Genomic DNA, 55,770 nt, shown 5'->3' with positions numbered 1-55,770 from the left:
ATCCGCACTATGCGGGCCTTTCGCATGTTCGACTGGCACGACGGCGGGCGTCTATGCGAAGTGCCTGTGCCGGTTCCCGGCCACGGTGAAGTACGCCTGCGGGTCGGCGGCAATGGCCTGTGTCAGTCGGACCTGCATGCGCTGGACGATCTGTGCTGCTCGCCGCCGCACCTCGATGTGCAACTGCCGATGACCCTCGGCCATGAGATCGCCGGCTGGATCGACGCACTGGGACCGGGTGTCGATGGCTGGATGGTCAGGCAAGCCTGCGCCGTGAGCATTCCCGGTTGCGGTCATTGCCGAGCGTGCATCGACGGCTGGAATAACTATTGCGCCACTTCGCGGCGCATCTACGGCGGCGGCTATGACGGCGGGCTCGCCGAATACGTCGTCGTCCACCAGGACTGCCTGGTGGACATCGGCACGCTCGAACCCTGGAGGGCCGCACCCTTGACCGACGCGGGGCTCAGCGCCTATCACGCGGTCAAGCGCGTCGTCCCCCTGCTACAACCCGGCAGCCGCGTATTGGTCATCGGTGTCGGAGGACTGGGGCATATCGCAATCGCCGCGCTGGGCGCGATCACGGCGGCCGAAGTCGTCGCCATCGACACCCGCGTCGAAGCCCTCGGGCTGGCGGTCAGCCAAGGGGTGGACCGGGTGCTGGACTCCACCGATCTGACCCCTGGGGTATTCCTCAAGCGCATCGGCCAGGTCGACGCGGTGCTGGATTTCGTCGGCAGCGGCGACACCCTGCGCCTGGCCGCCGGCGTGATTCGCCCGCTCGGACACATCGTAGTGGTCGGGCGCGGACACGGTGCCTTCGAGTTGCGCAACGGTTCACTGCCTTATGGCGCGATGATCAGCACCACGTTCGGCGGCAGCAAGGCAGAGCTGATCGAACTCGTCGCGCTGGCCGCTACCGGTCGCCTTCCGATTCACTTGCAACGCCATCCACTGGATGAGGTGCCGCAAGTCCTGCACAAAATGCGTCGCGGCGAAATCGTCGGACGTGCCGTCATAGTTCCCAATGAGACTCCAAGATGACCAGCGAACACCCATCACCGGAACAGGAACTCCACACTCGCCGTGCAAGCACGTTGCAAATGGGCGGCGAAGCCAAGCTTCAGGCGCGCCGCGACGCTGGCGTGCTCAATGCTCGCGAGCGCCTGGAAGGTCTGCTCGACCCGCAATCCTTCAGCGAAATCGGCATGCTGGCCCATTCTTCCCGCCCCGAGGACCGGGACAGCACACCCGCCGACGGCAAGATCACCGGCTTCGGCCGCATCGACGCGCGCCGGGTGGCCGTGGTGTCCAACGACATGACGGTCAAAGGCGCATCGTCCTCGTGGATCAATGCCCGCAAGATCGCCTACATGAAGGAATGTGCCACCCGCAACGGCATGCCGCTGATCTTTCTAGGCGAATCGTCTGGTCAGCGTATGCAGGACGCGATGGGCGCGGCGAGCATGGCCGGCGGTGGTCAGGATGCGCAGCAATATTGCCGGCGCCGCGAGACCCCGTGGGTCAGCGCCGTCCTCGGGCCCTGCTTCGGCTCGGCGAGCTGGTATTCGTGCCTGGCGGATTTCACCGTGATGCGCAAAGGCGCATTGCTCGCCGTCTCCAGCCCCAAGGTCACCGCCGTGGCGATCGGTGAAACGTCAGATACCGAAGAGCTGGGTGGCTGGCGCATTCACGCCGAAATCACCGGGCTGGCGGACATGGTGGTCCCGAACGCTATGACCAGTTGCATGCCGAGTACTCGAAAGACACCTCGGCCTTCGCACTGGCGGGTGCGATGGGCACCCACGAAGTGATCGCACCGAACGAAACCCGGCGCTTTCTCGTCGAAGCATTGGCGGCCCAGCGGCGCGCCATCAATCACGGTATCGGGCGTCACGAAATGCGCACCTGGCCAACGTATTTTTGACCGACGCGGGTTCGCGTCACGCTGAACCCGTCACTTGAATTTCCAGGAACTGCCATGAATGTCTTGATCGTACACGCTCACCCCGAGCCCAAATCCTTCACCGCCGCCCTACGCGACCAAGCCGTTGAAACCCTGCAGTCCCAAGGGCACCAGGTGCAGGTGTCCGACCTGTACGAGATTAACTGGAACCCGGTAGCCAGCGCCGAGGATTTCTGCGCCAGAGAAAACCCCGAGTACCTGGTCTACGCGCTTGAGCAGCGGCGCAGCAGCAAAGAACAGACACTGGCCGCCGATATCCAGCACGAACTGGACAAACTGTTGTCGGCCGACCTGCTGATCCTCAACTTTCCGATCTACTGGTTCTCGACACCGGCCATTCTCAAGGGCTGGATCGATCGCGTGCTGGTATCCGGCATCTGCTACGGCGGCAAACGCTTCTACGATCAAGGCGGCCTGCGCGGCAAGAAAGCCCTGGTGACCGTGACCTTGGGCGGGCGTGAACACATGTTCGGCGAAGGCGCCATTCATGGTCCTTTGGAGGACATGCTGCGTCCGCTTCTGCGCGGGACGTTGGCCTATGTCGGGCTGGAGGTGTTGCCGCCTTTTGTGGGTTGGCATGTGCCGTATATCAGTGATGAGGCTCGACGGGAGTTCCTGACGAGTTATCGCCAACGACTGGAAACAATCGGTGAGGATCAGCCGATTGAGTACCCGCGATTGAGTCAGTTTGATGAGCGGCTTTACCCCCTGGGGCTCGCTTAGTCACCGCTGCGGCGCAACCATCCGAAACCGGATATTGATGTCGTCGGAAACAACCGTGTCGCCCCATTCACCTTCACCGACCTTAAAATCGCTACGCTTGAGCGTTAACTGGCCATCGAAGATCCCGATGGCGCTCTCCTCTTTCAGGAGGACCGGAACGGCCACCTCGCGGGTAATGCCCCTGAGCGTGAGTTTTCCGGTGATCGAATAGCGGTTGTCACCCAGCGCTTTCACGCCGGTCGATTCAAACGTCGCCTCGGGATACTTCTGCGTGTCGAACCAGGCGGGCTTTTGCAGTTCGGTGTCGGCGTCCTCGCTGCCGACATCGATGCTGTGGAGCTGGATGGTGAGCGCCGCATGGCCCGCTTCGGGGTTCGTCGTGTCGAAATCGAGCGTGGCCTTGAACTTGCCAAACGTGCCGTACACCCGCGAGCTGAACTGGTTGTAGGTAAAGGAGATCGTGCTGGCGGTTTCATTTACTTGCGTGTATCTGGCCGCTTCGGCATCAGGGAAAAAGCCGAAGGCAAGCGCTGCAGCCAGTATGCAAAGCGACGGGAATCGAGAATTCATGGGACGCTCCGGTCGTGGCACACGCTGGCCAGACAGGTGGACTAAAGCAAAGAACCACCGTTTATTCCACTTGGCATTGAGACTTCCGACCACCTGTCGGCAACGCGAACCAGCGCCCGATGCCGTCACCCGAGCAGGTGTTTAATGGCTGAAGCATTCACCGCTTCGGGAGACAGGACATGAAGATCGTCGTCATCGGTGGCACCGGGCTGATCGGCAGCAAGCTCTGCCAGAACCTGCAAGACCTGGGGCATGAAGCCCTGGCGGCGTCGCCGAGCACCGGCGTCAATGTCATCAGCGGTGAAGGGCTGACGGAGGCGTTGAAAGGTGCGGACGTGGTGGTCGACGTGTCGAACTCGCCTTCGTTCGAAGACCACGCGGCGTTGCACTTCTTCGAAACCGCCGGGCACAACCTGATCGCGGCGGAGAAGATCGACGGCGTCAAACACCATGTTGCGCTGTCGGTGGTCGGCACCGAACGGATGCTCGACAGTGGTTACTTCCGGGCGAAAATGGCCCAGGAAAAACTCATCAAGAAATCCGGTATTCCCTACACCATTGTGCGGGCCACGCAGTTCTTCGAGTTTATCCATGCCATTGCTCACTCCGGGCGCGAGGAAGGCGACACCCTCCACTTGACGTCCGCCGCGCTGCAACCGGTGGCCTCGGCGGATGTAGCGGCGGCCCTGACGGACATCGCGCTGAAAGCGCCAATCAATCAGACCGTCGAGGTGGCCGGCCCTGAAAACCGTCCCCTCATCGAGTTCGCGAGCGACTACTTGAAGCACACCCAAGACCCGCGCCAAGCCGTCGCGGACGTCACGGTTCCTTACTTTGGTGCGCCGATCAATGACCAGTCGCTGACCCCGGGCGCCAATCCTATCGTCGGCGCGACGCGGTTTCAGGACTGGCTCGAGAGCAACTAGGCGACAAAGCCAGGTCAAATGTGAGGCGTGGTCATTGCGCTAGACCACCGCCTCAGTCAACTGCATCGGGGAGTGAAGCCTGCCGAGGGTCAGATCCTGCCAGCCCGGCCAGGTTGAGCTTTAAGTTCATCGACCTTGCACTGCAACTTGTGTGAGTTGCGGCCCGAAATCACCAACTCGATGCCTGGCATCGCAACTTAATGCCTGCAAACGATGCTGCCGAAGTTTCCGTAGCCACCGATCACCATCACCCTGAGTGCCATTCAATGCTTTCCTTATCCATTGGATCGTGTAGCCAACATGACCGAGACTGGGCGCGGCAGAGCTTTGCTGATATTGGGTGGGCAGGCAAGCAGCGAAGCACTGCAGCTCATTAGCGAACATCAATACACCGTGCCCGCTTAAAGTTACGCACTAAGGTGACGACAAAAAAGGCGACCTCCCGAGTACAGGCCTGTATGGCCCCGGCACTCAGAAGATCGCCCCTGTCAGTCTTAAAGACTTACGCGCTGAACGGACCTAGCATTGACTCGCAACGGTCCGCGGAGAGATAACGGCGTAGTCCTGTTGTCTGACTCGCTGAGTCAACACCAGCATGGTCAGGAAACCCAATGCAATCAGCACCGGATACGCCATCAACAATTCGGAAAGCGAGTATTTCCAGGCCAACGGGCGGCCCACCCCCAGCATGGCCGCATACATCCACGACACTGCCGACAACGAGCCGCAGAACAGCGCCAGCATCCGTGCGCTGAATCCGAGCTTGAGCAAGGAGCCTGCCTTTTGCAGTGCGGGCAATACCAGGTTATGCAACAAGATGCCGTTGTAAGTCAGCAACATGACAATAATCACTTTGGCGTGAAGCTTCGGATTCATAAAGTAATTCACACCTTTTTCCAGGTAATCAATACCGATGATAGCGATACCGGAAACCCACAACGCTATCAATGCAACGAAAACCGACTTCTGAAGACTTTCCATGTGAGCATTATCATGCTCAGTGAAGGTTTTTCGTTTTAACAAATCTTTAACCATCGCTATATCACTGGTCAACACCAAACCAATGGCCACACAACATGACACTAAATGAACGTAAATAACGCCCAACCGCAAAAACTCCATGCACTCTTTATTTTCGAGCAGGCTCATAATTGTATTTATCGCCACGGTTCGTTCTCCACCTTATTCGATAGTACAGATCAATTAATTAACAGGGCATTCCGCTATTTTAAACCCTGTGCGATCCTACTTTTTATAAGATATGCCAAATCATAGACCTGGCACTGCTTAGCTCGTTGATTCGCCTGGCAAATCAAAGACGGGCTTATTTATTGCCTCCTGAATTTCAGGTAAAAAACCCCCATTGCATTCAATGCACATGAGGTTAATTTTCCACTTCTTTTCTGCGAGACTGCAGGAGCAGGTCATGATGACATGCTGAAGCATCAGAGGCTGTTGAGGCTGGAATGTTCATTTTTTGAACAGACTACCGACAAACGGTTACTGTGGCGGATGCAACTCGCATCGGTAGTAGATAGACAACTTCCCTGTCAGCCCCGTAACAACTGGGCTGGTGCTGTAGCTCAGGGGTTTCCAGTATCTTTATTGGATCCATTAGTTGTTACGCAACTTACGAAAAGTTCGATAGCGATCGGCTCTCAATTTCCACTAAACAGTCATACTTTCTCACTATTGAAACACACTAGCTTGTTAGTACGCCCCTCACGCCCTCAAATACAAAAGGCACCCGCCCTGGCCCTGCAACAGGTTGCTGACGCCATCGCCCTGGATGTGATCGTCGCCCGAACCGCCGGTGACGTTCTCGATGCCGGTCAGACTGTCGCTGCCGGTCTGGGTACTGGTTGACGTACCGGCCTGCAAGTCCACCGTGGCCGCCGCCGACGGGGCCGACAAATCCCTGCGCCAAGTCGTAGTACTTGTCGGCATAGGCAAAAACGCTGCCATTGAGGTGCTCGGCGCCAGTGTTGCGCTCGACGATGTCCTTGATCAGGAACTGGTCGGAATCCGGCAACTGGCCGCCGAAGGCTATGTGCCGCGCAACCGTATGCTCGAACTGGAACGCAGCGGTTCTGACCTCAATGCGCAAAACGGCTTTGCCCTCGCCTTCTAGGCGATGCGTATCACGCACTCCCATCGCCCGGACTCAACTCTTTCTCCCAGGCCCGCCTCAACAACTTGATGACCTGCGCATCCGAGGTCTGGGAAAAATCCAGGTACCAACGGCCGATCGACATCAGCCAATCCGGAATCAGCGGGCAAATCAGCTCATCCACTTCATTGCGCAGCGCCTCCGCGGTCTCAATCGGCGCAACCGGCACCGCGACGACAATCCGAGCCGGCGCGTGCACCCGCACCGCGTGGATCGCCGCCATCATCGAGGCGCCCGTCGCCAGGCCGTCGTCGATCAGAATCACCACCTGATCCTTGAGTTGCGCCGGCGCGCGCTCGCCCCGGTAAACCTGCTCGCGACGCAACAGCTCTCGGGTTTCCCGGGCGACCACGGCGTCGAACGTGGCCTTATCAATCGGGTGAACCCGCAGTGCGTGCTCATTGAGAATCTGGATGCCTCCACTGGCGATCGCGCCCATGGCGAACTCCTCATGGGACGGCACCCCGAGCTTACGCACCAGCATCAGGTCGAGACGGACTTCCAGGGCAGCGGCCACTTCATAGGCCACCGGCACACCGCCACGGGGCAAGGCGAGAACGATAACGTCAGGGCGATGCGCGTACTTGAGCAACGGTTCCACCAGACGCCGACCGGCAGCGGCCCGGTCTTGCAGAAGGGTGGGCGATGAGGAATCCATTGGAAAACCTCCTCAGGCGATCACGCCTGTCGGTTCGCGTCACAGGGTCTCCCACGATTGTCAGTCTGAAGGTGGCCGACAGCAAGCCCGCCCGCCTACACCAACCGCTCAATCGCCTGATGCTTCCAGACCTTTTTGTAGTACGCCGTCTGCAACACCAGCATGCCCAGATACGCCACCGGAAAGGCCATCCACACACCCTGCAACCCAAACTGCCCGTCCAGCACATACGCCACCGGCAACTGCACCCCGACCACGCAAAAAATCGAAATCGCCATCGGCACCAGCACTGAACCACTGGCGCGCATGATGCCGCCGACAATCGCCTGGAAGCCAAACACCAACAGACTCCAGAGCATGATGTGCAACAGATGCTCCGCCATCGCCCGGGTGGAATCCTCGGTGAGGAACAACCCCAGTAACCAGTGTGACAGCAGATAACCCAACACCACCAAGCCACCGGTCAGGCACACATTGATCAACAGCCCCGTGCGTAGAATCGGCCCCATGCGCTCAAGCCGCCCTGCCCCGATCGCCTGAGCGCCAAGAATCGACGCCGTGATCGCAATCGACAGCGCCGGAAACTGCACGTAATTGACGATCTGCGTCACCGCCCCATACGCCGCTGTCGCCTGCGAACCGTGCTGATTCACCAGCGCCAGAATCACCAACTCCGACACCGACAACACCACCATCTGCAACCCGGTCGGCAAGCCGATGCGCAACACCTTGCCAAGAATCACCAGATCCAGGCGCATCGCCGCAAACATCTCCCGATCCGGCGCCAACGGATGCCCCTTGCGAATCAACCGCCACGCCAACCACCCCATCGCCGACAAATTCCCTGCCAACCCGGCATACGCCGCACTCTGAATCCCCATCATCGGCAACCCGAACCACCCTCGAATCAACGCCGGTGTCAGCGCCAACCCGATACACGTCGAAACCACCAACGCAATCAGCGGCGACACCGTATCGCTGACCCCGCGCAGCAATTGGGTGAAGAGCACGTAGACCAGCAGCGACGGCATGATCCACATCATCACGTGGGCGTAAGACACCGCGTCGTCTATAACGTCGGCCGGTGTGCCGAGGCCTTGGAGGGCTGGTCGTGCGAAGACACTGCCCAAAATCGCCGCGACCAAACCGATCATCGCGCCCAAGAGCAGCGTGGTGCCGGCGATGGTTTTCACCAAGTGCGGCTCGCGTGCGCCCCAGGCTTGGCCGATGAGTACGCCCGCACCCGCGCCGAGGCCGATGACCAGGGCGATGAAGAAGAAGACGATGGGGAACATACCCGAGACCGCCGCCAGGGCTTGGGTGCCGAGCATTTGGCCGATGTAGATGCTGTTGATGGTGCCCGACATGGATTGGAGGAAATTGGAGAGGACCATGGGGGCGAGGAAAAGGAGGTAGGTTTTCCAGAGGGGGTGGCTGGTTGTGGGGGTTTGCATTGAGGGTCCGTCTCGGGTGGGGGCTCGCGGTTTGCAAATTCTACGCTAGGGAGCTGACACCAATGCGCTCCGATTTCGAAGATTTAGAGCGTAGGGACGATGTGAGCTTTCGGCCAGAAGCGGACATACCAGATCCTCTCGCTCCACCCCTCGCAATTGAAGCCTCTCTTTCCTGCCAGGGGCTGTAGATGATCTCTCCGCCCGACGACCTTGCATAGGTATAGGGGGTATACCTATCATGCGTAAAGTATAGGTAGGGGGGGGTATCCCGTGGGTCATATCGCAGCAAACAAAGACGATCTTCTCAAACGCGTAAAACGTATCGCCGGACAAATCCAAGCCGTTGAACGGGCATTGGAATCGGATCTCGATTGCGCCAAAACACTGCACCTTGTTGCCGCCACTCGCGGAGCCATCAACGGCTTGATGGAGGAAATCATCGAGGACCACGCGCGTGAGCATGTCGCGAACCCTGCTCTCAGCGAAGAAGAGCGTAACAAGGGCGTCGAAGAGCTTCTTGAAGCCATTCGCCGTTACTCCAAGTGAACGCATCCAGGTACACACTCATGAGTAGCACCAACATCAACCACACACATGACCACGTCTTCCTTGGCTCAGCGCACGACGAAAATGCCAAGCGTACGCTTTGGGTTGTGGCACTGACCGTTGTGATGATGGTTGGCGAGATCACCGCCGGCTATATCACGGGCTCGATGGCATTACTGGCCGATGGCTTTCACATGGCAACCCATGCCGGCGCATTGGGCATCGCGGCCGTCGCTTACGGATACGCAAAACGCCACGCTTCCAGCCAGCGCTACAGTTTCGGTACCGGAAAGGTTGGAGACTTGGGCGGGTTCGCCTCGGCGCTGATTCTCGGTATGGTCTCCCTGGGAATTGGCGTTGAGTCTGTCATGCGCCTCTTGCAGCCAACGGAAGTTCAGTTCGGCACCGCTACGCTCATCGCGATTGCCGGTTTGATCGTCAACATTGTCAGTGCCCTCCTGCTGGGTCACGGGCACAGCCATGGGCACGATCATGATGATCATGGCCATGCCCATCACGGGAACGACAACAACTTGAAATCGGCCTACGTCCACGTCATCGCGGACGCGCTGACTTCGGTTCTGGCCATTGCTGCACTGCTCGCCGGCCGGTATCTCGGTTGGGTGTGGCTGGACCCGGTCATGGGCATCGTCGGTGCCATCGTTATCGCGCGTTGGGCATGGACCTTGATGAGGGTTACCGCAGGTGTACTGCTGGATCAGACAGATGCGCACGTTGCCGAGGAGATCCGCGAACTGGTTGAGAAACCGGGGGATGCCATCATCACGGACTTGCACGTCTGGCGTGTTGGACCGCAAGCGCATGCGGCCATCGTCAGCGTCCTTGGTGAGGCCACTGCAAACGCCGACAGCATTCGTGAGCGTCTCAAGCCGGTTCACGAAGTCAGCCATCTGACGGTCGAGTTTCGACCGGTCTGATTCAGCACCTCCCCACCATTGTCTCCAAAGGAACCCGCAATGCCTCTAGGGAAACGTGAACTGGCGCGGATCGAACGCCGGTTGATGACCACGCTCACCGAAGCGTGCGAAACAGCAAAAGGTGAAATCAAAGGCTTTACCTGGCTCACCCACACCGCTGATCTGAACGCGCTGGCTGAAACCCTGAAGGTAATCTGGGTGTTCGAAACCCTGGCTGACAGAAAGCTCGCCCTGGTTGACGCGAAGGCGCGCATCTTTGAGCTGACGGCCATCGCGCTGAATGAGGCCAACATCGACCTGAACCCTTCAGACCACAGTGTCCGCTTCGACTCTGAGGAAGAGTGCCAACGCACTCAGGGTGGCGACTGGAAAAATCGCCTGACTCAATCACGTGTGGCCAAAGGTGACTGACAATGGCTAAAGAAATCGAAAATCCCTGCATCTCAGTTTGCCAGCTGAGTGGTGATCTGTGTGTGAGTTGCGGGCGAAGCAAGGAAGACATCAGAAAGTGGAAACGCATGAAGCGGCCTGAAAAAATGGCCGCTGTGCAAAGGGCGAATGTGCGCTTGAAAGGGCTGAAGAAAGCACACGGATAGTCACTTGCCCTGGATGACCACTTTGGGTTGATTTCAGCCCGTCGCGAAAGACCGCAATCGGCCCAGAGTGTGTAAAAACGCCTCCGCGAACCCTTGCTATGATTTCTGAGGATTTTCATCGCAGGGATCGCCCATGAAGCGCTTTATTCAAGGTGAACATCGAGGCGCAGGCACCTTACTTCCCTAGAGCCTCGACGATTACGTCACGGACCAATCCGGTGCGCGTAGTCGACGTCTTTGTCGACGAACTTGACCTGGTCAAACTGGATTTTGAAGGCGCCATACCGGCAGATACTGGCCGGCCGGCTTCCCACCCCGCTGTCCTGCTGAAGATCTACATCTACGGCTATCTGAACCGCATTCAGTCGAGCCGGCGCCTGGAACGAGAAGCCCAACGCAACGTCAAGCTGATGTGGCTGACCGGGCGTTTGATGCCCGATTTCAAGACCATCGCCAACTTCCGAAAAGACAACAGCAAGGCCATCCGAGGCGTCTGCCGCCAGTTCGTGGTGCTCTGTCAGCAGCTGGGATTATTCGGAGAAAATCTGGTTGCCATCCAGTGCGGCAAGTCCGAGGGTGGCGACCAGCAGCCCAGGCACAGATCTACAGGCCGCGTTGACGTCGATGTGCGTGGCTAATCCAGGATGAACAGGTCCCCTTCCACATCTGTATCGCCGTGTTTGCGACTCTCCGCCGCAGAGTCGTAGACGATCAGCAGAGCCTCCCCAGGCTGCTCGCCCGATTGGAACAGACACATGCCCTCAGCGTGATCGTTGCCTTGCCCGAAAGGCACCTCCAGCACCTTCTCCAATTGATCGGTGAAGACCACGCTTTCCTCGTCGGACGCGAAACCGCCGCTCCAGCGCAAGACCGTTACCGGACCGTCCTGCTCCATGGTAGGGCCCGCCAGGATCAGCAGATCGTCACCGCGGGTGCACAGGTCACGCAAGCCCAGGCCATTGAGCGCGAAGAAGTGCTTGCGGTAGCGGCGCCCATCCGGACCGATCTTCTTCAGCACCAGCGTGTCAGACGAGGCGTCGTTCAGCTCGGGTTCGATCTCCAACAACACGGCCCAGCCGCGTAAAACCGGTCCACGCAGCCCTAGCAGAAGGCGCGAGCCGATCACCACCAACCCTTCGATATCGAAGCCGTTGTCCTTACCCGGGATACGCAGGAAGTCGCGTAGCTGAGGATCTTCAGCAATCGCCGCGGTCAGGTCGTTACCGGCTTCGTTGCCCTGCAACTGCGCCGCCGTACGTCCATCGGCATCCACTTTCCTGGCGAGTACATAACTGTCGTTCTGCTGCACCACAGGGATGCGGGCCAGCAGAAAGCGATTGCCGTCCGCCTCTACCGTCGACAGGCGCTTGATATTCTTCTGTGCAGAAGTGCCGGCCTCGGCCTTCTTGCGCTTCAAGCTATGGGAGCCCACCACCCAGAGGTAACCACTGTCATGGGCATAGGCCAAGCCCTCGATATCGATCTCGGCGTCTTGTTTCGGCAGGGGCAGATCCAGATATTCCAGGAGTGGAAATGATTGGTGCTCGTCGCACCTTACAACGCCGCCGGGCGTAGCATCCTGGATTTTCAGGCGTTCCAGGCTCGTGGTTTCGTCGTTCGCCACCCAGAGTGTGTCGTCAATCTGCTGAGCGACCGAAAGGCCATCGCGCAACGACGCAAACGCCCGATCAAAGCTCAACAGCGCAAAATTGTTTCGGTCGCTCATGAGCGGTCTCCTGTCTTTATGGCGCGGCACGCCGGTTATTCAGAACCAGATTCTGCGCGTGTTCTTCGTCCAGTGCATGCGCTCGTCCTGGCCGACCGGTCCACCGCTGGTGGCTTAGGTCCCTTCGCTGCCGCTGTTAAGCCAACCCGCAATAGTTCCGTCAACTTCCAAAATAGCCGACTAACGGTTACCCCCGTGGGCACAAAGCCTGCAATAACTCCATTGACGAACATTTGACGTCAATCTACCGCCATACGGATTTCCTAATCAGCAGGCCCAACTGACACAGCTCAATAGCGCAGGTTCGAGCGCAACTGTGGCCGCAACATTCTCCGCATACAGGATTCTTGACATGATCGACCTCGCCACCTGGAATTTAAGCATCCCTGAAGGCAGCCCACCGGCCACCATAGAAACGCCTCGACTGGCGCAAGGGTTCAAGGACCAGTATTTCAGTCCTGAAGCCGCTACCCTTTCCTTCTGGGCACCTGTGACCGGTTCCAGGACGGCCAACGCTATTTACCCGCGTAGCGAGTTGCGGGAAACCTATAGCGATGGAACGCTGCGCAACTGGCAGTATTCAGCGGCGGATAACATTCTGCGGGCGAGTCTGACCGTCAATCAGGTGCCCAGCACCGGCAAGATCGTGATTGGTCAGATTCACAACAAGGACAGCAACAGCCCCATGGTGAAGCTGGAGTACCAATACAAAACGTCGACTTCGACGGGAAACATTGTCGCCAAGGTGCGCATGCATCCCGACGATGAAGCAGGCCAGGTCATTACCATTGCGACGGGTGTGCCGCTCAACCGCGACTTTTCCTACCAGATCCACCTCAGCCCGAAGGGCGCGCTGGGCATCAGCGCAGCAGGATACAACTGGAGAACCACCATCGACCCGAGCTGGAAGACCAAACCACTGTATTTCAAAGCGGGTGCATATGTGCAGGACAACACCGGCTATCCCACCGAGGGCGGAAAAGTGACGTTCAGGATGCTGGAGATCCATCACAAAATTTAGTCGCTTCATTAGGTCACTACCGTTGGCACGCCGATCCGAAGGGTGAAGACTTTAATGGATTTCCTCGTCGATCGGCTACCAAGTGACTAGCTGTCATGAACTCAACCGCGCAGGCCGCAGATGCCCTCGAAGCCTTTCAAAACCATTGCCTGCGCATACAGTGGGATATGCTGCTATCGCAGGCGGGTGTCGAAGGTGGGTGTCGAAGGTGGCGGCACGCATCCTTACAGGGTGCCATCACGTTCACTATCGCAAAAAAGGCAAGCGGGACGAGGAATGCATCAGATTGGTGGCGAAGGCTTCCCAGAGAAGAGTGATCCTGAATTATGAACGCTCTTTCCTGCGCCCGGTGCTGGATTGAGTTAACTAACCTTAAAGGGGTCGGTCGATTGCACCATTCGCGATGGGCAGCAATCGGGCCAGAAGCGGACGTTCGGCTTGGGTAGCCTCGAGCCGAATTGCAGGAACAGCTGCTGGAAATATGATCTTGGCCCGGAGGTCAAAACGTCCGGCTTGGCACTTTCATCTCGGCGCCATGGACTATGATCTAGTATGCGATTTGACAAAACGCTGTCACTCTTTCGCTCAGTTTTTTTGATTCATTCCGAGACAAAACATCTTCCGATAGTCAGATGGCGATGTACCTAGATGAGCGCCAAATTGTTGTCTTAAAGATAGGGGCGTTCCAAAACCTACTTCACCCGCGATGCATTCAATCGGTAATTCAGTCGTTTCCAGTAGCTCCTGCGCTCTGACAACTCGTTCAGCGTTTAACCATTTGGATACGGTAGTGCCGGTGGCCTCCTTAAACCGACGAGTAAAGGTGCGCCTACTCATTTTAGCCATGTCTGCCAGGACGTCGAGCGACAGATTACCGGCCAGGTTTATGCGGGCCCACGCTAGTACATCAGACAAATGAGTCTCGCTAGATAACTGCGGCACAGGATGCTCTACGTATTGAGCTTGGCCTCCCTGCCTATGCGGCGGGGTCACCAGCATCTTCGCGGTACGATTCGCCACATCAGCACCGAGCCGCTGGCGTACCAGATGCAGGCAACAATCGATTGCCGCTACGGTTCCCGCAGAGGTCATTATATTGCCGGCACTGACATAGAGCACCTCAGGCCGAAAACGAACCTCAGGGAAACGTCGCGCAAATTCGTCACGGGCCACCCAGTGAGTCGTAGCCTCTTTCCCATCAAGTAGCCCGGCATCGCCCAGCACAAATGCGCCTAGGCATAACCCTACTATCAGCTTGCCTTTGGAATTGGCGAGCTGTAGGGCTTTCACAAGCTGTGCAGATGCAGCGACCGATTGATCGCCCCACGCTGGAATGACAATTACGTCAGATGCCTCCATCAGTTCTAGGCCATGGGTGACCGCCAGTCCGATGCCTTGGTCACTGCTCACCACTCCCGGCACCTCAGCACAGTAATTGATCTCGTAACGAGGTTCATCAGGCGCGGATTGAGCTGCACCTAGCACGACTCCCGGCACAGAGAGATGGAAGAGGCTTACGCCGTTGAACGCTAGAACAGCAACACGTATGGATTGCATCTGTCAGCCTCAGATTCACCCTGTATGGCTCAAGCCTATCGCACACAGGAATTATGGACGACCGCTCACGCGGACGCATTTTCACGGAGAGTGGGACATGTCGACCACCATCAGCATCCACAGAGAACGCTCATCGATTGGCCCAATTATATCGAAATATGTCATTCAGGCCACTGTCAGGCACGTAAGCGTTCGGCAAGAATGATGTCCTTGATGAATCAACAGGATTAATCCGATGAAACTCAGAACTCTGACTCTTGCCATTAGCGTTGCAGCCACTACACCGGCGTTCGCGGCTACAAGCGCCGCCGTAGCGCCTGACGCATCTCATAAAGTGGATTTGCAGCAAGTGCGTAACGCAACGGCAAAAATCACCTATGGCGGTACGACCTTTCTGATCGACCCGATGCTGGCAAAAAAGGGTGCATATCCAGGATTTGAAAATACCTACCGTAGCAACCTGCGCAATCCATTGGTTGACCTGACCGAGTCGCCCGAAAAAGTGATCTCAGGTGTCGACGCTGTCATCGTCACTCATACGCATCTTGACCACTGGGACGATGCTGCACAGAAAGCACTGCCTAAAGACATCCCTCTGTTCGCTCAGCATGAAGAAGATGCGCAGCTGATTCGCTCCCAAGGTTTCAAGAATGTGCGCGTACTGACTGATGAAGCTGAATTCGGCGGTGTCAAAATCACCAAGACTGGCGGTCAACATGGCACAGACGAGATGTATGCCGTGCCAGCACTCGCTAAACCGCTAGGTGAAGCCATGGGCGTAGTCTTCCAAGCGCCAGGCTACAAGACCCTTTACCTTGCTGGCGATACTGTCTGGCGTAAAGAGGTCGATCAGACCATCGAGAAGTATCATCCCGAAGTCATTGTACTCAATGCCGGGAAAGCAATGATGACCGGGTATAAGGGGTCCATTATCATGGGCGAGGAAGACGTACTACGCGCTTCAAAGGCTGCGAAAGACGCGAAAATTGTTGCGGTGCACATGGACGCAATCAACCACATGTCCCTGACCCGTGAAGAGCTGCGCACCTACGTCAAGAAGCACGGTATCGAAAGCCAAGTCGATATTCCGGAAGACGGCACTTCGCTGGAATACTGATTAATTGGGCCGTAGATGACGCTGGCTTATCTGCACGCGAAAGCTCGGCCCCTCTACAACATCACGTTGATAATTTGACTGGAGATTATTCATGAAGCGAGGTCTCGTTGTAGTGGATCTGCAAAACGAATACCTACCCACTGGCAAGTTGCCTTTGACCGGCATCTACACCGCTGTCGAGAATGCTATCCGGGTGATCAGCCACGCCCGTGATACGGGATTTCCTGTTTTCCACATACGGCATGAGTCCGCTGAAGGCGCTCCAATCTTTGCAAAGGGATCCACTGGTGCGGAAATTCAACCAGATGTAGCTCCACAAGGTAATGAACCTGTAATCGTAAAAAAACACATTAACGCCTTCAGGGAAACTGATCTGAAGCAGCAGTTGGAAGCCGCTGATGTCCAGGAAATTGTGGTCATAGGTGCGATGAGCCACATGTGCATCGACGCTGTAGTACGTGCTGCGGCGGACATGGGTTATCCGGTTACTGTGCTGCATGACGCCTGCGCCACCCTGGATCTCACATTTCGCGGTGTGAACGTGCCTGCCGCTCAAGCGCATGCAGCGATGATGGCAGCTTTTGAGTTCGGCTACGGAACCGTTAAATCTGTGGACGATTACCTCTCGGCGTAAGCTCGTAACAATTCAGTCTTTGCTTCAAATAAGTTAAAAAGCATTTAGGCACAATCTCCCTTCCCGCACAGCAAAAGGGCCCTGGGGGGCTCTTGTTGTTGATGATAATTATCGGGCCATCCATGACTCGACGGTGTAAGCACCGTTTTTTGCCTTTTCATTTCTCAGACTTGGGTGATTGACGTTCTAGCTTCGTCGGCCTGAAGGTGTCTATACACTCACCCGACATGCTTCAGCCGTGCCGGCTTCCATGATGCGATCTCCTGATTCGGTATTCGCTGTGACTAGCGGTTATGGATCTTATGCATCTAATAGCGAGTGTCCTCTTTTGACCGATGGCTGCCCTCCACGAAGGGCAGCTTTGGGTCGGTTTCTGCCGGTCACCACCGGCAGCTATGGGTTCAGAGTGTGTAAAAACGCTTCGTCAAAATTGAAGTTTGCGCGTCTATGTGAAATCTAAAAATTATCGGCTGCTCAGCCGATCTGGACTTTGCGTAGAAACGCGATTTTCAGTCCAATACTGGGCTCCAATCGCGCTGAAAAACGTTTTTACACAACCTCGGCCAGAAGCAGACATTCTGCCTGCCAATATTCTCCTGCTTTAGATTTTACTGGATTTCCGTAAATGGAATATCATTCAGTTAGTTCGCTTCGCTAACCGAGGTCGATTACAGTAGTGGTCCAAACTTAATCTTCATATTTATGAAGTCATATGCAAGCCGGAGACAAGTTGCCACAATAGGAAATCGCTTCATTAAAGTATCTATGATATCGATGTAGTTCAATGACCCTCTAAAAAAACAACACAAAGTATTACACACTGATAGCTACCTAATTAAAAGCTGATTAACTATTTTCTTTCCAGCAACCACTCGTCGCCATGCAGAAAAAAAATTCAACTTTTTCTAGAGCGGGTGACTCCCACCAATACAGCCATCAAGTCGGTGTGTACATTTTCTGATTGATTGGCGATTACTGATAGGAGATAGCAATGAACTACGAAGATCGCGATACCTATGGCATGTACAAAACCAACCTCCTACGAGATACCGGCGCCGAGGAACAGGGGCCTGGCCCCGACCTAATGGGGGCAGACACACTCATTGGAAATGATGTTTATAACCATAACGAAGAGGACTTGGGGGATATTAAGGAAATCATGCTAGATGTTCGCAGCGGTAGAGTGAGTTATGCCGTTCTATCCTTTGGTGGCTTTCTTGGCATGGGAGAAAAACTGTTTGCGGTGCCCTGGAATGCATTGACACTCGATACAGTAAATAAGCGCTTTGTACTAAACGTAGAGAAAGAGCGCTTGGAAAATGCACCAGGTTTTGACAAGGACAGTTGGCCTAATATGGCCGAGGAGTCTTGGTCAACAGAAATCCATTCTTTCTATGGAACTAAACCCTACGATTACGACACTATCAAAAGATAAAGTCGACAAGAGCTAACTGTCCATATCCGAAACGAAGAGAGATGCGCGCCGAGCAAAACAACAACATGTTAAAGCTGGTCATTGGGGGTGCCAAACCCTAAGGCGCGCATTGCGGTGAGAAAAGGTTCTGTCGGCCAAAAGAAGTCATTTCCCACTCCTGGAAACATGCCCATCAGCTATAGATTTTAGGATTGAAACGACCTGTCAGGATTTGGGCTTAAGCATTAGCCCCCGGTGTCAGGATAGTTGTCGCCTCTCCGATTTTTCTTGAAAGCACATATCGGGGGCGGAAAGAGACTGGTCGTGCCGTACTATTCACCTGAACGCAGAGCCGCATTACTAAAAATGCTGCTTCCCCCACTGAACCTGTCGATGGCCGAGGTTTCCCGGCGCGAAGGGGTCAGCGAAATGTCGTTATCCAACTGGCGTAAAAAGATCAGTACTGAAGAAAATGCAGTGCCCGAAGACAAACCACTCCCGGAGAAATGGTCTGCTGAAGCCCGGTTCGCTGTTGTCCTTGAAACCGCCGGCCTGTCGCAGCTTGAGCTGGGTGAGTATTGCCGGCGAAAAGGTCCACCAGCGTGCGGCCAACGCCGCGCAATGCCTTGAGCGAGATCGAGCGGCAAGCCATCGTGACGTTGTGCAACAGCCCGGCGTACGCCCATCTACCGCCTAGCCAAATCGTTCCGCGTCTGGCTGACGAGGCGCGTTATCTGGCGTCGGAGGCGACGTTTTATCGTGTTCTGCGCGCGTCGGGGCAGCAACAACATCGAGGCCGTAGCCAGCGGCCCCGGCGCCATGCAGCGCCGACGACGTACGCGGCGCAAGCACCCAATCAGGTGTGGTCGTGGGACATCACCTGCTTTGGCTAAACGTTCGCGCAAATGGCTAATGCCGATCAGATGGACTCAGTTTCACCGGGTAATTTTACGCACACTTTACGGCTAGCCATGTTGAGTCAATTGATACTGTGCGGTGCTCATCAGCCAGGCGTTTTCATGTCTATTGCAGTACTGCGGCTTATCGGATTTATCCTGGGTATTTTTTTGATCACGTTGGCCGTGAGCATGGTGATTCCCATGTTTACACTGGTGGTTTATGACCGCAGTGATGATCTGTCGGCGTTTCTCTGGTCGAGCCTGATCACGTTGGTCTGTGGGCTGGCGCTGATTATTCGCGGGCGTCCAGAGGTTGCCCAACTTCGTCCACGAGATATGTACCTGTTGACCACGGCCAGTTGGGTTGTCGTCTGCGCCTTTGCGGCTTTGCCAATGGTGCTCATCCATCACATCAGCTATACCGATGCATTTTTTGAAACGATGTCCGGCATCACCACCACCGGCTCGACGATTTTGACGGGGCTGGATACCGCGTCACCAGGATTACTGATTTGGCGTTCGATGCTGCACTGGCTCGGGGGAATTGGTTTTATCGGCATGGCTGTGGCGATTTTGCCTTTGTTGCGAGTCGGCGGCATGCGTTTGTTTCAGACAGAATCTTCAGACTGGTCAGAGAAAGTGACACCACGCTCTCACGTCGCGGCGAAATATATTCTGGTGCTCTACCTCGGGCTGACCGGGGTGTCCGCTCTGGCGCTATGGGTAGCGGGCATGACGCCTTTCGAAGCGATCAATCATGCGATGGCATTTATTTCAACGGGCGGCTTTTCAACCTCGGATGCATCCCTGGCGCACTGGCCTCAACCGGCTATTCATTGGGTATCTGTGGTCGTCATGATACTCGGCAGCCTGCCTTTCACCTTGTATGTCGCCACACTACGGGGCAACAGACGTGCATTATTAAAAGACCATCAGGTGCGAGGGTTCATTGGGTTTCTGGTGATTACCTGACTGCTATTTGGTACGTGGTTGTGCTTCAACAGTAATTACAGCTGGTGGGAAGCGTTTCGTATCGTGGCCGTCAATGTAACCTCGGTGGTCACGACCACGGGTTTAGCCCTCGGGGATTACACCTTATGGGGCAGCTTTTCTGTTTTACTGTTTTTCTATTTGACCTTCGTCGGCGGCTGCTCTGGGCCTACGGCGGGAGGGCTTAAAATATTCCGCTTTCAGGTCGCCTCCTCATTGCTGATGGGCAGCCTGAATCAACTGATTCATCCTCGTGCGGTGATCCGGAAAAAATACAACGGCCATTTCATCGACGAAGACATCGCACGTTCACTGCTGACCTTTTCATTCTTTTTCACCATCACCATCGGTGGCATTGCCCTGGGGTTGGCGCTGATCGGTCTTGATTGGACGACAGCCTTAAGCGGTGCTGCCACCGCAGTATGCAACGTGGGTCCCGGACTGGGGACGATCATTGGTCCAGCAGGCAACTTCTCGACTTTGCCGGATCCGGCAAAATGGCTGCTGACGGTCGGCATGCTCTTGGGAAGGCTGGAAATTCTGACCGTGCTGGTGCTGCTCACACCAGTCTTTTGGAGGTACTAATTGGGTGGTAGGAGCGCGTTTTTTATACCCGCCCGCCGTGGGCGGAAAGCTGACATCCAGGCGCGCCTTAATTTGGCGACCTGTCCACACGCATGCTGATAGGTCAGGCTTCGTAAATGTAGCTGGCGCCTAAACGGAATGTCAGGATTCCGATACCATCAATCACAACCATGCCGAAACGGGTGCCTCGGCCAGCCAACACCGTCAGCGTTTCTGACGCCATCGCTTCGCGTGCCCGCTTGGCTATCGAGCTGAATTGATCGTGGCCGGAGTCGACATTGGTGGCCTCATGCGGTAACAGGGCTCATTGGTTTACGCAGGGTGTCAAGTCATGAGCCGCTGTAGCGCGTTTCGCGGAAGAACCGCCAGCAGCCGAGCAGCCGAGCAGCCCGTACACATGCGCGACCCGGCCCTGCTCCTGTGTGCCGAAATAGGGCCGAACCATCTCGCCGCCGAATTCGAAGAACTCCCCGGGCTTCACCGGGAACCAGCAGCCGTAGTAGTGGCGATCATGGTAGTCACGCTTGCTACCCCAGATGAAGCCAATAGCGCTCGCCAAAGGCAGCTACGGGTCGGTTTCAGCCGGTCGTGAAAGGCAGAAATCGGCCCAGAAGCGGTCAGTCGGGTCGTCGGCCGGCGCCTTCAACCTATCGCCATAAAGCCCCTGGGGAAAATCACCACCCTGCGTATTTCGTCCTCTGTTGATTCTCGTATTGACATATCGATAAATCTCGATATCATCCGCCCCATGGAATTACTCGAAATATTCAAAGCCCTCTCAAACCCTACACGCCTTGAAATCTTGAAAGGCTTGAAGGACCCCGTAAAGAACTTCCCTCCGCAGGATGAAGGTGACGTTCTCACGGTGGGGGTCTGCGTCAGTAGTATTCAAGAGGGTATCGGGCTGTCGCAGTCAACTGTGTCTGGCTATCTTGCCACTCTGCAACGAGTGGGCTTGGTCGAAGTCAGGCGCATCGGTCAGTGGACCTACTACAAGCGCAATGAAGCAACCATCAGTGCGCTTGCCGAGATCATAGGGAAAGATCTGTAATTTTTTACCGTAGGATATCGATATATCTCGATATCCCTTTTTGTCGATACGAGGATATACAATGAAAGCGATGATACTTAAATCATTTGGCGGCCCGGAATCATTCGAACTCTGCGACGTGCCCAAGCCCGTGCCGGGTGCGGGACAAGTCCTGGTGCGGGTACACGCAACTTCCATCAACCCGTTGGATTACCAGGTTCGACGTGGCGACTATGCCGACCTGGTGCCACTGCCGGCCATTACCGGACACGACGTGTCGGGCGTTGTCGAAGAAGTTGGGCCGGGTGTGACGACCTTCGCTCCAGGGGACGAAGTCTGGTACACCCCGCAAATTTTCGACGGACCAGGCAGTTATGCCGAGTACCACGTTGCGGACGAAAGCATCATCGGGAAGAAGCCGCCATCGCTGAGCCATCTTGAGGCGGCAAGTCTGACCCTGGTTGGCGGGACGGTGTGGGAAGCACTGACCGTGCGTGCAGCGCTCAGAGTGGGGGAAAGCATTCTGATCCACGGCGGCGCAGGAGGCGTAGGTCATGTAGCGATCCAGGTGGCCAAAGCCATTGGAGCGCGGGTCTTCACGACTGTGCGCGAAGCAAACTTTGAGTTCGCACGCAGCATGGGTGCCGATGTGCTCATCGACTACGAAAAGGAAGATTACGTCGAAGCCATCCTGCGGGAAACCGGCGGCCACGGCGTGGATGTGGTGTTCGACACCATCGGCGGCAACACACTGACGCGCAGCCCCGACGTGCTCGCCCAACTGGGCCGCGTGGTCTCGATTGTGGACATTGCCCAGCCGCAAAACCTCGTTCAGGCCTGGGGCAAGAACGCGAGTTATCACTTCGTTTTCACCCGACAAAACCGCGGCAAGCTTGATGAGCTGAGCGCATTGGTAGCGCGCGGTCAGCTGCGCCCGCACGTTGGCGCGGTCTATTCGCTGGCCGACCTTGCGCTCGCCCATGCCCGGTTGGAGAGTCCCAACAACGGCCTTCAAGGAAAAATCGTGATTGCAGTCGAGCCATCGCTCATCCCATAAGTGCGTACTTTTAACTGTTTAAGTCATTTTCGAGGAAACACCATGATTTATGAGATCGCTCTGCTCCCCGTTCACAAAGAACGCGTTGAAGCATTCAGACGTGCATTTGCCGAGGTCGCTCCTTTGCTCACCCGCGCAAAGGGTTACGGCGGCCACTTGCTCTCGCAAGGGATTGAAACCCCCGAGCAATTCAACCTGATCGTGCGCTGGGCTTCACTTGAGGATCACACGCCGGACTTCGAAGAGAGTGAAGACCATCGGGTGTTCATGCTGGGCCTGGAGGAATATTTTTCGGAAGAACCGAGGGTCTACCATATTGAAGGCGGCAGCTTTTAATACTGGAGAACATGATGATTCGAACAGCACCGTTAGCATGAGTAATGCTAGAGCCTCAAGAGGATTGTGGCTTTAAAGCAATTGGCCGTTGTCGGAAACAGACGTTCATGACCGGCAACTTTCGGCCCAGAGTGTGTAAAAACGCTTCGTCAAAATTGAAGTTTGCGCGTCTATGTGAAATCTGAAAATTATCGGCTGCTCAGCCGATCTGGATTTTGCGTAGAAACGCGATTTTCAGTCCAACACTGGGCTCCAATCGCGCTGAAAAACGTTTTTACACAACCTCGGCCAGAAGCTGACGCTCAAAAGTGTCGGCGAAATAAGGGGCGATTCAGAAGACAGTAGTTATCTTTTAGCGAGAGGCATTCCTGCCTTTTGAGTAGCGAACGGGAGTCGGGCTCCCGCCGCGATCACATGAGGGGGCGAGTAATGAAGTGGCTGAACCCCTGTTGTACGCCCGCTATGTGTGCTCGTGCGCAATTGATCGGATCGAGCCACTTTCCTCTACATCCGCTTAACCGCAGGAGGGTTCCATTTACCATTGAGCGCCTCGGACTTTGGTCCATACAGCCGCATGGTCAGGTTGAACGCTCCCTTGGGAGCAGGCAGCCAATTGGCGTCCTTGTCTTTGCCGGGGCTCTCGTTTTGGAAGTACAGGTCGAGAGAGCCATCTGCATTGGTCTTGAACGGCATCCAACTACTGACGGCAAAGCGATTGAGCGCATTCCCGACCTGGAAGCCATCGCTATCGTAAAGCGTGATCGACCAGAAAGCGTTTACCGGTGGAGTGGCGCCCTTTTCGAAGTGGAGCGTGTACTTGTTTGCACCGTCGAGGGGCTTGCCGGTGTCGTCGGCGATATTCAGCGGATAGATCGCATCCTCGGGGACGTTGGCGCCGAGCCCTTGCTGCGAGACGATGGCACGCTTGAGGTAGTAGTTGCCGTAAACACCCATCGTATCGGTGTTCATTGACCAGCCGTTGGCGACTCGGGCGAGTGTCGCCAGCTTCCAATTCATGAGTGCCTGAGCTTCGGCGGGCACGGCCTCAAGCGCTTGCTTCACAGCCGGGTCGAGCTTGTCGATATCAAAGCTCTTGCCGGGCTCGATACCAATCCGCTTCATCTGCGCGATGATTGGCTGGTCGGTGCTGTGAGGCGGCTGCAGCTTGAGCAGTTCGGCGGCATAGGCAAAGTACTTGGCCGCAGGCATAGAGTCGATCTGGGTCTTTGGCGGTGTCTTCATGTCGACGCTTGGGTCGATCTGTACCGTCACCGGCTCTGCATTTTTACCCCAGCGCGAGAGGGGTGTTACCTTGTAGCCTGCCTGAATCTTATGCACTGCCGGGTAGTCCGCAGCCCCATCGGTCTTGGTGCGGCCGATGACCCAGACATAAGGCGTTGGTGCTGGCAGATGGCTGAAGCCCTGCGGGACGGTTCCGCTCCAGCCGGGTGGGGTCACCAGGAAGTTGCCCGCCTCGGTGCCGGTTGTGCGCCAGCCGGGCGAGGCAAAGACATCTGTCCACATGTCGAGCATCGGCAGGAGGTAATAGCGCCCGTCGGTGTCCGGTGCGGAGATCACCAGCGCTTCCTTGGTCAGGTCCAGCCAGGCGATGGAATAGAGCGTGTCGAAGTTCGAGCGCACTACGCCCTTGAAATCGGCGGGCGGATATTCCGGCACGCTCACGAACATATTCATCGGGCCTTTACCAAACTCCTTGCCAGGTTCGATGTTGGTGAACTGCTTGCGTGTGATGTCCATGGACAACAGCGGGTAGAAATAGGTGTAAGCATCGATGCCGATGGCGTGTGCTTGTTCAGCAGTAGTCGCTGATTGGGCATGCACCGTTGACAATGGGAAAAGAGCGAGTAATGCCAAAGCGGATGTAATGGATTTAAGTGTTTTGATGTTCAACATTCCGTATACCCCAGCAGTGTTGAATTGTGTACTCGCCGCTCATCCTTCTGCCTAGAAAGTGAGGTCTGCAACAGACGAGGCAAGCATTTTGCGGCGCTACTCAGCGTGTGAGACCGCAAGCACGGTTGCCCAACACGCGACGGCTCATCTCTTCTCGGATAAACGATAGCCCCGGAACTGCTCACGCAACTTATTTTTTTGCAGTTTGCCCGTCGCCATATGCGGCAACGCCTCGACATAGGCCACGTAGTCCGACAACCACCACTTCGCCACTCGGGTTTCGAGATAGCCCAGCAGCTCTTCCTTGCTGGCCGTTCTGCCGGCCTTCAGCACCAGCAGCAGCGGCCATTCCTGTCACTTGGCATGGAGAATCCTGATGACCGCTGCCTCTGCCACCGCCGGGTGACCGACTGCGGCGTTCTCCAGGTCAATCGAGGAAATTCACTCGCCACCGGACTTGATCACATTTTTGGCGCGGTCGGTGATCTTCATGTAACCATCCGGGTCAATGGTGGCGATATCACCGGTATCGAACCGAAAGGAATCCCGATCATGGGCAAGCGCTTGAATGGCTGGCAGTGGACGTGGCCGTGGCCGTGGCTTTTGGTGTGCGTGCCGTGGACTAATCCAGAGGAGTTTAACGCCTAAGCCTAGGCCACTGGCCGCTGTTGGCCGATTCTTGCCTGTAGCGACTGGCTGCAATGGATCGTTTTCAGCCGGTCGCGACAGGCAGAAATCGACAAGAGCAGCCATTCAGCCCACCAAACAACGGACGAATGATGCATTTACTGATTCACCATGGGGTGACAGAAATGGGCTGCCTTGTTGACCCAGTTACTCACAGCTCAGGGAGAGCGACATGTCTGTAGAAATCCAGCTTTCGGAAAATGCGACTGAAGCAGAGCGGTTAGGAATTTTAACTCCGTTACTGGCCCATAATCTGGCCAACGCTGGGAACGACGCCCATGAAACATTTGCCCTGTTGCTACGAAACCCTGACAGTAACGAAGTTATAGGCGGGCTGTACGGCAAGGTCTCATATCGATGGCTGCTCATTGATCTTGTCAGCGTTCCCGAGTCGATGCGTGACCAAGGTATCGGAGAACGGCTAATGCGCATGGCCGAAGATATCGCTCAGAAAAAGAACTGCACGGGTATCTGGCTGGAGACCTTCAGCTTTCAGGCCCCCGGATTTTATCAAAAACTTGGCTACTCCGAATTCGGACGCCTGGCAGACTATCCACCGGGACATACCCGGTTCTATTACCAGAAGTCGTTGTGCTGACAGCGTTTTGATCTTGGCCCGATAGCTGCCTCGTAGGAGACCACATTCGGCCATATACGGACATTCAGGCCATGGAAAATAAATTTGTCCCGTTATTACTGCATCGCTTAGATACAGTGAAAAGTTCGCGACCGAGCGCTCGTGCAATGTCCATATGACCAGTCGGATCCTGCGTTTCCGATTCGAGCAGGAGTTCGGACGTCACGACGCATACGCCGCAATAATCGAAGATCCCATGGTCAATCTGCGTCTTCATGGCGTCGGCATAGCCGTGCCGCTCATAGGTTCCCCCGTCGGCGCCGCCGACACCGACAAGATGAACCCGCAGGTGGCGAAGCTTCTTCACCAGCTTGGCATCCGAACTGAAATCGAACGCCCAGCCATTGGCGAACACGCGATCGATCCATCCCTTGAGAAGCGCTGGCATCGACCACCAGTAGACGGGATAGACCAGCACAAGGGCGTCGGCGCGATCGATCCGCGCCTGCTCGGCGGCAACATCGGCGGGGGGCGGTGCCTCCCTGTGATGGACAGCGAGATCAGCCGCGGTGAACCTCGGATCGAATGCTTGCGCCGAGAGATCCGCGATTTCGAAGGAGTTGCCGGGATCGGCCAGGGATAAGCCTTCGGCGACTTGCGCAGCGAGGCTATGGGTGAGGGACTGGGGATCGTGATGAGCAACAACGATGAGTGCGTGCATGTCGAAAACTCCTGCTAGTGATTGAGGGCGAAAGGGCAAGCCTTATATACTCTTGGTAAGTTACACCCAGTAAGTTACTTTTGGTATATAGCCATGTCAAGCATCGAGACAAGAGAGCAGGATTCCAGTCCGCAGCCGCGTCGGCGAATGTCAAGGGAAGAGAGGCAACGCCAGTTGCTGGACGTCGCCTGGCGGCTAGTCCGGGAGGAAGGCACGGAAGCCTTGACGCTTGGACGGCTCGCCGAGCAAGCGGGCGTGACAAAACCCGTGGTTTACGACCATTTCAGCACGCGGCCCGGGTTGCTGGCGGCGCTCTATCAGGAGTTCGATTCTCGCCAGACCGCTCTCATGGACGCCTCGCTTCAGACGAGCGAACCCACCTTGCTGGACACGGCGACGGTCATCGCATCGTCTTACGTCGACTGCGTGCTTCTCCAGGGCAACGAGATACCCGGCGTGATCGCGGCGTTGGCCAGTTCACCGGAGCTCGAAAAGATCAAGCGCGAGTACGAAGCGATCTTCATGAACAAGTGCCGGATGGCCCTCTCCCCATTCACCAGAGAGGGTGCTATCTCGCCCGCGAGTCTTCGGGCGATGCTCGGTGCAGCCGAGGCCCTGTCCCATGCTGCCGCAACCGGAGAAATAACACCCGAGCAGGCGCAGGACGAACTCTTCGAAACGATCATCGCAATGGTCGACAGAAGCGCGCGCGGTGGCACGCAAAGTGTCGACGATGGCGGCGAGCTGAGCGACTATTGAACCGGAACGCCAAACAGCAGCTAGCTCACGAATCTATCCGACGCTGCACCGAACGTCCGAAAAGGGTCGATTTCTGCCTGTCGCCCCCTGAGGTGGTAGAGGGCCAGCAGATACAGGCGAGCGTCAGCGTCAGTCTATCTGCTGCCTATCATGGCGGGCAGCTGTCGGGGGAAACATGCCGTCTTTTGGTCGCAATCTCCCATCGGATCCTGACACACATTTAAATGACACTAGCGTCAACATACCCACTGTCGTAGCGTCCAGTTCCAATAAATGCTTGGGTGATCCAATTCTAAAGCTGTCGATAGATGCCATGTTTTTGCAATAGGCGGGCGTCACCGCCATCGAAGAACAGTTGTCCGGCGGGCGGTTGAGTGCGGATGCAGGAGGTAGTTCATCTCTATCGAACACCGTTACGGATGAATTACTCCGTCTGCGCTGATAGCCGTATCAGGCCGGCAAAGCCAAAAATGCGCCCTGCGGTTGACTAGCCGCCAATGCGGGGTCGACAAAACGCGGAGAGAGTGGATCAATCACGCCCCGCGTCCGAGCGATGCCGCCTGGAATGTGGACCGCATCCAAGGAGCGCCGGCTATGTTCGCCAGCGAACAGACGAACAGCCCTCCAAGTCTCCACACTCAAGTTGAGAAGCTACGTCCACCAAGCGCTGCTCGGTACTGGCGCAATGCGTTGGCGCACCTATAAAAATGCACGCAATTGTATGATGCGTTTCAGGCTCAGGACCTTATGAACAGCATATGGACACGCCTACAGAAGGTATTTTCTCGTTCGTCCGGTTTTTGGCGAACCCGTCTGTTTCCTCCACCTCGATTCAAATACGAGCCCATATTGCGCTCGGAGCTTTTCAGCGCCGATCAGATGGCCAGTCACGGCATCGCCTTGGCCGGGCAGCATCGCCTGACCACGCTGTCCGCACGAGACTCGATGCTGCTCAGGCTCGATGACAACGAGGAGTTGCTCAAACGCAGCAGCACGGCGCTGGCCAACGCGCAAATTTCCAGCCGGCGAGTGACGCCGGCAGCGGAATGGCTGCTGGACAATTACTATCTGATCGATGAAAACATTCGCACCGCCAGAACGCACCTGCCCAAAGGCTATAGCCGTGAGTTGCCACGCCTGATCAACGGCCCGTCGGCGGGGCTGCCTCGCGTCTATGACATCGCGCTGGAGACCATCTCCCACGGCGACGGTCGAGTCGATGAGGAAAGCCTGAGCCGCTTCATTTTTTCCTATCAGACCGTGATGCCGCTTGCGCTGGGCGAACTGTGGGCGATACCGATCATGCTGCGTCTGGCGTTGATCGAAAACCTGCGGCGTGTGGCCTCCAGGGTTATGGCCAACGCCGACGAGCGCAATCTGGCCGATGACTGGGCCGAACACCTGATCGAAACCTCAGAACGAGACATTAAAAGCGTGGTACTGACGGTTGCCGACATGGCCCGCTCCGCTCCGCCGATGACCGCCGCCTTTGTCGCCGAATTCACCCGCCGCCTGCAGGGCCAGAGCGCAGCACTGGCCCTGGCGCTGAACTGGATGGAGCAGACGCTGAGTGAGACAGGCTCCAGCATCGAACGCCAGGTGCAACTCGACGCGCAACAACAGGCAGCGGATCAAGTGTCGATTGGCAACAGCATAGGCAGCTTGCGCCTCCTGTCCGCTACGGATTGGCGCGAGTTCGTCGAGTCGATGAGTCATGTCGAGCAGATTCTCAATGAGGATCCGGCAGAAATTTACCGGGCGATGGATTTCAGCACCCGCGACAGCTATCGGCATGTCATAGAACGCCTTGCCCGCAGAAGCCCCCAGCACTCGGAAATCCAGGTCGCCCGCGCCGCGATCAATCTCGCCGCAGCAGGAGCCGCTTCAGTCCCCTGCGAACTGCTGGCCCGCCATGTCGGGTATTACCTGATCAGCGCAGGGCTGCCGACGCTGGAGCGACGACTCAATGCCAGGGTGCCGCTTCATGAGCGCTGGAAACGGTTGTTGCAGCAGTCGCCGCTGATGTTTTATCTGGCGCCGGTGGCTGTTCTGACGCTCATCTTCGCCTGGCCTTTACTGGCCTCCGCGCAGCGCGACGGGATGCCCGATGTGGCGCTTCTGCTGATGGCGATTCCTTGCCTGATCATGACCAGCCGACTAGCGATCAGCCTGATCAACTGGTTGGTGACGTTCAGTCTGTTGCCGACGACGCTGCCGAAAATGGATTTTGCCAACGGTATTCCCGATGGCGCGCGAAGCCTGGTGGTGATTCCGACGCTGATCGCCAGCCTGGCCGATGTGGACGAACTGGTGGAAGGTCTTGAAGTGCGGTTTCTCGCCAACCGCGACAGCAACCTGTATTTCGCGTTGCTCAGCGATTTTCTGGATGCGCCTGAAGAGTCTCAACCGCAAGACGCCGAGCTGCTCACACAGGCCGCCCATGCAATCACCCTGCTCAACCGAAAATACGCGGACGGACTCAGCGACCGATTCTTTCTGCTGCATCGGCCGCGTCGCTGGAACGCGAGCGAACGCGTGTGGATGGGCCACGAGCGCAAACGCGGCAAGCTGATTGAACTCAACGCCCTGTTGCGTGGCCATGGAGAGGAACGTTTCAACGCCATCATCGGCGACATTACGCCATTGCGCGGGGTGCGTTACGTGATCACGCTGGACACCGACACCTTGCTGCCGCGCGATGTCGCTCGCCAATGCGTGGCGGCCATGATGCACCCGTTGAATCGTCCGTTGTTCGACAGTGACGGCGAGCAGATCATTTCCGGCTACGCGGTGTTGCAACCGCGAGTGGGCATCAGCCTGACCAGCGCCACGCGCTCGATCTACGCCCGGCTGTTTGGCAGTGATGCCGGCGTCGATCCCTACACCCGGACGGTATCGGACGTTTACCAGGATCTGTTCCAGCAAGGTTCCTTCATCGGCAAGGGCATCTACGACGTGGACGCGTTCACCTGCGCCCTGGAAGGTTGCTTGCCGGATAACCAGATCCTCAGCCACGACCTGATCGAAGGGTGTTATGCACGATCCGGCCTGCTCAGCGACGTGCAAGTCTACGAGCAATACCCCTCGCGCTACGGTGCCGATGTCAAACGACGGCATCGCTGGGTTCGCGGCGACTGGCAACTGCTGCCGTGGACATTGCCCTGGGCGCGTAACGCCGACGGCAAGTGGGTACGCAACAGGCTGAGCGTCATGGCACGCTGGAAGATTCTGGACAATCTGCGACGCAGCCTGGAACCGCTGGCGCTATTGCTGATGTTCGCATGGGGCTGGTTTGCCAGCAGTCAGCCAATGAACTGGACCCTGACAGTCATCGGGTTGATGGTGATTCAACCATTGCTGCGAGCGGTGACCGATCTGATGCAGCCCCCCGCAAATGTGCCCTATGGACAATACCTCAGGGCGCTGCTGGATGATCTGGCACAAGACCTCGCCCGGGCTGGTCTGACGCTCGCCTGGCTGCCCTTCGAGATGTTCTACAGCGCCGACGCCATCCTGCGCTCGCTCTGGCGAATCGGCTTCAGCAGACGCCGGCTGTTGCAATGGCAGCCTTCGCGCGAGGTGGAGCGCACCACCGAAAACCGGCTAAACGGCCTTTATCGCCAGATGTGGATCGAGCCGGTGTCGGCCCTGATCTCACTGGCCTTGCTGGCGAAGGATCCGCAGACGCTGGCCATCGCCAGTCCGCTGCTGCTGTCGTGGTTAGTGGGCCCCTGGATCGCTTGGTGGCTCAGTTCGGCACCCAAGCAGTCGGTGTTCGCACCGTCGACGGATGATTTGCGCTTCCTGCGGTTGCTGGCGCGCAAGACCTGGGCGTTCTTCGATCAATACGTCGGGCCCAAGGATCACTGGCTGCCACCGGACAACGTGCAGGAAGACCCCAGGCCTGCCATTGCCCATCGCACCTCGCCGACCAATATGGGCATGTCGCTGCTCGCCCACCTGGCCGCTCACGATTTCGCTTACTTGAGCACCGAACGACTGCTGTCCCGGCTTGCCGCGTCGCTGGACAGCATGGACGGTCTGGAGCGTTATCGGCAGCATTTCTATAACTGGTACGACACGCAGACCCTTGAGCCGCTGCGTCCGCATTACGTCTCCACCGTCGACAGTGGCAACCTGGCGGGCCTGCTGTTGACCCTGAGCACCGGCATTGCGCAGTTGGCAGACGCCCCGATGTTCGGCCCTGCCGTGATCAAGGGCCTGCGCGATACCCTGGATATCCTTGCAGATTCCCAACGCGCCTCGGGGGTGCATGAATACGCCCTGCCACTGAGAAAAGGCCTTGAACCAGTCTCGCCAATTGCGACGCTTGAGGCGCTGGCGGACCTGCTGCATTCGGCTCGCATCATGGTCACCAGCCAGCCAGCGGACACCGATGAGGAAAGCCTCTATTGGCGGGAAGCGTTTACCCGTCAATGCATCGACTGGACAGAAGAACTGCAGCGTTATCGCCTCCCCGCTCCCTCGGTCACGATTGAATCGCCTCGTACCTTGCGTCAACTGGCCGACCTGAACCCCGTCGACTGGGCCGCCGAGCATCACCCTGAAATCGAGCGGGTCCGCAGTGACGCCGCGCAGCGCCTTGAAACCCTGAAGCGTCTGGCGTTATTGGCGACGTCGCTGGCGCAGATGGATTTCTCGTTGCTTTACGACAACCAGCGTGACCTGTTTGTCATCGGTTACAACGCCGAGGAGCGCAGGCTCGACACCGGTTACTACGACCTGCTGGCGTCCGAGGTGCGGCTGACCAATTACGTGGCCATCGCTCAGGGACAAATCCCTCAACGCGCCTGGTTCACCCTGGGAAGGCTGCTGAGTGAAAACGCGGGCGTACCAACGTTGCTGTCCTGGTCGGGTTCGATGTTCGAATACCTGATGCCGATGCTGGTGATGCCCAACTTCGAGGGCAGCCTGCTGGACCAGACTTGCCGCGCCGCCGTGTCGGTGCAGATCGAACAGGGCAACAGGCTGGGCATTCCCTGGGGCGTTTCGGAGTCGGGTTACTCCACCGTCGACGCGCACTTCAATTATCAATACCGCGCCTTCGGCGTTCAGGCCCTGGGGCTCCAGCGCGGGCTGAGCAACGACGTCGTGATAGCGCCCTACGCGAGCGCCCTGGCGTTGATGGTCGATGCCGATGCGGCCTGCAAAAACCTGCAACGCCTCGCCCTGCAAGGCTCCGCTGGACGTTTCGGTCTGTATGAAGCCGTGGATTACACCGAGGCCCGCTTACCCCGCGGCCAACACTTCGTCGTGGTCCGGTCGTTCATGGCTCACCACCAGGGCATGAGCTTGCTGGCCTTGACCAGCCGACTGCTCGATCAACCCATGCAACAGCGTTTCGAGGCAGACCCGGCGCTGCGATCAGCCCTGCTGCTGCTACAGGAGCGGGTGCCGAAATCCGCCGCGCCGTACCTGCAAACCGCACAGTCGCCGGTACTCGGCGATGTTGGCCAAGGCCAGGATACGGGGCTTCGGGTGTTCTCCGATCCAGGACGCAAGCGTCCGGCCGTGCAGTTGCTCTCCAACGGTCGCTACCACGTCATGCTGACCAGCGGCGGCGGTGGTTACAGCCGCCGTAATGAAATGGCGATCACCCGTTGGCAGGAGGACACCTCACAGGACAATTGGGGGATGTTCTGCTACCTGCGCGATGTCCAGAGCAACACGGTCTGGTCGGCTGCGCATCAGCCGACGATGCATCAACCCGAGAGCCACGAGGCGATCTTCTGTGATTCCCGTGCAGAGTTCCGTGCACGCAACCTGGATTTCGACACGCACCTGGAGATTGTTGTCTCCCCTGAAGACGACATCGAACTGCGCCGCCTGCATGTCACCAACCGAGCGTTATCGGCCAAGACACTGGAGATCACCACCTACGCCGAAGTCGTGCTGACAACCCCGGTCAACGACGCGATGCACCCGGCGTTCAGCAAGCTGTTCGTGCAGACCGAATTACTGCCTTCGCTTCAGGCCATTATCTGTAGCCGCCGCCCCCGGGCCCGCGATGAACCGACGCCGTGGATGTGCCATTTGCTGGCGGCACACGGGGTGGACATCGATGCGATCTCGTACGAAACCGATCGCGCCCGGTTCATCGGCCGAGGACGCAGCCTTGTGTCACCTGCCGCCCTTGATGCCGATTGCCAGCGCTTGTCAGGCAGTGCAGGCCCGGTGCTCGATCCGGTGATCGCGATTCGCTGCAGGATTACCCTGCAACCCGGTCAACAGGCCACCATCGACCTGGTCACCGGTGTCGCCGACAGCCGTGATGACTGCCTTTACCTCATCAACAAATACCGCGACCGCCACCTCGCCGACCGCGTGTTCGACCTGTCCTGGACCCATAGCCAGGTGCTTTTGCGCCAGCTCAACGCCTCGTTGTCCGACGCCCGTCTGTTCGAGCAGATGGCCTCGTCGTTGCTTTATGCGAACGCCTCGATGCGCGCCAACCATGCGCTGCTGATTGCCAATCGCCGCAATCAGCCGGGGCTTTGGGGTCAGGCCATCTCCGGCGACCTGCCCATCGTGTTGCTGCAAATCCAGAGCCTGGACAACATCGCCCTGGTGCAGCAATTGATTCAGGCCCACGCCTACTGGCGACAAAAAGGGTTGGTGGTCGATTTGCTGATCTGGAACGAGGATCAGGCGGGCTATCGCCAGCAACTGCAGGACGCAATCCTGGGCCTTATCACCTCAGGCAGTGAAGCCACTCTGCTGGATCGCCCGGGCGGAATTTTTGTGCGCCCCGCGCAGCAGATGTCGAATGAGGATCGCGTGCTGTTCCTCTCGGTTGCCAGGCTGGTGCTGAACGAAGATCTGGGCAGCCTGGCAGAACAGATTCATCGGCGCAAAGTATCACCGGTGCACGCGCCGTTTGTGGCGACCCGGCATTTTCAGGCTCGGCCGGCATCAGTACGACCGAACCGTCCCTTCCTGCTGTTGAGCAACGAATATGGCGGCTTCAGCGCCGATGGCGGTGAGTACATCATCACCGGGCTCGCGCCCGATCCGACACCCGCGCCCTGGGTCAACGTAATCGCCAATGCACATCTCGGCACGGTGGTCTCGGAAGCCGGCAGTGCCTATACGTGGGCGGAAAATGCCCATGAATTTCGCCTGACGCCCTGGCACAACGATCCGGTCACCGATCGCAGCGGCGAAGCCATTTACCTGCGTGATGAAGAGACCGGGCACTTCTGGTCTGCAGCGCCTCAACCCTGCCCCGGACAAGGCCCGTACCAGACCCGTCACGGTTTCGGTTACAGCGTGTTCGAACATGAACAAGACGGCATATACAGCGAGCTGTGGATCTACGTGGCGCTGGATGCGCCGATCAAATTCTCGCGGCTTGTGTTGAGCAACCGCTCGGGACGCCGCCGGTCATTGTCGGTCACAGGGTATGTGGAATGGGTGCTGGGCGATCTGCGCAGCAAATCGGCGATGCATGTGGTCACCCAATCGGATCCCGCCAGCGGGGCCTTCTTCGCCCGCAACGCCTACTCGGTGGAGTTTTCCGAGCGGGTGGCGTTCTTCGACACCGACACGATCGATCACGATGTCAGCGGTGACCGTACTGAATTCATTGGCCGCAGTGGCACCCTCGCCTCACCGGCAGCGATGCAGCACGCCGGTCTGTCCGGGCGCATGGGCGGCGGTCTGGACCCTTGTGCCGCCCTGCAAGTGTCGATCGAACTCGGCGAGGGCGATACCCGGGAAGTCATCCTGCGTCTGGGGGCGGCGTCTTCCAGTAACGCCGCCACTCAGCTGGTGCAGCGTTATCGAGGCAGCCTGGTGGCCGCCGAGGAATTGCATAAAGTACGGGAACACTGGCGCTCATTGCTCGGGGCGATTCGTATTGAAACGGGCGCGCCTGCGGTCGACGTCATGGTCAACGGCTGGTTGATGTATCAGGTCATCGCGTGCCGTTTCCAGGCCCGAAGCGGCTACTACCAGTCAGGTGGCGCCATCGGTTTTCGCGATCAGTTGCAGGACAGCATGGCGATGATCCATGCAGATCCGGCAGCCGTGCGCGCGCACCTGTTGCTGTGCGCCGGCCATCAGTATGCGGAAGGCGACGTGCAACACTGGTGGCACCCGCCGATGAATCGAGGGGTCCGCACCGCCTGCTCCGACGATTTTTTGTGGCTGGTGGCCGCCACCAACCGCTATGTCGAAATGACCGCCGATGTGGGTGTACTGGAAGAGCCCGTCGGGTACCTGGAAGGACGCTTACTGGCGGCTGGAGAAGAGTCCTACTATGACCTCCCCGGTGAATCGCCCCTGCGAGAGTCCCTCTATCAACACTGCGTGCGTGCCATCGAACACAGCCTGCGCCGCGGTCATCACGGGTTGCCGCTGATGGGCTCCGGGGACTGGAACGACGGCATGAATCGCGTCGGCCACCTGGGTGCAGGTGAAAGTGTCTGGCTGGGCTTCTTCAGCTATCAGGTGCTGGAGCAATTTGCGGTGACCGCTCGCCAGCACGGTGATCACGCATTTGCCAAACGCTGCAGCGACAGCGCGGTGACACTGCAACGCAACCTCGATCAAACGGCCTGGGACGGCGCCTGGTATCGCCGCGCCTGGTTCGACGACGGACAAATGCTCGGCTCGGCGAGCAATGAAGAATGTCGTATCGATTCCATTGCTCAAAGCTGGTCAGTGTTGTCGGGGGCCGGCTCTGCCGTCCGCCAGATCAAGGCCATGCAGGCATTGGATGAGCATCTGATCAAACGTGACATCCGCGCCGTGCTGCTGCTGGATCCACCGTTTGACAAGGGCACCCTGGACCCCGGCTATATCAAGGGCTACGTGCCTGGCGTGCGCGAGAACGGAGGTCAGTACACGCATGCTGCCGTTTGGGCGGGTATGGCGTTTGCGCAGTTGGGTGAAGCCGGCAAAGCATGGGAACTGCTGAATCTGATCAATCCCGCCGCGCCTTCCAACAACGCTCAAATCGACACCTATAAAGTTGAGCCCTATGTCATGGCCGCGGATGTCTACGGCGCCGCGCCCCATGCCGGCCGAGGTGGCTGGACCTGGTACACCGGTTCTGCGGGCTGGATGTACCGGCTGATTGTCGAGTCGTTGTTGGGCGTACAACGCAGTGGCCGCACGCTCAGGATCGAACCACTGATACCCGTCGACTGGCCGGGCTTTATCTTGCACTACCGCTTCGGCAAAACCCTCTACCACTTTGATGTGCGTCAGGGCAGTTCGACCTTCACCTCGATGACCCTCGACGGCCAGCCATTGAATGACGCTGCGCTGCCACTGGATGACGGCGGACTGGAGCATTGGGTCCGGGTAGATTGTCGCGCGCGGTCACCTAGGCCCCAAGCGCTGGAATTCGAGCATGCCGCCGATGAATAGACATTGATCACCAGCCATGGCATGCATGGGAGTACCCTGAGCGGGCACGCCCCTGTTCCGCCACGGATGCTCTGTCATGCATGCCTCCCCCGATCCAAGCCCCAATCATTTACTGGCGGCGCTACCGGCCGTCGACCTTCAGCGCCTTGTTCCGCACCTGGAGCAGGTCAATCTGGCGCTGGGAGATGTGCTGTATGAACCGGGGGACATCTTGCGGCACGTTTACTTCCCGACCGACGCCATCGTTTCCCTGCTGCATGTCACGGAAAACGGCTCGTCAGCAGAAATCGCCGTGGTCGGTAACGAGGGTTTGATCGGCATTGCGCTGTTCATGGGCGGCGAAAGCACCTCCAGTCGGGCGGTGGTGCAAAGTGCCGGTGGTGCATTTCGCCTGCCGGGGCAAAAACTCAAGAAAGAGTTCAACCGTCATGGCGATCTGCTCCTGCTGATGCTGCGTTACACCCAGGCGCTGATCACGCAGATGTCACAGACCGCCTTGTGCAATCGCCACCATTCGATCGATCAGCAATTGTGTCGATGGCTGCTGTTGTCGCTGGATCGCCTGCACGGCAATCGCCTAAACATGACCCAGGAGCTAATCGCCAACATGCTGGGCGTGCGCCGCGAAGGCGTCACGGAAGCGGCGGGAAAACTGCAGCGTCAAGGCGTCATCGAGTACAGCCGGGGCCAAATCACGGTTCTGGACAGAGCGCGCCTTGAACGGCTCAGCTGCGAGTGCTACCTGGTGGTCAAGACCGAAACCGATCGGCTGTTGCATTACACCCGTCGTCAGGACGAGTGATGCGGCAATACCTGCTGTCCCTTAAACCTGTCAGCGAGCGTATATTGCTCCCGCTAACCTCGCATAAGACTAGGGTGAGTAAGCGCTCCAGGGACGGATGCAACGCGAACAGTGGGCCACAATTGATCGATGACCCGTATAGCTTTATGCGAAGTCCCCCAACTCCGCGCCACCAAGATGTCGCAGGCAGCGACAGACCACCTTTCCGGCGCCCCCCCCGCTTTAGTAGAAATGCGCTCGCGGCAGCTCTTGGCTCAGAGGGTGTAGAAACGCTCATGGACCTCATCGTCGTGGAGCAGTGACGTTCGTTGGCTGAGCGATCGCACGGTCGTGACAAGCAGCACTATGAAGCAAACCAGTATGACGCTCTGATACATTCGCCCTTTTTCAGGAGGGAAAAATTATGCGAAGGATTCTCGCAACGGGGGCGCTCTTGCTGGCCTTGGGCGGATGCGCAACATCACCTATACGGGTTTCTGAAGCGCGGCCAGTGCCGGCCAATGAGATGTACGCGATCAAAAGCCAGGGTACGAAAGATCCGGGGCGCCTGACCATTTTCCGTGATGACGGGTTTGTCGGTTCGGGATGTGATGCCGTGTTCTACATTGATGGTCAGCGCGCAGCCAAGATAGGTCCCGGTCAAAAGGCATCTTTCGTTTTGCCTGCCGGTGAAGTGAATCTCGGTGCCGGGCTCGCCGAGTCTGGATTATGTGCGGGTGCCGCTATCAAAACGGTCGCGGCCAACATCAAGCCAGGGAAAGAAGTGATTTATCGAATCAACTGGGATACGCAAGGTTTCTACCTGGGCCCCTACGTTGAATATGGGCGTTGAGCCCGGACGGTTCTGGCCTGTTTCGCACTCCACCTCTAGTGAGTGATCGGAAACACCAAAGCGCACCTTGAATTACGGAACGGGTGCCCGTGGAGTTGTCATCATCCGGTATCGAGCAGAGCACGCCAGGATCATGTCGGTATTTGGCAAAGTGGCTGTTGAAATATCACCACGTCTCGGCCACCTTCCACCTTTTCCGATCTTGTTTTATTTCAGTTCCGTTCTTATTTCGGTTCCGGGTACGAAATATTTACTGGGATCATCGACCTTCTTCAGGTCAACCAAGGCTCGGCAAATGCAATGTGAGAATTGCTTCTGCAACGTTTCGGGGTCTTTCCATGCCATTTGCGATGCTTGTAAATGTTGTGCCTCGGTCGATTTATAGCAGACACAATTGTCTAGTCGGGTGACGCCATTATCATTTGTGCTCTGACAAGCAGTGGTAAGCAAAGAGATCGCGATGAGCATGACGAAACGTTTCATTGGCTCCCCTCCGAAGCTGTTGTGAAGGGCTAACGTTCAAGATCGGGCAGGATGTAGTAACGGCGTGGTGACCGCTGAAAGCGGTTATACGCTATGGCCGCAAAGCCCAATCTGCTCAATAAGTCCGACAGTAGAAGGAAGCTTAGCTCTCATTTTGCGTCGCTCCATTCACTGGCTATTTTTAGCCGATCACAGTCATTAAAAGGCTCGTATTCAATACCAATCTTCTGCCCCTCCCCACTCGGCTGTTTTGCAGAGCGAGGCAGCTTTGGCATAGACAACTGCCCGGTTTGATCTAGCCTTGAATGAGGTCACGCGGGAGAAAAACACCATGCCCCTCGCTCTCAGAAATCTATCCACCCTTGCGTTGGGTGCCTTCTTTTGCATGGCAGCGTGGGGTCAAGGGGCAGCAGACACCCATCAGCCACCGGCCATACTCCCGTTGGAGTCTGAGACAGGGCCAAAACTCATTGCCTATCCGCCGCTCGCCGCGCCGCTCGCCCGCGGAGTTGTCATCATCCAGTATCGAACAGAGCACGCCAGGATCATGCCGGTATTTGGCAAAACGGCTGTTGAAGTATCACCTCGTCTCGGTCACCTTCACGTGACCGTCGACGACTGGAAAGGTACATGGGCGCACACCAGTGAAGACCCGATTATTTTGGTTGGACTGACGCCAGGTACTCACAAGGTGCTTCTTGAGGTGGCTGATCCGAGTCATAAGATTTTGACTAGTACGGTGGTGAGTTTTGAGGTTCCGGAGAAGAAGCCGTGAATTAAGGGGTGGCTGACTTATTTAGCTCATGCCCTTATTTAAATAAAGCTTCCACCTTTGCTCGATTTGCCGTGATTAGAAAAGGTCCTAGGACGACCATGAAATTCCTACATAACTCTCGGAATCCCTCACCTTGCCCACCGTTCCGATGAAGCTTAGAGTCCGCTGCGTCGCCCACAATGGCGACTCGGGTTTGGCGACCTGATCGATCGGATGCAAAAGCGCTGTGCTTTAATGCAAGCGCTTCTGCATGCCCGCAAAGTTGTCTTTATGGCAGCTGTGCGCGGGAGACCTTCGGGTCTGCCGGTATTCCGATCCCGGTTCGCCAACCTGCGTACAGCTGTCACCCATTCGTTTGGCGACGATTGGGGGACAGTCAACCTTTGCTTTGATCGGAGTTTTACCTATGGAAAGATACATGCCCCTCACCGGAATCGACCTGATCCCGGCCTCCCTGCTCATCGACACCCAAGCTCCACTTGACGTCCTGCAAGCCATGGCCGACTACCGCATCCGCACCGTCACGCAGGTGCTGGAAAACATCGCCTTCCGCGCTGAGCTCGGTTGCGACACGGTGGTGTTGACGGACTTCTCCAAACTGCTGGCCATCCCATTGCGCGATGGCTGTGACTTGATGGATGTGATCGGCCGGCGCTTGAGGGCGCAGGCGGCGGAGTAAATGAAAACGGGCGTCTTGTCAGGCGCCCGTTTTGTTTGTGGTCCGAGAGTTCTACTGGAACGAAGCATCAGACGACACGACGTCTCCCCGGACGATACAAGCCATTCCGCCCAGCAGCTAAGCTTTATCAGGAGAGCACTTAGCGAAATGCCGCCAAGTCAGGAGGCGAACCATGAGCAAACAACCTCAACCCCGCAGCCGCTCCAACCCTCAGCCCAGATCCCGCCCGGTGGTGCCCAACCTGCCCAGCAAAACGGGCAATAAGTCCGGGGGGGTGCGCGGCAACTACCCGCCTAAACAGTCGAATTGAGCGATGGGAGGTTCGTTTGCCGAGCCGTGCAGCAAGCCCAACTCTCTGGACTTTCTCACCTCTTGAAGCGATGACCGACGGTAACCTTGCCCGAGGGCCGGCACACCCTTCGTTATGCAGAGGATCTGCAAAATGCCGATTTGGCGAGGCTCGGGCAAACCTGGGCGTGAGCTGCATCCATTGCCGCCATCGATAGTCACCATCAATTCAATGAAGTTCTCTTAAAAATTCCGGGGCGTAACATCGCCTCCATACCAAACAACTACACCCCGGAGCACAAAATCATGAAACGCCAAATCCTTCTCAGCATCGCTTTCTCGGTTTTTGCAGTTAACGCTTTCGCCGCTTCTTCTGCTCACCCGGTTGTCGCTGAAGGCGGCTCGGATCGTCTGATTGAAAGTCGTGTGGCTGAGGGTGGTTCGGATCGTCTGATCGAAAACCGCGTCGCTGAAGGTGGTTCCGACCGTCTGATCGAAAATCGCGTCGCTGAAGGTGGTTCCGATCGTCTGATCGAAAACCGCGTCGCCGAAGGTGGTTCTGACCGTCTGATCGAAAACCGCGTTGCCGAAGGTGGTTCCGATCGCCTGATCGAAAACCGCGTCGCTGAAGGTGGTTCCGACCGTCTGATCGAAAGCCGCGCTGCCTGAATGAATGGCTTTACTGCGGCATCCAACAAGAAGCCCGGCCTGACAAGCCGGGCTTTTTTACGCTCTGATTTTACTCAGTCAAACTCTGGACAGGCAGAATGGCCGCACAGCGCTGCCACAAACGTCCTTCGATGAGCACCTGATTTTGCAATGGATCGACAGGGGCCAGTATCAGAGTCAATCCACGATAAACAACTTCGCACCCGTGGTGCTGAAAGATCGATGCCCCTCAGCGTTGTTGCCCACCTGATAGCTCATCCCCGCCGTAAGCGTGAACTGGCGACCATCCTCCAGTTCCGTGTGCAACTCGCCTTCCAGGCACAACAGGATATGCCCTCTCCAGCACCAGTGATCAGCCAGATAGCCAGGACTGTATTCAACCATCCGCACACGCGTCGAACCAAACTGGCAGGTACGCCAATAGGCAGTGCCCGTCTGTCCGGCATATTGGACAGGTTCGACAGTCGACCAATCGGTCGTACCAAAGGGAACATCCGTTAGATCCATAGGTGGCTCATCAATGACAGAGGATCTGTGGACCGTATCGCTCCAGTAGGATTCTCGATAGACACAGATGCCCCGCATTTATGAGATACAGGCGCCCATTCAAGCAGGATTGCCAGCTCGCAATCACTGACTCGAATGGATGCGCCACGCTGATGCCACTCAAGCCCTGCGCGTGGCGCAATACTCCAAAATGAGCTGAGTGAACGCTGCCGCAATCGCCTGATCCGCGTCAGGCGAGGTGAACAGCCGACATTGTGCATCCGGCAATTCCGGCAACCCTTGTTCAGTCCCGAGAACCGCCAATCCTGGCCCCAACCGACTGAGTGGCATGGGCGCTATCGCGAAGCCTGCCAAGGCCGCCGCCCGCAACCCGGCCGTGCTGCTGCACAACATTGCCGTGCGTTGGGCGATCCCCGCCTGCGCCAGCCTCGTCAGCGCGGCCTCGCGATAAGGGCACGGCTCGGGGAACAGGGCCAGCGGCAACGGCGTGGGTAACCGGGTGACGGGTTGCGCCGACCAGACCCACACCAGCGGCTCCTGCCACAGCAGCAACCCCGCTTCGCTGGTTTCGCACAACGAACCGATGACCACCTCCAGTTGCCCTTGCTTCATCAGCGCCAGCAACGAACCGGGAACGTTCACCTGTACCTCGATTTCCATCCCGGGGTACTGCGCCGCGAAATCCTGAACAGTGCGCAGCAATCGGGACTCGACAAAATCTTCGGAGACCCCGATCCGCAGCCGTCCGTGAAACGGCGTGCGTGTCAGGTCTGACCAGGCATCACGGTTCAGCGCGAGGATCGTGCGCGCATAAGAGACCAGGCGCTCACCATCGGCCGTCAGTTGCTGGGAACGGGTGGTACGCGTCAACAGGGGTTTACCAATCTGTTCTTCCAACCGCCGCACATGGCCACTGACCGCCGACTGAGTCAGGTGCAGCTTCTGGGCGGCACGGCTGAAGCCGTCTTCATCGACGACCCTGGCTGAAATTTATCGGCGTGACGGATGTGCATTCGGTGATTGTGGAGAAAACCATCCTGGGGGAAGACGTTGATCTGCGCGCGCGTGAGGACGCGACTCAGGAGGCCAGGAGCCTGGCAGACAATTTGTCGCTGAGCGAGCCAACGAGACTACCGAGTTAGTGCCGCGTGCCGAGTTGTGGTGGTTACCTACGAACCCGGCTCATCTACAGAGGTCAAAGCAGGTGATGGCATCGCGGATGATTTAAGGCCTTTGGGCTGCTTCATTCAAGGGCGAAGCCAGTGTTCACACACTTTAGGGTGCGCCGGATAAAATTCAGTAGGCTCAGATTCTGCCCGGGGCAGGCACTGGCTGCTGCTCACATCCAATGCTCCCTTATCGGAGTACGAAAATGACTCAGTCAATGCGGTTTTTCCTATCCATGGTCCTCGCGATTGTCTCACTGGCATCGGCGAGTTTCCTGAACACTGCCGGTGCGGCAACCGCCGAGGATCTGAATACCGACTCTCGGCAAGCGTTGCAAACGCTCTACAAGACTCATCCATTTGCCGAGACCATGTCGCACAACGCCAAAGCGATACTTGTTTTCCCGAAAATCATCAAGGCCGGCCTTGTGTTTGGTGGCAGCTATGGCGAAGGCGTTTTGTTCAAAGGCAAGACAGTTGAGAGTTATTACAACTCCGTAACGGGGTCATGGGGGCTGCAGGCAGGCGCCCAGTCGTATGGCTATGTGGTTTTCCTCATGACCGACAAAGCCGTGAACTATGTTCGCGAAACCAAGGGGTGGGAAATCGGCGTAGGGCCCACCGTCGTTGTAGTGGATGAAGGGATCTCGAAGAACCTGTCGAGTTCGACACTAAAGGACGATGCCTACGCGTTCATATTTGACCAGCAAGGGTTAATGGCCGGGGTCAGCATCGAGGGAACGAAAATCTCCCTTATCAAGCGCTGAAACCCGTCCATCAAGGCGTCTTGCGTAGTCCGCAAGACGCCCCGACAGAGCGTTATCACCGTCCTCGCCAAGAGGTGGCCTGATGAATCTTCTAACCAGATGCAAGGGTGCCTGTATTCCTCTGGTGCTGTGCGTGGCGGTGTTCCTGACATTGGTGATTTCCTGCAGTACATTGCCGAGGATAGTGCCCGACATGGCTCGCGCCTCCTCTGTGCCAGTGCAACTCGACGGGGTACACGGACCTCTGTCAGCCGAGCGCAGCAAAGCCATTCTCGACCGACTCAAGTCCACTGGCGCAGAAACCAACATCTTCGATGTGCACCTCGCCATCGAAGAATCCGTTGTCGGTAGCCCGCTAACGGAAGGAAACAAGGTCGACTTGCTACAGGACGGCCCCTCCACCTACCAGTCGATGATCAAAGCCGTGGAAGGGGCGCGCGACCACATCAACATGGAGACCTACATCCTCGACGATGATGAAGTCGGCCAACGCTTCGCCGCCGCACTGATCGCTCAGCAACACAAAGGTGTACAGGTCAATCTGATCCATGACAGCGTCGGAACCCTTGGAACACCCTCAGCGTTTTTCTCTCGATTGACCGAAGCGGGCATCAAGGTGCTGGAGTACAACCCGGTCAATCCGGCGACGGCCAAAGCGGGCTGGGACGTGAACCAGCGTGACCACCGAAAGCTGCTGATAGTGGACGGCCGTATTGCTTTTCTCGGCGGGATCAACATCAGCAGCGTCTATTCAGGGAGCTCGTTCAGCACTCACTCGAAGACTCGCCCAAATGGTGATTTGCCCTGGCGCGATACCGACTTGCGCGTCGAGGGACCCGTGGTTTCGGAACTGCAGAAGCTGTTCATCGGAACATGGACTGCCCAGAAAGGTGAACCGCTCGCCGCTCGCCACTACTTTCCGCCACCAGAGCGCAAAGGCACCGAGGTGGTTCGCGCCATCGGCAGTTCGCCAGATGAGCCGTTCAGCCTGATCTACGCCACGCTGATTTCGGCGCTGCATAGCGCGCAGACCGAGATATGGCTGACGAACGCCTACTTTGTGCCCGATCCCCAGTTGCTGGCGGCACTCAAGGAGGCTGCGGCCCGTGGCGTCGATGTCAAGCTGGTGCTGCCCAGCAGCACCGATTCGTGGCTGGTGTTCCATGCCGGACGCGCCTACTACAGCGAGCTGCTGGAGGCCAACGTCAAGCTTTACGAACGCCGTGACGCGCTACTCCACGTCAAGACTGCAGTCATCGATGGCGTGTGGTCGAGTGTCGGCTCCACCAACCTCGACTGGCGCAGCTTTCTGCACAACGATGAAGTCAATGTGGTTGTGCTGGGCACCGGGTTCGGAAAAAAGATGCAGGCGGCATTCAAGGCTGATCTGGCGAAATCGGAGGAAATCAAGCTGGAAAAGTGGCAGCGCCGCTCGCTCGCGGTGAAAGCCAAGGAGCAGATGGCGCGACTCTGGGAATACTGGCTATGAGTTGAGTGGCGCGTCGCTGGGATGCGCTGTTCTGCTCCCTGATGGGTATTTCGCCAACCTACCGAGTCACTGCCGCACTCCGAGTCCCGGCAAACGCACTCGTGCCCAGCCAGCGCCACAAACTTTGCGCATCCTTCACGGCGCCATCCACACGCAGCTCTCGCGACTGAAGCACCTCCCGCGGTGTGCGGTCGCCCGTCCACACCTCGGTCAATGCGCGCACGCTGGAGTCCACAACCAGCGTCAGTTCGCGGCCTGGATCATCGCGGCATAGATCCGCCACGCCCTGCTCAACCACCAGCCACCACGCTTGCTCGCCGGGTCGCGCGTCGCGGAACGTGAACTGGATGACCACCGGTCGGGACGGGAACGTTTCAATGTGCACGAACCGGCGCACGTCCCACATCAGCAAGCCAGCGTCGAGTTCGTCATCGCGCAGGCGACTGCCGATCCAGCGCGCGCCCCAATGCCCTAGCGCCATGATGATGGGGCGCAATTCCTCGCCTGCCTCGGTCAGGCTGTACTCCCAGACTTTGCCGGCGGCCGTGCGGTGTACGACGCCGATTTCTTCCAGATGGCGCAGCCGTTGTGCCAGCAGGTTGGTGGACATCCGGGGTACGCCGCGGTGCAGTTCATTGAAGCGTTTACTGCCGCACAGCAGCTCGCGCACCACCAAAGGTGTCCAGCGCTCGCACAGGGCTTCAGCGCCGCGTGCGACTGTGCAGAACTGACCGTAACTCTCTTCCATCGCCTGGACTCCGCAACTGCAACGCTTCACTTTTTGAACTAGCCCGGCCACTTCGCCACGCGCACGCTCAAGCCTTCGAAAGCCAAAAGCCAAAAGCTGAAGGAGAACGCCATGACCAAGGTAGCCATCATTCAACGCCCGCCTGTGCTGCTCGATCGCAGCGCGACGATCACCCGGGCCGTGCAATCGGTCGACGAGGCTGCGGCGGCAGGAGCCTCGCTGATCGTTTTGCCCGAATCGTTCATTCCAGGTTATCCGTCGTGGATCTGGCGGCTGGCGGCGGGAAAAGACGGGGCTGTCATGGGCCAGTTGCACACGCGGCTGCTGGCCAACGCCGTCGATATCACCAACGGTGACCTGAGCCAATTGTGCGAGGCCGCCAGGGTTCACGCCGTGACGATCGTGTGCGGCATCAATGAATGCGACCGGCGCAATGGCGGCGGCACGCTCTATAACAGCGTAGTCGTTATCGGCGCGAACGGCGCAGTGCTCAACCGCCACCGCAAGCTGATGCCCACCAATCCCGAGCGCATGGTGCATGGTTTCGGCGATGCAACCGGGTTGCGGCCGGTCGATACACCGGTCGGCCGTGTGGGTGCGCTGATCTGCTGGGAAAATTACATGCCGCTGGCACGCTATTCGCTGTATGCCCAAGGGGTGGAAATCTACGTAGCGCCCACGTACGACACGGGCGAGGGCTGGATCAGCACGATGCGGCACATTGCACTCGAAGGCCGCTGCTGGGTGCTCGGCAGCGGCACCGCGCTACGCGGCAGTGACATCCCCGAGGACTTCCCGGCGCGTGCGCAACTGTTTCCCGATCCGGACGAATGGATCAACGACGGCGACTCGGTGGTGGTCAGTCCTAAAGGCCGGATCGTGGCCGGTCCCTTACACCGGGAGGCCGGCATTCTGTATGCGGACATCGACGTCGCACTCGTGGCGCCGGCGCGGCGGGCGCTCGACGTCACCGGGCACTACGCGCGCCCTGACATTTTCGAGCTGCAGGTGCGGCGCACACCGGCGACAGCGGTTCGCTACATCGACGAGTGAAGACAGGCAACCATGCCACGTGCGGCGGTATCGCCTGGCCATTGATGAAGGAGTCATGCCATGAGCATTCAACGGTCTTACAAGGGCAGTTGTTTTTGCGGCGCGGTCGAGTTCACCGTCAGCGGTGAGCCGGCCGCAATGGGCTATTGCCATTGCGAGTCGTGTCGGCATTGGTCAGCAGGACCGGTCAATGCCTTCACGCTGTGGAAACCCGACGCGGTGCAAGTGACTCGGGGGGCGGACAACATCGGCACCTACAACAAGACACCGCGCAGCTACCGCAAGTGGTGCAAGACGTGCGGCGGACATCTCTTCACGGAACACCCCGAGATGGGGCTGATCGACGTGTATGCCGCGGTCATTCCGGATCTCGCGTACTCGCCGGGTGCTCACGTTCACTATCAGGAGACTGTGCTGCGGATCAAAGATGGATTGCCCAAGCTGAAGGATGTCCCCGGCGAATTAGGGGGATCGGGTATCAGCGTGGATGAATAGCGCTGGCAAAGTATCCGGGGTTCCAACTTGCCGGGTTATGCCGGTTGCGACCTGATCGGCGCTCAAGCAGCGGAACAAATAAAAACGGGCACCGTATAGGCGCCCGTTTTTTCCCCACCATCGTCGCTTACATCAGCCGATGCGGCTTCGACGCCCGGCCAGTCAGCACACTGATTCAGCCTCGCGGATCAGTGCGATTTTTTTGATCCCGAGGAGGCCGCGTTGCTCAACCCTTTCGCGTTGTGATCGCCTGGAGTCGAGGTCGAAATGGCACCTGCTTTGGTGACGCCGCGCGTATCTCTGGATTGGGCGATGCCTGAAGTCGTTGAGCCTTGACCGCGATCACCGTTGCGATCTCTGCCGTAGTGATTTCCGCTTTCACCACGGTCTCGAACGGCCTTGCCGGCATGATCGCTGGCCAGCCCTTTTCCATGACCGTTACTGCCTGAGTTGCCGGAGTGACCTGAACCGCTGTGACCGCCCCCCGTGCCACCGCCATGGCCACCTCCATTGCCACCGCCGTTACCGCCTCCGTTGCCACCGCCGTTACCACCGCCGTTACCACCGCCGTTACCACCGCCACCACCACCACCACCACCACCACCACCACCACCCTCTTTCGCATACGCAGAGTTCATGACGGACAGGTCAGTGGGGAGTAATGGAGCGGCTGCAAGCATCATGGCGCAGGACATGACAGCAAAAAGACTCTTATTCTTTAAAAGCATGATGGCTTCCGTAGGTTGATATCGCGTGTCATAGGACGCAATAACCCCGTTTCAGTTCCAGGCCCTGCGACAGACGGAATGCAATGTATGCAGACTCTGATCAGCATTGTGCCAGGAATGAAAACACGAGCCTTTTGTAAGTGGATTGCAATCGCATTCGTCACTCGAACGCTAATCAAACGCACCGTTCAACACTTCATAAATCAGCCCGGTGGCCAGCGCCACCAAGATCAAATCGGTCCCCGCTTGTTGCCATTCATACCCATCGTAATGAGGCAGCCTGCCGATCAACCGGCCATCCAGTTTTTTGGCAATGCCGGGTGGAAGCGTCTTACCGCGAGCGAGGTTCTTTTGGATGCCGGGTGGCAACGCAGGGCCGGGGCTCCAGTAGTCCCGATAGCCGCCCACAATCCCCAGAATGCTGTTGCGATTGATACTCGGGCCATGATCCCAATTGCCGCCGCCGGAGTTTTTGCCTTTGCCGGCCTGGCCTCCCTGGTTGCCATGGGCCTGGCTGTTTTGCGGATTTCCCTTGCCGTTTCCCTGGCCCTTTCCATTACCGGGATCGGCCAATGCAGTGGCCGAGCCACAGGTCAGAGCAAGACTGGTTACAGCGGCAATCAACGAGCGAGATGTGAACATTGGGTCGTTCCTTCAGAATGGGGAATATCCCTCTTTGAAATTTAGTCGCTATTGAAGATATTAGTTCCCTTCTTACCGCCAAAAGAACTGAACCGATAACAATGACTTCAATATCCATGGGCCGGAGCAGTCTTGCTCTATAGACTCATTAAGCCTATCTTTGAATCTATAGATTCAGCTGGGAGTTATTGAACCATGGCAGTCCCCCTCCAGGAACAAGCCTTTACCAAGAGCCAATGCGTGACAGGCCTGCGCGCCGCCGTCGGCATCCTCGAAAAATGGCGCGCCTCCAGCGATCAGGCCTGCCGCATCCTGCGCATCTCCCGCAGCACCTACACCCGCGCCCGGCAACGCGATCCCTCGTGGTCCGTGGCGCTGGACTCCGATCAGATGCAGCGCATCAGTTTTGTCCTCAACATCCACGCCGCATTGCGCCTGGTCTTCGATAACCCGGAAAACGTTTACGGCTTCCCGTCGATGGCCAACCACAACGAGTTTTTCAATGGGCGTAGCCCGCTCGAAATCATGGCTCAAGGCGACATGGTTTCCTTGTATGAAACCTTTAAGCGCATCGACGTGCTGCGTGGCGCGCAATGGTGACGGTGAACGAGTTGGCAGCACTGGCCGGTGAGCAGTTGCAGGCTTACCGATTGGTCAATTCAAAGTTTCCACCGATTGCGATGTTTGATGACGTGGCGGATGCGGACGAATTTGAGGTGCTGTATCAGATTCAGGCGCTGACCAATCCCCGGCTGAAGAATGAAGTGGGTCATCTTGAGTTGATTGCCCGGGATCAGATCCCGTTCGGCATTCCTGGCTGCTCTTACGCGACGGCGCCGTTTACCCACGTCAACCCGGCGGGTTCACGGTTCAGCGATGGCGGTTTTGGGGTGCTGTACCTGGCGGACTCCATGGAAACGGCGCTGGCCGAGGTGCGGCATCACCAGAGTCTGTACTGGTCGAATGTGCCGAGCCTCAACTATGAGCGGTTTGTGTTCCGGGGGTTGTCCTGCTCTTTCGTGGATGTGGCGATGAGAGATGCTGCCGCCATTGCGATGACTGATCCTGTTTATGATCCTGACGATTACACCGAGTCGCGGCGCTTGGGGAGGTCTGTTAAAGAGGCGCGCTGTCCTGGGATTCGTTACCACTCTGTGCGGATGCAGGGCAGTTATTGCTGGGCGCTGATGACGCCAAAACCGGTTTTATCGATCATTCAAACAGCGCATTACGAAATGGTCTGGAATGGTCAGGTCACCAGTGTCAGCAAGATCAGCGAGGCTTGAAGCGTCTGGACCGGGCCTTTCGCATTCATTGCCTACGTCGATAGTCACCATCGACTCAATGAAGTTCTCATAAAAAATCCGCGGCGTAACATCGGCTCCATACCAAACAACTACACACCGGAGCACACCCTCATGAAACGCCAAATCCTTCTCAGCATCGCTTTCTCGGTTTTTGCAGTTAACGCTTTCGCCGCTTCGTCTGCTCACCCGATTGTCGCTGAAGGCGGCTCTGATCGTTTGATTGAAAGCCGTGTGGCTGAGGATGGTTCGGATCGTCTGATCGAAAACCGCGTCGCTGAAGGTGGTTCCGACCGTCTGATCGAAAGCCGCGTTGCCGAAGGTGGTTCCGACCGTCTGATCGAAAGCCGCGTTGCTGAAGGTGGCTCGGATCGTCTGATCGAAAACCGCGTTGCTGAAGGTGGTTCCGACCGTCTGATCGAAAACCGCGTTGCCGAAGGTGGTTCGGATCGTCTGATCGAAAGCCGCGCTGCCTGAATGAATGGCTTTACCGAAGTGCTCTATTCGAGCTGGAGCTTGGGCTTTGAGTCGATCTTGATACTTGTCCTATCCTTCTAACCAACCCACAACGCCAGACACCGACATGCCAGCCCCCGAATCCACCCTCCTCGACAGCTGGCACCATAACGCCCACGCCTGGATCGAAGCCATCCGCAGCGGCGCCATCGAAAGCCGCCTCACGGTCACCGACCAGGCGATCCTGCTGGCCGTGCTGGGTCGCCAGCCCGAGCGCGTGCTCGACCTGGGTTGCGGCGAAGGTTGGCTGTTGCGCGCGCTGGACCAACGGGGCATCACGGCAATCGGGGTGGATGGCGATGCGACGCTGGTCGAAGCGGCGCGGACTGCCCGCTCTTCATCGGTGCAGGTGGCGAGCTATGACGAGTTGGTGCAGGCGAAGGTGGACATCGGCCGCGACTACGACCTGATCTGCGCCAACTTCGCCCTGTTGCACCAGGACATCATTCCGCTGCTCGCGGCCATGAACGCCCTGCTCGCCCCGGGTGGTGCGCTGGTGATCCAGACGCTGCATCCGTGGGCCGTGGCGGCAGGCGACTATCAGGATGGTTGGAGGGAAGAGACTTTTGCCGGGTTCAAGGGCCAATGGCAGCCCATGCCGTGGTATTTCCGCACCTTGTCCAGCTGGCTGAATGCGCTGGACATGGCGGGTTTTCGGCTGGCCGGCCTGCAGGAACCGCAGCACCCGCAAAGTCCGGTGCCGCAGTCGTTGCTGTTGGTGGCCGAATGCGCGCAAGGCGCTGTTCAGACGGTCGATTGAGCAACCGCGGCCTGCCGCCCCTTGAACGCCAGCGCAAAGCAGAAAAATATCGCCAGGGCGAACCCCGCCGGGAACAACCAGATGCTCTTCCAGTCATGGCTGCCTGTCAGCGCATAGTGGTCAGTCACCTGCCCTGCGACCCAGAATCCGATCAGCATGCCCAGGCCGTAGGTCGCCAAAGTGATGAGCCCTTGGGCCGAGCTTCTGAAACGCTCCGGTGCCTTGGCGTCGGTATAGATCTGGCCGGACACGAAGAAGAAGTCGTAGCAGATGCCATGCAGGGCGATGCCGGTAAACAGCATGAACGCCAGGTCGCCATTGTTACCGTAGGCGAACAACAGGTAGCGCAAGGCCCACGCCAACATGCCCACCAAGAGCGCAATCTTGATCCCGAAACGGTGAATGAACAGCGGCAGAAGCAGCATGAACAGCACTTCGGAAACCTGCCCGATGGCCATTTTCGCCGTCGGGTTGGTCACGCCGATTTCCGCCAGAAACGGATTGGCATTCTGGTAATAAAACGCGAGCGGAATGCAGATCAGAATGGAGGCGATGAAGAACACCAGGTAACTGCGGTCCTTCAGCAAACTCAATGCATCCAGCCCGAGCATTTGCTTGAGGCCGCTGCGCCCTTCTTCGGGTTTCAGTGGCGCGGTGCGCGGCAGGGTGAAGCTGTAGAGGCCGAGCACCAGAGAGGCCATTGCCGACATCAGAAAGGTGTTGCGCAGCCCGCCTGACGAAATCAGAGCCTGGGAGTCCCAGGCAAACACAAAGCTGATCACCACACCGGCCACGATCCAGCCGATGGTGCCCCACACGCGGATGCGGGAGAACTCGAGGGCCGGGTCGCTCATCTGCCGGAACGCCACTGAATTCACCAGTGCCAGGGTCGGCATGTAGATCATCATGTACGCCAGCACATACGGGTAGAACGTGCCGAAATCCGGCGCTCGATACAGCTGATACAGCAACACGGCGCCCACCAGGTGCAGCACCGCGAGGATGCGCTCGGCGTTGAAGAAACGGTCGGCGATCAAGCCGATCACAAAGGGCGCGATGATCGCGCCCCAGGACTGGGTCGAGAACGCCATGCCAATCTGCCCGCCGCTGGCGCCCAGGTTACTGGCGAGGAACGTACCGAGGGTGACGAACCATCCGCCCCAGATAAAGAATTGCAGGAACATCATGGCGCTCAATCGCGCGGTCATCGTGGACATAACAGTCACCGTCTTATTGTTTTTTTTGTTGGAGAGAGAAGCGAACAACGTTGTGATCAGGCGTCGGGCAACCCCAGCAATCGTCGATTGAAAGCGTCGTCCGATTGCACGCTGGCGAAATCGTCGAAGGCCTTCTGCGTCCTGGTGATCATGTGCTGCTCGATGAACGCCGCCCCTTCTGCGGCGCCCTGGGCGGAGTCCTTCAGGCAGCACTCCCACTCAAGCACGGCCCAGCCGCTGAAGTCGTATTGGGTCAGTTTGCTGAAGATCGATTTGAAGTCGATCTGCCCATCGCCCAGCGAACGGAAACGCCCCGGCCGCTCGACCCAGCCTTGGTAACCGCCATAGACGCCCGAGCGGGCATCGGGCCGAAACTCGGCGTCTTTGACGTGGAACATACGGATGCGCGCGTGGTAGCGATCGATGAAACCCAGGTAGTCCATTTGCTGGAGCAGCAGATGACTGGGGTCATACAAAATCGCCGCGCGTGGATGGTGGTCCACCGCCTCCAGAAAACGCTCGAACGAGGCGCCGTCGTGCAGGTCTTCACCGGGGTGGATTTCGTAGCACAGGTCGACACCGGCCTCCTCGAAGCAATCAAGAATCGGCAACCAGCGTTTCGCCAGTTCGGCAAAGCCTTGTTCGACCAACCCGCTTGGGCGTTGCGGCCAGGGGTAGATATAGGGCCACAGCAGCGCACCGGAAAAGGTTGCGTGGGCCTTCAACCCCAAGCGCTGACTGGCCCGTGCCGCGAGCTTCAACTGTTCGATCGCCCACTCGGTGCGCGCTTGCGGCTGGCCGTGCAGATGCGCGGGGGCAAAGTCGTCGAACAAGGCGTCGAACGCCGGATGCACCGCCACCAATTGGCCTTGCAGGTGCGTCGACAACTCGCTGATCTCGACGCCCGCCTGGGCGCAGATGGCTGTTAATTCGTCGCAGTATTCCTGGCTGTCGGCGGCGCGGGCCAGGTCGATGTATTGCGTGCCCAAGGTGGGCAATTGAATGGCCTTGTAGCCTTGGGACGCCGCCCACTGGGCAATATTGGCCAGCGTGTCGAAGGGCGCTTCGGCGGACATGAACTGCGCAAGGAAGATCCCCGGGCCGCGCAGGCCTGCTTGAGAAGTAGGGTTCACGGGCGAGTGCTCCGGGTTCATTGAGGGCAGACCAATTCGGTCCATTTCGTGTCGCCACGATGACTGGCAATCACGGTTTCGATGAAGGCCATGCCGCGCAGTCCGACGTCGATGCCGGGTACGCCAGGGGCCGCGTTGCCGCCGACGTTGCTGCGGATCGCCGTGGCGAAATCGCCGTAGAGGTTGGCCATGGCTTCCAGATAGCCTTCGGGATGCCCGGCTGGCAGACGCATGCGCCGGGTCGCGGCGTCGCACAACCAGGGTTGGCCGACACCGGAACGCAAAACTCGCATCGGTTGATCCAGGGAGCGATGGACCAGGCTCGACGGTTCTTCCTGACGCCATTCCAGGCCGCCCTTGTCACCGTAGACGCGGATCTTCAACGGGTTCTCTTCGCCCGCGCAGACCTGGCTGGCAATCAACACACCGCTCGCGCCGTCGGCCATCTTGAACAGCATCGCAGCGTCATCGTCCAGTTGCCGGCTGGCAACGTGGGTATTCAACATCGCGCACAAGTGCTGGATGGGTTGATCCGCCACGAATTCGGCCAAAGAAAAGGCATGGGTGCCGATATCGCCGATGCAGCCTCCCAGCCCGGACTGCTCAGGCAGATCGCGCCAGCCGGCCTGCTTGTTGCCCTGCCCCGCCACATCCTCGCTCAGCCAACCCTGGGGGTACTCGACAATCACCTTGCGCACGGTGCCGATCACGCCGTCGCGAACCATTTGCCGCGCCTGCCAGACCATCGGATAGCCCAGGTACGTGTGGGCCAGGCCATAGAGGCGATCGCCGCGCTCAAGCACAGCCTTGAGCGGCAGCAACTCGGCCAGATTCAACGCGGCCGGTTTTTCGCTGAACACATGAAAGCCCGCACTCAGCGCCTGGCTGGCAATCGGGGCGTGCAGGTGATTGGGGGTGACAATGATCAGCAATTCCATGCGCTGATCGGCGGGTAGCGCACTCTCGGCCTCCAGCATCTGCCGCCAGTCGCTGTAGCAGCGCGATGCGGACAACCCCAGTGCGGCGCCGGTGTCCTGATTGTTGCGGGCATCGCGACTGAACGCGCCACACACCAACTCAAAACGGCCATCGAGCCCGGCGGCCTGACGGTGGGCCTGACCGATGAAGGCGCCCTCCCCGCCACCGACAAAGCCCATTCTTATTTTTTTCACTAGAACAGTCATCGCAATTCTTCTCTGATTAAGGCGGCTTCAGGCATGAATCCGAAAGCCGATGTAACCGGTTACATCTTGACGGAAATTTAGGCTCTGTTTGACGAGGTGTCAAACCCGGGATGAATCGCCACGAAAATTTCAGGGGTGGCCTGACCTGCGTTAAGCTCGCCGCTGCACAGTTCGATAACGAGGTGGTCTTGTCCAATATCCGCGAAGTAGCCAGACTGGCCGGCGTCTCCGTCGCCACGGTGTCCAGGACGCTGAAGTCGCCTGAACGCGTGCTCCCCGACACGCGCGACAAGGTCAACGCCGCCGTGGAAAAAGCCGGTTATCGACCGAACCAGATGGCGGTGCAATTTCGCTCGCGCAGAACCGGCAACCTGGTGATTCTGGTGCCAACCATCGCCAACACCTTTTTCGCCAAGGTGATCAGCGGCGCGCAACAAGCCGCACAACTCGCCGGGTATCGGCTTTTGTTGTGCGACACCCAGGGTCGTGAAGAGATCGAACGGGAATTTGCCGAACTGGTGTACGCCCATCAGGCCGATGGCGTGATCCAGTTGCGCGCCTATGAC

The 55,770-nt window shown here is 57.8% G+C and carries 53 protein-coding genes and 7 pseudogenes (1 of these 60 cut by a window edge); 40 read left to right on the top strand and 20 right to left on the bottom strand.

Annotation, left to right across the window (positions count from 1 at the left end):
• Window positions 1-24: 24 nt before the first annotated feature.
• From ACIQV9_RS00565 to ACIQV9_RS00550, 4 genes are read left to right on the top strand one after another with little or no spacing between them, the layout of a single operon-like run.
• Window positions 25-1,044, top strand: coding sequence for an alcohol dehydrogenase catalytic domain-containing protein (locus tag ACIQV9_RS00565; protein WP_403096771.1), 1,020 nt, complete (start codon window positions 25-27; stop codon window positions 1,042-1,044).
• A complete protein-coding gene (locus ACIQV9_RS00560; protein ID WP_403096768.1) occupies window positions 1,041-1,814 on the top strand; it encodes a carboxyl transferase domain-containing protein in 774 nt (257 codons plus the stop codon). Before ACIQV9_RS00565 ends, ACIQV9_RS00560 begins: the two co-directional genes overlap by 4 nt.
• Window positions 1,796-1,927: a hypothetical protein gene (locus ACIQV9_RS00555; RefSeq protein WP_403096766.1), complete on the top strand. Its 132-nt coding sequence runs from the start codon at window positions 1,796-1,798 to the stop codon at window positions 1,925-1,927. Before ACIQV9_RS00560 ends, ACIQV9_RS00555 begins: the two co-directional genes overlap by 19 nt.
• Before the next feature lie 54 nt (window positions 1,928-1,981).
• Window positions 1,982-2,689, top strand: a complete 708-nt coding sequence (locus ACIQV9_RS00550; RefSeq protein ID WP_403096764.1) for an NAD(P)H-dependent oxidoreductase — start codon at window positions 1,982-1,984, stop codon at window positions 2,687-2,689.
• Here ACIQV9_RS00550 and ACIQV9_RS00545 read toward each other — a convergent pair whose 3' ends face one another.
• Entirely contained in the window at window positions 2,690-3,259 is a 570-nt protein-coding gene (locus ACIQV9_RS00545) for a YceI family protein (RefSeq protein ID WP_403096761.1), read from the bottom strand. It lies immediately after the preceding gene.
• A 179-nt stretch (window positions 3,260-3,438) separates the two neighbouring features.
• On the opposite strand from ACIQV9_RS00545, the gene ACIQV9_RS00540 reads away from it, so the two are divergent.
• Window positions 3,439-4,185, top strand: a complete 747-nt coding sequence (locus ACIQV9_RS00540) for an SDR family oxidoreductase (protein ID WP_403096759.1) — start codon at window positions 3,439-3,441, stop codon at window positions 4,183-4,185.
• Window positions 4,186-4,292: 107 nt separating this feature from the next.
• Here the strand turns inward: ACIQV9_RS00540 and ACIQV9_RS00535 are convergent.
• Together ACIQV9_RS00535 and ACIQV9_RS00530 are read right to left on the bottom strand one after the other, a co-directional pair.
• Window positions 4,293-4,448 (bottom strand): annotated as a pseudogene (locus ACIQV9_RS00535) (saccharopine dehydrogenase); the annotation flags it as partial.
• Window positions 4,449-4,704: 256 nt separating this feature from the next.
• Window positions 4,705-5,352 (bottom strand): hypothetical protein, encoded by a 648-nt coding sequence (locus tag ACIQV9_RS00530; protein WP_403096757.1) that lies wholly within the window; start codon window positions 5,350-5,352, stop codon window positions 4,705-4,707.
• A 799-nt stretch (window positions 5,353-6,151) separates the two neighbouring features.
• Between ACIQV9_RS00530 and ACIQV9_RS00525 the strand changes: the two are divergent.
• Window positions 6,152-6,289 (top strand): annotated as a pseudogene (locus ACIQV9_RS00525) (HlyD family type I secretion periplasmic adaptor subunit); the annotation flags it as partial.
• Between the two features lie 37 nt (window positions 6,290-6,326).
• On the opposite strand, the gene ACIQV9_RS00520 reads toward ACIQV9_RS00525, so the two are convergent.
• The gene (locus tag ACIQV9_RS00520; RefSeq protein WP_403096754.1) at window positions 6,327-7,013 is read right to left on the bottom strand and encodes a phosphoribosyltransferase; all 687 of its coding nucleotides are present in this window, start codon (window positions 7,011-7,013) and stop codon (window positions 6,327-6,329) included.
• A 95-nt stretch (window positions 7,014-7,108) separates the two neighbouring features.
• Entirely contained in the window at window positions 7,109-8,467 is a 1,359-nt protein-coding gene (locus tag ACIQV9_RS00515; RefSeq protein ID WP_403096752.1) for an MATE family efflux transporter, read from the bottom strand.
• A gap of 270 nt (window positions 8,468-8,737) precedes the next feature.
• Here ACIQV9_RS00515 and ACIQV9_RS00510 point away from each other — a divergent pair, with 270 nt between their 5' ends.
• The 5 genes and pseudogenes from ACIQV9_RS00510 to ACIQV9_RS00490 form a co-directional block, all read left to right on the top strand.
• A complete protein-coding gene (locus ACIQV9_RS00510) occupies window positions 8,738-9,013 on the top strand; it encodes a metal/formaldehyde-sensitive transcriptional repressor (RefSeq protein WP_004575538.1) in 276 nt (91 codons plus the stop codon).
• Window positions 9,014-9,033: 20 nt separating this feature from the next.
• Entirely contained in the window at window positions 9,034-9,951 is a 918-nt protein-coding gene (gene dmeF, locus ACIQV9_RS00505) for a CDF family Co(II)/Ni(II) efflux transporter DmeF (protein ID WP_403096748.1), read from the top strand.
• 39 nt (window positions 9,952-9,990) lie between these two features.
• Entirely contained in the window at window positions 9,991-10,362 is a 372-nt protein-coding gene (locus tag ACIQV9_RS00500) for a hypothetical protein (RefSeq protein WP_403096745.1), read from the top strand.
• Window positions 10,363-10,364: 2 nt separating this feature from the next.
• A complete protein-coding gene (locus ACIQV9_RS00495; RefSeq protein ID WP_050683282.1) occupies window positions 10,365-10,547 on the top strand; it encodes a DUF1289 domain-containing protein in 183 nt (60 codons plus the stop codon).
• Window positions 10,548-10,680: 133 nt separating this feature from the next.
• Window positions 10,681-11,164, top strand: a pseudogene (locus ACIQV9_RS00490) (transposase); the annotation flags it as partial.
• 17 nt (window positions 11,165-11,181) lie between these two features.
• Here ACIQV9_RS00490 and ACIQV9_RS00485 read toward each other — a convergent pair.
• Complete coding sequence (locus tag ACIQV9_RS00485; RefSeq protein ID WP_403096742.1) at window positions 11,182-12,273, bottom strand: DUF3616 domain-containing protein; 1,092 nt, start codon at window positions 12,271-12,273, stop codon at window positions 11,182-11,184.
• Window positions 12,274-12,625: 352 nt separating this feature from the next.
• Here ACIQV9_RS00485 and ACIQV9_RS00480 point away from each other — a divergent pair, with 352 nt between their 5' ends.
• A complete protein-coding gene (locus ACIQV9_RS00480) occupies window positions 12,626-13,294 on the top strand; it encodes a polysaccharide lyase family 7 protein (protein ID WP_403096739.1) in 669 nt (222 codons plus the stop codon).
• Window positions 13,295-13,879: 585 nt separating this feature from the next.
• Here the strand turns inward: ACIQV9_RS00480 and ACIQV9_RS00475 are convergent.
• Window positions 13,880-14,851: a GlxA family transcriptional regulator gene (locus ACIQV9_RS00475; RefSeq protein ID WP_403096736.1), complete on the bottom strand. Its 972-nt coding sequence runs from the start codon at window positions 14,849-14,851 to the stop codon at window positions 13,880-13,882.
• A gap of 235 nt (window positions 14,852-15,086) precedes the next feature.
• On the opposite strand from ACIQV9_RS00475, the gene ACIQV9_RS00470 reads away from it, so the two are divergent.
• The 5 genes and pseudogenes from ACIQV9_RS00470 to ACIQV9_RS00450 all read left to right on the top strand — a co-directional run bounded on the left by ACIQV9_RS00470 (window position 15,087) and on the right by ACIQV9_RS00450 (window position 20,490).
• Window positions 15,087-15,968 carry an MBL fold metallo-hydrolase gene (locus ACIQV9_RS00470; RefSeq protein ID WP_403096733.1) on the top strand — a complete coding sequence of 294 codons (882 nt, stop codon included), beginning with the start codon at window positions 15,087-15,089 and terminating at the stop codon, window positions 15,966-15,968.
• 91 nt (window positions 15,969-16,059) lie between these two features.
• Window positions 16,060-16,602 carry a cysteine hydrolase family protein gene (locus tag ACIQV9_RS00465; protein WP_403096730.1) on the top strand — a complete coding sequence of 181 codons (543 nt, stop codon included), beginning with the start codon at window positions 16,060-16,062 and terminating at the stop codon, window positions 16,600-16,602.
• Window positions 16,603-17,593: 991 nt separating this feature from the next.
• Entirely contained in the window at window positions 17,594-18,037 is a 444-nt protein-coding gene (locus tag ACIQV9_RS00460; RefSeq protein ID WP_403096727.1) for a PRC-barrel domain-containing protein, read from the top strand.
• Window positions 18,038-18,340: 303 nt separating this feature from the next.
• Window positions 18,341-18,897 (top strand): annotated as a pseudogene (locus ACIQV9_RS00455) (transposase); the annotation flags it as partial.
• Window positions 18,898-19,035: 138 nt separating this feature from the next.
• Window positions 19,036-20,490: pseudogene (locus tag ACIQV9_RS00450) on the top strand (TrkH family potassium uptake protein).
• A 329-nt stretch (window positions 20,491-20,819) separates the two neighbouring features.
• On the opposite strand, the pseudogene ACIQV9_RS00445 reads toward ACIQV9_RS00450, so the two are convergent.
• Window positions 20,820-21,040 (bottom strand): annotated as a pseudogene (locus ACIQV9_RS00445) (N-acetyltransferase); the annotation flags it as partial.
• A 198-nt stretch (window positions 21,041-21,238) separates the two neighbouring features.
• Here ACIQV9_RS00445 and ACIQV9_RS00440 point away from each other — a divergent pair.
• The 3 genes from ACIQV9_RS00440 to ACIQV9_RS00430 all read left to right on the top strand — a co-directional run bounded on the left by ACIQV9_RS00440 (window position 21,239) and on the right by ACIQV9_RS00430 (window position 22,913).
• Window positions 21,239-21,541 (top strand): helix-turn-helix transcriptional regulator, encoded by a 303-nt coding sequence (locus ACIQV9_RS00440; RefSeq protein ID WP_095195290.1) that lies wholly within the window; start codon window positions 21,239-21,241, stop codon window positions 21,539-21,541.
• Between the two features lie 61 nt (window positions 21,542-21,602).
• Entirely contained in the window at window positions 21,603-22,577 is a 975-nt protein-coding gene (locus ACIQV9_RS00435; protein ID WP_403096723.1) for a zinc-dependent alcohol dehydrogenase family protein, read from the top strand.
• 42 nt (window positions 22,578-22,619) lie between these two features.
• Window positions 22,620-22,913 carry an antibiotic biosynthesis monooxygenase family protein gene (locus tag ACIQV9_RS00430; protein ID WP_403096720.1) on the top strand — a complete coding sequence of 98 codons (294 nt, stop codon included), beginning with the start codon at window positions 22,620-22,622 and terminating at the stop codon, window positions 22,911-22,913.
• Window positions 22,914-23,417: 504 nt separating this feature from the next.
• Here ACIQV9_RS00430 and ACIQV9_RS00425 read toward each other — a convergent pair.
• Complete coding sequence (locus ACIQV9_RS00425) at window positions 23,418-24,827, bottom strand: DUF1254 domain-containing protein (protein WP_403096717.1); 1,410 nt, start codon at window positions 24,825-24,827, stop codon at window positions 23,418-23,420.
• Window positions 24,828-24,971: 144 nt separating this feature from the next.
• Window positions 24,972-25,160 (bottom strand): hypothetical protein, encoded by a 189-nt coding sequence (locus ACIQV9_RS00420; protein WP_403096714.1) that lies wholly within the window; start codon window positions 25,158-25,160, stop codon window positions 24,972-24,974.
• Between the two features lie 30 nt (window positions 25,161-25,190).
• On the opposite strand from ACIQV9_RS00420, the gene ACIQV9_RS00415 reads away from it, so the two are divergent.
• A complete protein-coding gene (locus ACIQV9_RS00415) occupies window positions 25,191-25,475 on the top strand; it encodes a hypothetical protein (RefSeq protein WP_403096711.1) in 285 nt (94 codons plus the stop codon).
• A gap of 211 nt (window positions 25,476-25,686) precedes the next feature.
• Window positions 25,687-26,112, top strand: coding sequence for a GNAT family N-acetyltransferase (locus tag ACIQV9_RS00410; RefSeq protein ID WP_403096708.1), 426 nt, complete (start codon window positions 25,687-25,689; stop codon window positions 26,110-26,112).
• A gap of 64 nt (window positions 26,113-26,176) precedes the next feature.
• Here the strand turns inward: ACIQV9_RS00410 and ACIQV9_RS00405 are convergent, their stop codons facing one another.
• Window positions 26,177-26,812 carry an NAD(P)H-dependent oxidoreductase gene (locus ACIQV9_RS00405; protein WP_403096704.1) on the bottom strand — a complete coding sequence of 212 codons (636 nt, stop codon included), beginning with the start codon at window positions 26,810-26,812 and terminating at the stop codon, window positions 26,177-26,179.
• Window positions 26,813-26,905: 93 nt separating this feature from the next.
• Here ACIQV9_RS00405 and ACIQV9_RS00400 point away from each other — a divergent pair, with 93 nt between their 5' ends.
• From ACIQV9_RS00400 to ACIQV9_RS00380, 5 genes and pseudogenes are all read left to right on the top strand, one after another.
• On the top strand, window positions 26,906-27,571 hold the full coding sequence (locus ACIQV9_RS00400) for a TetR/AcrR family transcriptional regulator (RefSeq protein WP_403096701.1): 666 nt from the start codon (window positions 26,906-26,908) through the stop codon (window positions 27,569-27,571).
• A 747-nt stretch (window positions 27,572-28,318) separates the two neighbouring features.
• Window positions 28,319-36,967: a GH36-type glycosyl hydrolase domain-containing protein gene (locus ACIQV9_RS00395; RefSeq protein WP_403096698.1), complete on the top strand. Its 8,649-nt coding sequence runs from the start codon at window positions 28,319-28,321 to the stop codon at window positions 36,965-36,967.
• 76 nt (window positions 36,968-37,043) lie between these two features.
• A complete protein-coding gene (locus tag ACIQV9_RS00390) occupies window positions 37,044-37,769 on the top strand; it encodes a Crp/Fnr family transcriptional regulator (RefSeq protein WP_403096695.1) in 726 nt (241 codons plus the stop codon).
• A gap of 403 nt (window positions 37,770-38,172) precedes the next feature.
• A complete protein-coding gene (locus tag ACIQV9_RS00385) occupies window positions 38,173-38,601 on the top strand; it encodes a hypothetical protein (RefSeq protein WP_403096692.1) in 429 nt (142 codons plus the stop codon).
• An 85-nt stretch (window positions 38,602-38,686) separates the two neighbouring features.
• Window positions 38,687-38,788 (top strand): annotated as a pseudogene (locus ACIQV9_RS00380) (DUF6130 family protein); the annotation flags it as partial.
• Window positions 38,789-38,808: 20 nt separating this feature from the next.
• Here ACIQV9_RS00380 and ACIQV9_RS00375 read toward each other — a convergent pair.
• The gene (locus tag ACIQV9_RS00375; RefSeq protein WP_403096689.1) at window positions 38,809-39,084 is read right to left on the bottom strand and encodes a hypothetical protein; all 276 of its coding nucleotides are present in this window, start codon (window positions 39,082-39,084) and stop codon (window positions 38,809-38,811) included.
• Between the two features lie 331 nt (window positions 39,085-39,415).
• Between ACIQV9_RS00375 and ACIQV9_RS00370 the strand changes: the two genes are divergently transcribed.
• The 4 genes from ACIQV9_RS00370 to ACIQV9_RS00355 all read left to right on the top strand — a co-directional run bounded on the left by ACIQV9_RS00370 (window position 39,416) and on the right by ACIQV9_RS00355 (window position 41,495).
• Complete coding sequence (locus tag ACIQV9_RS00370; RefSeq protein ID WP_403097620.1) at window positions 39,416-39,859, top strand: DUF6130 family protein; 444 nt, start codon at window positions 39,416-39,418, stop codon at window positions 39,857-39,859.
• A 406-nt stretch (window positions 39,860-40,265) separates the two neighbouring features.
• Complete coding sequence (locus ACIQV9_RS00365; RefSeq protein ID WP_042932149.1) at window positions 40,266-40,538, top strand: hypothetical protein; 273 nt, start codon at window positions 40,266-40,268, stop codon at window positions 40,536-40,538.
• Window positions 40,539-40,710: 172 nt separating this feature from the next.
• Window positions 40,711-40,848, top strand: a complete 138-nt coding sequence (locus ACIQV9_RS00360; protein WP_403096685.1) for a hypothetical protein — start codon at window positions 40,711-40,713, stop codon at window positions 40,846-40,848.
• A gap of 284 nt (window positions 40,849-41,132) precedes the next feature.
• On the top strand, window positions 41,133-41,495 hold the full coding sequence (locus ACIQV9_RS00355) for a hypothetical protein (protein ID WP_102650913.1): 363 nt from the start codon (window positions 41,133-41,135) through the stop codon (window positions 41,493-41,495).
• Window positions 41,496-41,672: 177 nt separating this feature from the next.
• Here the strand turns inward: ACIQV9_RS00355 and ACIQV9_RS00350 are convergent, their stop codons facing one another.
• Window positions 41,673-42,002 (bottom strand): DHCW motif cupin fold protein, encoded by a 330-nt coding sequence (locus tag ACIQV9_RS00350; protein ID WP_010459253.1) that lies wholly within the window; start codon window positions 42,000-42,002, stop codon window positions 41,673-41,675.
• 159 nt (window positions 42,003-42,161) lie between these two features.
• Window positions 42,162-42,992, bottom strand: a complete 831-nt coding sequence (locus ACIQV9_RS00345) for a LysR substrate-binding domain-containing protein (RefSeq protein WP_403097616.1) — start codon at window positions 42,990-42,992, stop codon at window positions 42,162-42,164.
• 382 nt (window positions 42,993-43,374) lie between these two features.
• Between ACIQV9_RS00345 and ACIQV9_RS00340 the strand changes: the two genes are divergently transcribed.
• Both ACIQV9_RS00340 and cls read left to right on the top strand, forming a co-directional pair.
• On the top strand, window positions 43,375-43,935 hold the full coding sequence (locus ACIQV9_RS00340; protein ID WP_403096680.1) for a YSC84-related protein: 561 nt from the start codon (window positions 43,375-43,377) through the stop codon (window positions 43,933-43,935).
• Window positions 43,936-44,068: 133 nt separating this feature from the next.
• Window positions 44,069-45,424, top strand: coding sequence for a cardiolipin synthase (gene cls / locus ACIQV9_RS00335; RefSeq protein ID WP_403096677.1), 1,356 nt, complete (start codon window positions 44,069-44,071; stop codon window positions 45,422-45,424).
• A gap of 58 nt (window positions 45,425-45,482) precedes the next feature.
• On the opposite strand, the gene ACIQV9_RS00330 is transcribed toward cls, so the two are convergent.
• Window positions 45,483-46,172, bottom strand: a complete 690-nt coding sequence (locus ACIQV9_RS00330) for a winged helix-turn-helix transcriptional regulator (protein WP_403096675.1) — start codon at window positions 46,170-46,172, stop codon at window positions 45,483-45,485.
• A gap of 111 nt (window positions 46,173-46,283) precedes the next feature.
• Between ACIQV9_RS00330 and ACIQV9_RS00325 the strand changes: the two genes are divergently transcribed.
• On the top strand, window positions 46,284-47,225 hold the full coding sequence (locus ACIQV9_RS00325; RefSeq protein ID WP_403096673.1) for a carbon-nitrogen hydrolase family protein: 942 nt from the start codon (window positions 46,284-46,286) through the stop codon (window positions 47,223-47,225).
• Window positions 47,226-47,285: 60 nt separating this feature from the next.
• Complete coding sequence (locus ACIQV9_RS00320; protein ID WP_403096671.1) at window positions 47,286-47,720, top strand: GFA family protein; 435 nt, start codon at window positions 47,286-47,288, stop codon at window positions 47,718-47,720.
• Between the two features lie 188 nt (window positions 47,721-47,908).
• Here the strand turns inward: ACIQV9_RS00320 and ACIQV9_RS00315 are convergent, their stop codons facing one another.
• Both ACIQV9_RS00315 and ACIQV9_RS00310 read right to left on the bottom strand, forming a co-directional pair.
• Window positions 47,909-48,448 (bottom strand): hypothetical protein, encoded by a 540-nt coding sequence (locus tag ACIQV9_RS00315; protein ID WP_403096668.1) that lies wholly within the window; start codon window positions 48,446-48,448, stop codon window positions 47,909-47,911.
• Between the two features lie 171 nt (window positions 48,449-48,619).
• Window positions 48,620-49,090 (bottom strand): anti-virulence regulator CigR family protein, encoded by a 471-nt coding sequence (locus ACIQV9_RS00310; RefSeq protein WP_403096665.1) that lies wholly within the window; start codon window positions 49,088-49,090, stop codon window positions 48,620-48,622.
• A 195-nt stretch (window positions 49,091-49,285) separates the two neighbouring features.
• Between ACIQV9_RS00310 and ACIQV9_RS00305 the strand changes: the two genes are divergently transcribed.
• The 4 genes from ACIQV9_RS00305 (at window position 49,286) to ACIQV9_RS00290 (ending at window position 51,670) form a co-directional block, all read left to right on the top strand.
• Complete coding sequence (locus tag ACIQV9_RS00305) at window positions 49,286-49,690, top strand: antitoxin Xre-like helix-turn-helix domain-containing protein (RefSeq protein ID WP_403096662.1); 405 nt, start codon at window positions 49,286-49,288, stop codon at window positions 49,688-49,690.
• On the top strand, window positions 49,684-50,376 hold the full coding sequence (locus ACIQV9_RS00300) for an RES family NAD+ phosphorylase (protein ID WP_403096659.1): 693 nt from the start codon (window positions 49,684-49,686) through the stop codon (window positions 50,374-50,376). Before ACIQV9_RS00305 ends, ACIQV9_RS00300 begins: the two co-directional genes overlap by 7 nt.
• A 132-nt stretch (window positions 50,377-50,508) precedes the next feature.
• Window positions 50,509-50,871: a hypothetical protein gene (locus tag ACIQV9_RS00295; protein WP_403096657.1), complete on the top strand. Its 363-nt coding sequence runs from the start codon at window positions 50,509-50,511 to the stop codon at window positions 50,869-50,871.
• A 106-nt stretch (window positions 50,872-50,977) separates the two neighbouring features.
• Window positions 50,978-51,670: a class I SAM-dependent methyltransferase gene (locus ACIQV9_RS00290; protein WP_403096654.1), complete on the top strand. Its 693-nt coding sequence runs from the start codon at window positions 50,978-50,980 to the stop codon at window positions 51,668-51,670.
• Here the strand turns inward: ACIQV9_RS00290 and ACIQV9_RS00285 are convergent.
• From ACIQV9_RS00285 to ACIQV9_RS00275, 3 genes are read right to left on the bottom strand one after another with little or no spacing between them, the layout of a single operon-like run.
• A complete protein-coding gene (locus ACIQV9_RS00285) occupies window positions 51,655-52,887 on the bottom strand; it encodes a nucleoside permease (RefSeq protein ID WP_403096651.1) in 1,233 nt (410 codons plus the stop codon). The genes ACIQV9_RS00290 and ACIQV9_RS00285 overlap by 16 nt on opposite strands.
• Window positions 52,888-52,943: 56 nt before the next feature.
• Window positions 52,944-54,041, bottom strand: a complete 1,098-nt coding sequence (locus ACIQV9_RS00280; protein WP_403097613.1) for a sugar phosphate isomerase/epimerase family protein — start codon at window positions 54,039-54,041, stop codon at window positions 52,944-52,946.
• On the bottom strand, window positions 54,038-55,177 hold the full coding sequence (locus ACIQV9_RS00275; protein WP_403097611.1) for a Gfo/Idh/MocA family protein: 1,140 nt from the start codon (window positions 55,175-55,177) through the stop codon (window positions 54,038-54,040). The genes ACIQV9_RS00280 and ACIQV9_RS00275 overlap by 4 nt, the downstream gene beginning before the upstream one ends.
• A gap of 215 nt (window positions 55,178-55,392) precedes the next feature.
• On the opposite strand from ACIQV9_RS00275, the gene ACIQV9_RS00270 reads away from it, so the two are divergent.
• Window positions 55,393-55,770, top strand: partial view of a LacI family DNA-binding transcriptional regulator gene (locus ACIQV9_RS00270; RefSeq protein WP_403097608.1) — the beginning only. Its footprint extends 627 nt past the window's final position; only the first 378 of its 1,005 coding nucleotides appear in the window; the start codon lies at window positions 55,393-55,395; the stop codon falls past the right edge of the window.

This window comes from Pseudomonas sp. NPDC099000 (genome assembly GCF_044759925.1).
Classification (GTDB): Bacteria; Pseudomonadota; Gammaproteobacteria; order Pseudomonadales; family Pseudomonadaceae; genus Aquipseudomonas.
This window is presented reverse-complemented; position numbering and strand designations above follow the sequence as displayed.

Bases quoted from the DNA above. Each gene is read 5' to 3' on its own strand.
- ACIQV9_RS00565 (WP_403096771.1), top strand. From the start codon at position 25: ATGTTCGACTGGCACGACGGCGGGCGTCTATGCGAAGTGCCTGTGCCG.
- ACIQV9_RS00560 (WP_403096768.1), top strand. From the start codon at position 1,041: ATGACCAGCGAACACCCATCACCGGAACAGGAACTCCACACTCGCCGT.
- ACIQV9_RS00555 (WP_403096766.1), top strand. From the start codon at position 1,796: ATGGGCACCCACGAAGTGATCGCACCGAACGAAACCCGGCGCTTTCTC.
- ACIQV9_RS00550 (WP_403096764.1), top strand. From the start codon at position 1,982: ATGAATGTCTTGATCGTACACGCTCACCCCGAGCCCAAATCCTTCACC.
- ACIQV9_RS00545 (WP_403096761.1), bottom strand. From the start codon at position 3,259: ATGAATTCTCGATTCCCGTCGCTTTGCATACTGGCTGCAGCGCTTGCC.
- ACIQV9_RS00540 (WP_403096759.1), top strand. From the start codon at position 3,439: ATGAAGATCGTCGTCATCGGTGGCACCGGGCTGATCGGCAGCAAGCTC.
- ACIQV9_RS00520 (WP_403096754.1), bottom strand. From the start codon at position 7,013: ATGGATTCCTCATCGCCCACCCTTCTGCAAGACCGGGCCGCTGCCGGT.
- ACIQV9_RS00515 (WP_403096752.1), bottom strand. From the start codon at position 8,467: ATGCAAACCCCCACAACCAGCCACCCCCTCTGGAAAACCTACCTCCTT.
- dmeF (WP_403096748.1), top strand. From the start codon at position 9,034: ATGAGTAGCACCAACATCAACCACACACATGACCACGTCTTCCTTGGC.
- ACIQV9_RS00500 (WP_403096745.1), top strand. From the start codon at position 9,991: ATGCCTCTAGGGAAACGTGAACTGGCGCGGATCGAACGCCGGTTGATG.
- ACIQV9_RS00495 (WP_050683282.1), top strand. From the start codon at position 10,365: ATGGCTAAAGAAATCGAAAATCCCTGCATCTCAGTTTGCCAGCTGAGT.
- ACIQV9_RS00485 (WP_403096742.1), bottom strand. From the start codon at position 12,273: ATGAGCGACCGAAACAATTTTGCGCTGTTGAGCTTTGATCGGGCGTTT.
- ACIQV9_RS00480 (WP_403096739.1), top strand. From the start codon at position 12,626: ATGATCGACCTCGCCACCTGGAATTTAAGCATCCCTGAAGGCAGCCCA.
- ACIQV9_RS00475 (WP_403096736.1), bottom strand. From the start codon at position 14,851: ATGCAATCCATACGTGTTGCTGTTCTAGCGTTCAACGGCGTAAGCCTC.
- ACIQV9_RS00470 (WP_403096733.1), top strand. From the start codon at position 15,087: ATGAAACTCAGAACTCTGACTCTTGCCATTAGCGTTGCAGCCACTACA.
- ACIQV9_RS00465 (WP_403096730.1), top strand. From the start codon at position 16,060: ATGAAGCGAGGTCTCGTTGTAGTGGATCTGCAAAACGAATACCTACCC.
- ACIQV9_RS00460 (WP_403096727.1), top strand. From the start codon at position 17,594: ATGAACTACGAAGATCGCGATACCTATGGCATGTACAAAACCAACCTC.
- ACIQV9_RS00440 (WP_095195290.1), top strand. From the start codon at position 21,239: ATGGAATTACTCGAAATATTCAAAGCCCTCTCAAACCCTACACGCCTT.
- ACIQV9_RS00435 (WP_403096723.1), top strand. From the start codon at position 21,603: ATGAAAGCGATGATACTTAAATCATTTGGCGGCCCGGAATCATTCGAA.
- ACIQV9_RS00430 (WP_403096720.1), top strand. From the start codon at position 22,620: ATGATTTATGAGATCGCTCTGCTCCCCGTTCACAAAGAACGCGTTGAA.
- ACIQV9_RS00425 (WP_403096717.1), bottom strand. From the start codon at position 24,827: ATGTTGAACATCAAAACACTTAAATCCATTACATCCGCTTTGGCATTA.
- ACIQV9_RS00415 (WP_403096711.1), top strand. From the start codon at position 25,191: ATGGAGAATCCTGATGACCGCTGCCTCTGCCACCGCCGGGTGACCGAC.
- ACIQV9_RS00410 (WP_403096708.1), top strand. From the start codon at position 25,687: ATGTCTGTAGAAATCCAGCTTTCGGAAAATGCGACTGAAGCAGAGCGG.
- ACIQV9_RS00405 (WP_403096704.1), bottom strand. From the start codon at position 26,812: ATGCACGCACTCATCGTTGTTGCTCATCACGATCCCCAGTCCCTCACC.
- ACIQV9_RS00400 (WP_403096701.1), top strand. From the start codon at position 26,906: ATGTCAAGCATCGAGACAAGAGAGCAGGATTCCAGTCCGCAGCCGCGT.
- ACIQV9_RS00395 (WP_403096698.1), top strand. From the start codon at position 28,319: ATGAACAGCATATGGACACGCCTACAGAAGGTATTTTCTCGTTCGTCC.
- ACIQV9_RS00390 (WP_403096695.1), top strand. From the start codon at position 37,044: ATGCATGCCTCCCCCGATCCAAGCCCCAATCATTTACTGGCGGCGCTA.
- ACIQV9_RS00385 (WP_403096692.1), top strand. From the start codon at position 38,173: ATGCGAAGGATTCTCGCAACGGGGGCGCTCTTGCTGGCCTTGGGCGGA.
- ACIQV9_RS00375 (WP_403096689.1), bottom strand. From the start codon at position 39,084: ATGAAACGTTTCGTCATGCTCATCGCGATCTCTTTGCTTACCACTGCT.
- ACIQV9_RS00370 (WP_403097620.1), top strand. From the start codon at position 39,416: ATGCCCCTCGCTCTCAGAAATCTATCCACCCTTGCGTTGGGTGCCTTC.
- ACIQV9_RS00365 (WP_042932149.1), top strand. From the start codon at position 40,266: ATGGAAAGATACATGCCCCTCACCGGAATCGACCTGATCCCGGCCTCC.
- ACIQV9_RS00360 (WP_403096685.1), top strand. From the start codon at position 40,711: ATGAGCAAACAACCTCAACCCCGCAGCCGCTCCAACCCTCAGCCCAGA.
- ACIQV9_RS00355 (WP_102650913.1), top strand. From the start codon at position 41,133: ATGAAACGCCAAATCCTTCTCAGCATCGCTTTCTCGGTTTTTGCAGTT.
- ACIQV9_RS00350 (WP_010459253.1), bottom strand. From the start codon at position 42,002: ATGGATCTAACGGATGTTCCCTTTGGTACGACCGATTGGTCGACTGTC.
- ACIQV9_RS00340 (WP_403096680.1), top strand. From the start codon at position 43,375: ATGACTCAGTCAATGCGGTTTTTCCTATCCATGGTCCTCGCGATTGTC.
- ACIQV9_RS00330 (WP_403096675.1), bottom strand. From the start codon at position 46,172: ATGGAAGAGAGTTACGGTCAGTTCTGCACAGTCGCACGCGGCGCTGAA.
- ACIQV9_RS00325 (WP_403096673.1), top strand. From the start codon at position 46,284: ATGACCAAGGTAGCCATCATTCAACGCCCGCCTGTGCTGCTCGATCGC.
- ACIQV9_RS00320 (WP_403096671.1), top strand. From the start codon at position 47,286: ATGAGCATTCAACGGTCTTACAAGGGCAGTTGTTTTTGCGGCGCGGTC.
- ACIQV9_RS00315 (WP_403096668.1), bottom strand. From the start codon at position 48,448: ATGCTTTTAAAGAATAAGAGTCTTTTTGCTGTCATGTCCTGCGCCATG.
- ACIQV9_RS00310 (WP_403096665.1), bottom strand. From the start codon at position 49,090: ATGTTCACATCTCGCTCGTTGATTGCCGCTGTAACCAGTCTTGCTCTG.
- ACIQV9_RS00305 (WP_403096662.1), top strand. From the start codon at position 49,286: ATGGCAGTCCCCCTCCAGGAACAAGCCTTTACCAAGAGCCAATGCGTG.
- ACIQV9_RS00300 (WP_403096659.1), top strand. From the start codon at position 49,684: ATGGTGACGGTGAACGAGTTGGCAGCACTGGCCGGTGAGCAGTTGCAG.
- ACIQV9_RS00295 (WP_403096657.1), top strand. From the start codon at position 50,509: ATGAAACGCCAAATCCTTCTCAGCATCGCTTTCTCGGTTTTTGCAGTT.
- ACIQV9_RS00290 (WP_403096654.1), top strand. From the start codon at position 50,978: ATGCCAGCCCCCGAATCCACCCTCCTCGACAGCTGGCACCATAACGCC.
- ACIQV9_RS00285 (WP_403096651.1), bottom strand. From the start codon at position 52,887: ATGTCCACGATGACCGCGCGATTGAGCGCCATGATGTTCCTGCAATTC.
- ACIQV9_RS00280 (WP_403097613.1), bottom strand. From the start codon at position 54,041: ATGAACCCGGAGCACTCGCCCGTGAACCCTACTTCTCAAGCAGGCCTG.
- ACIQV9_RS00275 (WP_403097611.1), bottom strand. From the start codon at position 55,177: ATGGGCTTTGTCGGTGGCGGGGAGGGCGCCTTCATCGGTCAGGCCCAC.